This is a genomic window from Nocardia sp. NPDC003979, from assembly GCF_053605015.1.
In genome coordinates this window covers 1-57,051 of the sequence record NZ_JBSGIJ010000025.1, presented here as the reverse complement: position 1 = coordinate 57,051, position 57,051 = coordinate 1, and the positions used below count along the sequence as shown (strand labels likewise).

The following is a 57,051-nucleotide window of genomic DNA, read 5'->3' as shown; positions in this document are numbered from 1 at the left end:
TGGGCACGGCGCCGTAGACCGTCGGGTCCGGGCCGGTGCGAATGCCGGTGTCCAGGGTCGCGAGCAGGTCGTGGTCGTCGAGGGCCAGCTCGAAGTCGAAGACCTCCATGTTCGACCGGATTCGTTGCGGCGTAACCGATTTCGAGATCACGATGTTGCCGAGCTCAAGATTCCATCGCAGCAGGATCTGCGCCGCGGTCTTGCCGTGCCGTGCCGCGATCGCGTTGACCGTCGGGTCGTCGAGGAGCTGCCCGTGTCCGAGCGGGCTCCATGCCTGGGTGGCGATCCCGTGGCGGGCGTTGAAGTCGCGCAGTTCGGTCTGGGCGAAGCGGGGGTGCAGTTCGATCTGGTTGACCGCGGGCACGGTGTCGGTCTCGACAAGAAGCCGTTCGATCTGGGCCGGCGGGAAGTTCGAGACGCCGATCGAGCGGGCCAGGCCGTCGCTCTTGATCTTCTCCAGCGCGCGCCAGGTGTCGACGTAGAGCTCCCGCGACGGCACCGGCCAGTGGATCAGATACAGGTCGAGGTAGTCCAGGCCGAGGTTGGCCAGGCTCTTGTCCACCGCGGCGAGGGTGGTGTCGTAGCCGAGGTCGGTGTGCCAGACCTTGGTGGTGACGTGGAGTTGGTCGCGAGGGATCCCGGACGCGGCGATGCCCGCGCCGGTTCCGGGCTCGTTCTTGTAGTAGGCGGCGGTGTCGATCGCCCGGTACCCGGCTTCGAGCGCGGCCGCGACCGCTGGAGGTGCCTCGTCGTCGGGGACGCGGAAGACGCCGAAGCCGAGTTGTGGGATGGTGGTTCCGTCGTTGAGCACGACGTCGGGAATCTCGGATGCCGACATTTCTGGTCTCCTACCTGGGCGGTTCTCAGTCGGGGATCGGGAAGCGATAGCTCATACGGACGGTGTCGGCGGCGATCACGGCGAGCATGACCTCCACCGCGCGGCCTGTCGTGTCATAGACGACGCGGGTCAAATCCAGGACCGGGGTGCCGCCGGGCAGCTGCAACGCGACCGACTCCGGAGAGCTGGGCATGCGCGCGCTCCACTCCTCGCTGATCTCATCGAGCGGGTCACCGGCCTCGTCGAGGCGGGCGAAACCGCCGCCGGGGCCGGACTTCTCCTCGGTCAGCAGGGTGCCCAGCGCGAGATCGAGCGGGTAGTAGGAGTCGGCGAGCTGGTGCGGGCGGCCATCGACCACCGTGGTGCGTTTACGCACCCACACCGGGTCGCCTTCGGCGATGCCGAACGCGGCCGCCACGGTCGCGGGTGCGGGGGTTTCGCCGAGTTCGCGGTAGAGCTGTTTGACCGACAGCCCCTGCCCGCCGGCCTCGGCGTCGTGGATGGCGGTCCCGCCGGACTTCCATCGCGAGCGGGCATAGCGTTCGATGCCGTGGCGTTTGGGCTGGGCGCGCTCGCGCACGAACACGCCCTTGCCCTGGCGCGAGATGACCAGGCCCTGTTGGCGCAGCAAGTCAATGGCCTTGCGGGCCACGCCGGTGCTGCACAGGTAGGTGGTGCGCAGGTCCTCATAGGTCGGCAGCTGGTCGCCCGCGGCGTATTCGCCCAGTTCGATGCGTGCTCGGATGTCGTCGGCGATCCGGGTTTGGATTGTCCGCTCGTCGGTGATTTCGCTAGCCACGCAAGTCACGGTAGCAGGAGCACACCGCACAATCGGCACAGCACTTTGCTAGCAAAGTGGTTGACTGTTTGTGTGGCAGAGCTTACATTCGGTTGATCGTCATTCGCGGGCCCACCGCAACGCACGGTCGCCCCGCTCAATGCCGACTCGCACCCCGGACCGGGAGCGACCGCACGCGCATTTCAGGGGGCACGATGACTCGACTTCCCACCTCCCTACAGACCTCGCCGTATTTGACGCGCGTCGATCCCGGCGCCCCGCCACCGGTTCGGTATTTCTCAGACACGTCCGGGCCGACCGACCCGCACAGCGACCCGCCCGGCGAAGGGGCCGTGTTCGGGATCGTCGGGCTCGAACGGCGCGTCGACTGGCACACCGATGCCCGCATGCTCGACCTGCTCATCGCCTGCGCGCGCCGTCCCCGCGACCGCGCCGAGCTCGCGCACCGGTTCGGCGCCACCCTGGTGGACGAAGCCGTCACGCGGAGGTGGATCCAGGACCCGACCGAGTTGTGCCGGGACTACCACCTGGTCTCCGGCGAGATCGAGGTCACCGCCCACTGCAACTGGGGATGCCGAAGCTGCCCGGTCGCGGTCGACCCCAAGCCGCGCCAGACGATGTCGATGGCGGTGTTCGGCGAGATCATGGCCAAGCTGGTCGCCCACGGCGGCATCGACTACGTGACGTTCCAGTTCTTCAACGAACCCACCCTGGACCGGCACTTCGCCGAGCGCGTCGAGGTACTGGCCCGGTACGGGATGCCGTTGGCGCTCTACACCAACGCCTCCGCGCTCACCGCACCGAAGATCGAACTGCTGGCCCGGACCGGGGTGGTGCGCACGCTGGTGGTCAACCTCCCCAGTGACGACCCGGTCGAGTTCGCCGACCTGACCGGTTCCCGCAGCTATGCCGCGAGCACCCGCAATGTCGAGGCCGCGCTCGCGGCCGGCCTGCCGGTGCAGATCGGGGTCAACGGTGTCGGCGAGCGCGGCGCGGCCAACCTCGACGGGGTACGGCGCCGCTACGCCCCGCTCGGCGCGACGGTCACCGCGAACCTGATGTGCGATCGGGCCGGGGACGTCGGTGGGGAGTTCGCGCAGAACCTGCACATCACCGGCCCACTGACCGGGTGCGGGTACCCGGTCCATCACGCCAGCTTCAGCGTCGGCGGCGACCTGTTCTTGTGCTGCAACGACTACTACCAGCGCGAACGGTTCGGCAACATCGCCGACGGGTCGATCCGCGACCTGATGACCAGCGACGCCGCGGTCTTCGCACGCCGCAAGGTCTTCGGCGTCGATACCGCCGCCGACGACTTCGTGTGCCGGCGCTGCCACAACCAAACCCGCGACTTTCCCGCGCGCGACTTCGCGCCGATCGCCATCTTCGGATGAGGCACCAGATGATGAACATGCAACGGCCCGTGCGGATTTGGTACGTCGCCGCCCAGCGGCTGTGCAATTTCTCCTGTGACTACTGTGTCTCCACCGGCGAGTGGGCCAAAAGCAACCGCCAGGACTGGCGCACCGAGCAAGACCGCGACGACTTCGCCGCCATCGTCGACTGGATCGGCACCCGACCCTTCCCGGTCGATGTCCGGCTCGGCACGCTCGGCGAACCGTTCGCCTCCCCGGTGTTCCTCGACCGCGCCGCGTGGCTCACCCGCCAACCCGGCGTCCGGTTCGTCGAACTGCTATCGAACGCCTCCCTGCTGCAACGGCGTCTGCCAAAACTGGAGGCCACGGCCAATCTCGGCAAGTTGTCGCTGTGGCTGACCTGGCACGACGGACAGATGCCACTCGATAAGTTCATCGCCGCCGCCCGGTTCGCCCAAGACACCTACGGCTGCTTCGTCGTGGTCAACACCCTGCTGTTCGCCGACCACGACACCACCACCATCACCGCAGTCAAGGCCGCCGCCGACGCCGCGGGCCTGCGGTTCAACGTCGACCTCGGCTACGACCCCTCAGTGCCCTCCGACACAGAGACCGGCACCGACACCACGGCCGCGGTGCCGGTGCTGCGCACCGGTGGTGACGTGCTCGCCGCGGTCGCGGCCTGCGGTGGCGACCCCGAACTCACCCAGGCCGCGTTGGTCGGGTTGACCTCACCGCAGGATCGCGCGTGCCGCGCCGGCTCGGACTATGTGTTCATCGACATCCACGGCGACCTCTACCGGTGCTCGCGCTACGCCGCCCTCGGCCGCCACCGCTACGGCAACGTCCTCGACCCCAACTTCGACCTCCAACTGCGTGAAAACACCTGGGCACCGTGTGAAGCCGCTTCCGGCTGCGCCAACAAGGAGGACTTCCTCAACCTGCGCCTGGCCGAGCACCTGCGCCCCACCGTCGTGCCCAGCCTCGGCTGGGCCGACGCCTGAACCTACCGCCCACAACACCTGCCCGCATCATGAGGAGATCGACGATGCTGCTCACCGAGATGACCTGGCACGACTTCGATACCCGCAGACAGCGGGGCCTGGTGGTCCTGCCGATCGGGGCCGTCGAGCCCCACGGCCCGCACCTGCCCCTGGGCGCGGACACGATGATCAGCGACTACTTCGCCCAACGCTTGGCCGCCGACCTCGACGCAACGATCGCGCCGAGCATCGGCTACGGGGTGGCCACCCCGCCTCAACGCCTCGGCGGGGTCTTCCCCGGCGTCCTCGCCGTCACCGGATCGACCTTCACCCTACTGGTCACCGAGATCCTGACCGCCCTGGCCGAACACGGCGCGCGGCAGGTGGTGATCGTCAACTCCGCGATCGACAACCTCAGCTTCCTGTGCGAGGCCGCCCGGATCGTCACCACCGCGTTCGGCGATGCCCGGATCATGATCGTGGCTTGGTGGGACGTCGTAGGTGAGCCGTTCCGCAACGCCCTGGCGGCAGAAACCGGCGTCGCCCGCACCGACGACCACCACGCGGGCATGGTCGAATCCAGCCTCACCATGCATATTGCCCCGGCCGCGACCCGCGCCGGTCTCGCCGCCACCGATCCGGTGGTGTCGACGGCGCGCCGGTTCAGCTACGACGTGTTCCCCCTGCCCCCGGATGCCGCGACCGGCTCGGGGATCGTCTACACCGCGCACAAGGCCAGCGCCGAGATCGGTGCCCGCGTGGCCGATCAGGTCGCCCGCGAGATGGCGGCCGCGGTGCGGCTCGAGTCCGGCCTCGAGGCGATGGGGCGCTGATGGACACCGAGACAACGCATTTCCTGTTCTCGCCGTCGGCGACGTACCCGCGACCGGTCGCGTGCCTGATCGACCGCGACGCGCGCATCGTCCATGCCTGGAGCAGCGACCTCGACCAACCCGCGCCGCAGACCCGACCGCCGGGGTATCTGCGCGGCTGGAACCACGTCGAGCTCGGCGCCGACGGCGCCCTGTATGCGACCGTGCCGCTGCATTCTCTGCTGAAACTGGCACCGGACTCCACCCCGATCTGGCGCGTCGAGCTGCCCGTCCACCACGACCTGCACGTCACCGACACCGGCACCGTGTATGTCCTGACCGAGCAACCCAGACTCGTTGAGGGATCGGGCCGGGCGTTCGTTCTGCTCGACAACGCGATCACCGTCATCGACGACACCGGCGCACCCAAGGCGACCTTTTCGCTGTTCGACCTACTGACGAGCGACCGGGTGCTGTCCGCGCTGATCAGCAGCCACATCGAGCGCCGCCGCCGATCCCCCCACCACCCTGCCGCGCTGGCGACCTATCACGACCTGGCCGCCGCTGGCGCGTTGCGGGCGGGGCGCGCCGCGTCGCGGCTACTGCGGGACCTGCCTGATTCGCCAACGGATCTGTTGCACGCCAACACCATCGAGGTCCTTGGGGCCCACCCAGCCGGGCTTTGGGGTGCCGGGGACGTGCTGGTGTCGATGCGCGAGCTCGACACCATTGCCGTGCTCGACCTGGCCGCCGGTGCGGTGCGCTGGTGGTGGGGGCCGGGCGAGCTGTCCGGCCAGCACCAACCGACCCTGCTCCCGAACGCGAACCTCCTGGTGTTCGACAACGGTCAACGCCACGGCTACTCCCGTGTCCTCGAACTCGACCCCGTCGACCACACGATCGTGTGGCAGCACCGCGCTGACCCGCCGCAAAACCTGTTCTGCCCGTTGGCCGGCGGCGCCGAGCCACTACCGGGCGGCAACATCGTCATCAGTGACGCCCAGAACGGGCGGGCCCTCGAGGTGACTCGCGACGGTGACACGGTCTGGCAGGTAGTGACCCTCACCACCACCGGTGAGCGCGCCCAGTTCTACCGGATGGCGGCCGTCACCGGGCAGCGCGCCGCTGCTATGACCGGCCCGGCCGAGCACCCGGCCACCGCGGCGGCCCGAGATCTGCTCCGGTGCGAACTGCTCGACCCGGTTAGGACGAGCCGATGATCAGCATCATCATCCCGACCTTCAACCGGCCCGGACCCCTGCACCGGGCCCTGCGCAGCCTCACCCGCCAAGAACTCACCGACTTCGAGGTCATCGTGGTCGACGACGGCGGGCACCTGCCCGCCCGCCCTGTCGTCGACAGCTGGCGCACCGCACTGCCGATCCGGCTGATCGAGAGCGACCACTACGGGGTCTCGGCCGCCCGCAACACCGGATTGGCCGCGGCGACCGGTGAATTCGTTGCCTTCCTCGACGATGACGATGTCGTGTTCGCCCGGCACCTGCGCGCCGCGCACACCGTGCTCAACCGCGGCAGCGCCGACGCCGTCTACGGCGGGGCGCTGGTCAGCGACCGGTGGATCGAAGCGCCGCCGCGCGAGGTCCGCTGGCTGCCGCGCAAGGACTACGAGTTCGACGCCCGGTTCCTGCTGTGCGCCAACTACATCCACACCGGCTCGCTCGTGTGCCGCAACTTCACCGACACCGGCGCCCGGTTCACCGAGTCGATGGCCCACTGCGAGGACTGGGACCTGTGGCTGACCCTGCACCGGCGCCTGGGCTACCGCTTCGCCTACCTCGGGGAAACCACCAGCGTCTACCACCAGGTGCCCTCCTGCCGAGGCGCGGTCTCGACCGCCTACACCGCGAGTCCGACCCCGTTCACGCTGGCTCGCCGCCACCTGTTCGCCACCTGGCCCAGCACCGACGCCCAGATCGACGACTACCGCGCCTGGTTCACCGAGTTCGACGCCCGCCTCGACCAGCTCATCGGCTCCGGCCGCCGCGCCCCGGTCCACGTCTACGAGGCCGCGGTTCGGTCCCTGTACCCCGGCTTCGTTCGCGGCGAGCTCGCCGACTACGACGTGCTGGATGCGCTACTGCCCGAAAACCACTCCGTCCACCGTCAACCCGCGAAGGTCAGGTAGCCCATGCTCACCGCCGACACCGTCACCGCCTCCTACGACCAGCACGCGGCCGCGTTCGCCGCCGAAGCCGCAACCAGCGCCTACAACACCTACTACGACCGGCCCGCCGTGCTCGACCTGCTCGGTGATCTCACCGACCGCGTCGTCCTCGACGCCGGATGCGGACCCGGCCTCTACATCACCGAACTCCTCGCCCGCGGCGCGCACGTCATCGCCATCGACGCGGCCGCGAACATGATCGGCCTCGCCCGCCAGCACGCCGCCGGCCAGATCACCGTGCGCCAACACGACCTCACCCAACCCCTGTACTGGCTGGCCAACGGCTCCGTCGACGTGTGCCTGCTCGCCCTGGTCATCCACTACATCGACGACCGGATCGCGCTGCTGCGCGAACTGCGCCGCGTCCTGCGCCCCGGCGGGCACCTGATCATCTCGACCAGTCATCCCACCGCCGACTGGCTCACCACCGGCGGCGGCTACTTCGACACCGGCTGGGTCGAACAGAGATGGTCGTGCGGCATCACCCACCGCTTCTGGCACCAACCACTGCAAGCCTGGTGCGCGGAGTTCACCACGACCGGATTCACGATCGACGCGATCACCGAACACCGACCCAGCGCCGAGATGGCCCGCACCCACCCCGCCGAATACGACACCCTGACCCGGCAGCCGGGCTTCATCGCATTCCGCCTCACCTCGTCCATCGGGGTCACCGGGACCGGCGAGGGGGTCTGACATGCCAGAATGCGGCATGGCCACCATCGAACGCAATTCCCCGGAATTGCCCGTCCTCGCCGTCGTAAGCGGCCCGCCAGGGTCCGGCAAGTCCACATTGGCCCACGCGCTCGCCGCCGACATCGGCGTGCCCGCGATCATCCGCGACGAGATCAAACAGGGCATGGTCATGGCCACCGCCAACCCCGACGAGACCGGCTACGACGATCTCAACATCCCCGTCCTGCACGCCTTCTTCGAGGTCTTGACCTTGCTCGCCCGCGCCCGAGTCACCGTCATCGCCGAAGCGGCATTTCAAGATCGGCTCTGGCGGCCGAACTTGATGCCGCTCGGCACCATCGCCCAGATCCGCATCATCCACTGCACCGCACCACACCAGGTACTGCGCAAGCGGATCGCGCACCGTGCCGAGACCAACCCGCACCGCCGCGCACACAACGACGCCGGGCACCTGGCCACCATCACCACCGGCGACGACGCGGCTCCCACCTTCGTGCCGGTGAGTATGGACGTACCGGAACTGCGAGTCGACACCACCGACGGCTACGACCCCGGCCTCGAAACGATCGCGCGATTCATCACCCAACCCGATTAGCGTCGGGCCACGAACTCGGCCAGGAACCACGACCTGTGTCTAGCCGAGGGCACACCGTCGTACCCCATTCCACTGGCGCCACAATCCACGCGCCCGCCGCACCGCTCTCGTGGCGTCCGAGCCTGAGGTGAGGCCGCACGAGGAAGACGTTCAGCGATCTCGCGTTCCAGGCCTCCCGTTTTCGGCGATGGTGTAAGCCAAGTCGGTCAGCTCGTGCGGCCCCCGATCGCCTGCGCACTCGTCGCAGATATTGATCATCCGGCCGGCCAACGGGGCTGCGAAAGCCGGTAGGCCGGTGTCTTGCTCAAGCTCTTCATCCCACTCAACGGTGGTCTCCAATTGACATACGTCGCATGCCCAGGCTTGTTCATCCGTGTTGTTCGTCAATCCACAACGCTACGCCGTGCGATTGGGCAAATCGACCCGAAAGCTGCAGTGACGCACAGCAATCGAAATCCCGATCGGTTTCATTTTCTCGCGAGCAATACCTCCCACAGTGCCGCTGGACCAGACAAGGGCCGACTGCAGCCGACCAACGGGCCGATACTCTGAATCCACCGAACAGCACCGGGTGGGTGAATCTACCTCTGCCGCAGACATTCCCAACGATAGCGGCTGCGCAGTACGGCGGCTAAGAGCTGAATAATACTGGCGCAAACGATTCGGCAGCCAGCGCTGGTTCCGTCAACAGACGCTGGACCGTCGGCAACCAGCACCCAGGCCCGAAAGCAGTGATGTATCACCTCAGTATCCTGGCATGGCGGACGGCTGCTAGTTTACACCGCGCCAGGCTCTATGCACTGGAGACGTCGTCTACCATTTCCAGGTCAGAATCTCGGCGAGATCCGCGAGGCAGTGTCCCTGGGGCAACGCTCACCGAAGGCCTGGCAGGCGAGCCTCGATCGCGCGAACGCCGTTGTCGTGATGGACCTTCGCCGGGTCCATCACCCAGATGTCATTCCTGTACGGCCTGAATCCAATGGACGCCCACACTCTTCGCACCCGCTCAAGTTCCTCGCCGAAGCGAGGATGCTGTTCCAAGTCAAGACGAGCGCTTTCGTCGAAGAGGACGATCGGATAGGGAATCGTGGCCACCACGCCTGTGTCGGTGGAGGTGAACAGTCCCAAAATGCGGCTGATCAGCACCCGACCGACACCCCCCGCGCCTCGCCAGGCCGGAGCGAGGTTCACGCGGTCGATCAGCACCACGCGGTTGCCGAATCCCTCGACCATCTCGAGCAGATCCGGATGCAGTTCATTGCCCGCGAAGACCGGACTGAAGGCCTCATAGTCCGCGGAAATGCTGTCGAGCTGTTCGACCACGTCGCCGACTAGCGTCCCCAAATCGACCAGGACACCAGACATCTGCAACACCGACCAACACGCGTAGTCCTGCTGCTGTTCATGCAGGGACAACGCTCGCCCCTTCGCGATGGCCGTGTCCCACCTGGGGGCATCCTCCCCCTCGGGGAAGTCTTGCTCGTCATAGTCTTCAGCGCCGACCGTGTAGCGGGCCGAACCAGACCATTGGATGACCCCGGGATCGGAGTCAGCCCGAACGATAGAACCGTTCAGTTCGACATCGACAGAGAACAACGCCCAGGACACCTGGTCCAGATCGACTCGTTCCATCGCACACCTCAGCTCGGTTCGGACGCGACGCTGACAGCGCAACGTCTCTAGATTCACATCGTAGTTCCAGCACCGAACCACGCGGGGCCGGTTTCGCTGGCCCTCGATACCAGCCACGCCGTACTGTCGCCGTCACCGAAGCATTCGATATCCCTTTTACTGCAGGCAGATTCGTCCGTAGGCTCGGCGACCAGGGGCTGGCCCTTTGCGCCTCGTCCCTTGGATGGACGGCGCCTTCCGAGGAGAAGAAGCAGTGATGGAGATCGGTCCGTACCGAGTGTTTGGCATCCATTCCGACAAGGTGGTGACCCCAAAGCGGGTCATTCTGGACACCAATGTCGCAATCGACATCGAGAAGTTCTTTTTCGGCACCGGCAAAGTCGATCGCGACGCCCTGCGACAACTGCTCCACCAGTTCCCTCTCGCAGTGCACCGCTCTCAAACGGTCGATGTTGTCTACGGATTTGCAGTCAATGAATCCTCCTGGACACGCACCGGGAAGCACGATCCCCGTCGCGCTCAATCGCTCGCGGTCGCGTGCGATCGGATGTTCTCCTGGACCGCCGCTGAGATCGACCGCGCCTTCGCCAATCGCCACCCACCGGTGAACCGAGACAAAGCTTGGCCGCGGCAATCCAGCGTCGTCGGTAAACCTCTGCTGACAGATCACCCTCTGCGCGCTGTGCTCGTGAGCTACGCGACGGTGCTACACATCTGCCACCTCGATCGAACTCGCGCTAAGTGGAAGCACCGAGGCATGCCGTGGGCGATCGAGCGATTGACGAGCTGGGCCGAGAATGAATTCGGCGCGCTCGGGTCCTATGAGATTGCCGCCGCCGTCCGATTGTTCTGCGGCAACTCCGACGAGATAAGAGCCTGTCGTCGCGTACTCAAGATCGGTGGAAACGAGACCCCAGACGCCATCGCCGATAAGGCGTGGAACGCAGCATGGGACTTCGTCCATGTCCGGCTCACAGACGGCCTCGGCCTAGGATTGGCAGATCGTCAGACGCCACCCCTGCCGACCTGCCTGGTCACCAGAGACATCGATCCAGCCAACATCCGGCTGTCGACCCGGACCGGGATCATCATCGACGGCGGGGGCTCTGATCAGATGGTGGGAGTATTGGCGGACTACGTTCCTTCCAAGAGCTCGGAGAAGCAGCGGGTAGCCAGCAGTTTGAAGATGGATCCAATGACGGCCTATCGACGAGCTCAACGCGACCCGATGGCAGTGTTCGACCAAGCAATCACCGAACTGGAACGCCTCGAGTCGGAGATGGGAGTGACATGTTCGACCGTCGCAGGGTTCCGCGCTTCGCAACGCCGCTAAATCTGCCTGTCGGACAACCGGCTCCCCAACGAGCACAGGGCCGTGGACCGAACTGCTGCAGCCCGATCAACGGGAGCCACTGTTGATTCGGGCTGCGTGCAATGCGGCGGTAGTCGTCGCTTCTCCCCCGGCTACCACGCCGGCCGGGAGGCGGTGAGCGGCTCTCCATACTTCTCAGAACCGGGACATTCATCGCTGACCGCTGCCCGGGCCGGCATGGCGCGCTCGCGCGATCCGTGGCCCAACGAGGCGCTCGGCCTCGGCGAAGGGGTACCAAGCGGCATCGGTCACCTCGGACTCTTGAATCTGTCCGATATCAGCGTGGACTGCGACGAAGCAGTACCCGAAGTCCAAATGATAATGGACTGGTTCACGTTTGAGTGGCCGAGCCGGAACCCGGCCGTACTCGACGTAGACGGGGTTCGGTGACGCTGGGACAACCCCCTCGGGGTCGATCCCGGTTTCCTCCGCCAGCTCGCGCACAGCCGCATCGAGCAGTGTGACGTCCGTTTGCTCGAGGTGGCCTCCTGGTTGCAACAGAATTCCTCCGTACGCCTTGTGGCGCACCAAAAGGACCTCGGCATGCTGCCGGGCCAGCAGTGCGCCGACAGTCACATGCATGGGGAAGGTTCGTCGCGAGGCGAAGTCTTGTCCGTTGCGCAGCAACCCTATTGGCTCGGATAGGTGTTCGACCTCGGCCTGATGGTTCTCCAAATAGGCGGCGAGCGTGCCCGAGATGTCGGAGTCAGTGATCGCCATTGGAACCCTTCGCCGAGGTGCCTGGGGTACGCGAACGGCCACACTCTACCGACCCGACCGCATCGGTACGCGGCCGCAGCAAGCCGGATCGCCAACGGCGCCAACGCTGATGAGTGGAAGCGCATCGGCACGGTCGCTGGGAAATTAGTCGCGGCGCCCAACGCACTGCTGGGTGCCAAGACCGCCCGTCAGGTCGCCCAAGGCAGGGCACTGGGGCGGTCACCGTCACCCTGCGCTGGCTGATCACCAGTGGGCTACGCCACCGCAACAGACACAGACTTCCACACCCAACCCTCGTGTACCACTGACCGACCAGTGACACGCCACCCTCCGACGAATACGGGCCTCCTAGGCTGCCTGACCACAGTTGACAGCACACCCGGCCAGCACCTCGGCGAGTGAACTGATGCGGCGCCTTCTAGGTGTACGGCGACCAGCGCGCACCATCATTTCGCTGGAAGCTGGTGAAGCGGTGGCGCCATTGCTCATACAGCGAAGGATTGGCGGACAGCACTGGCAGAACGCTCGTGACCAGTTGAAACTCTCGTAGGCGCCGCAGAATCGGGAACCCGCTCCACGCGGTCACGTCAACACCGTAAGTGTCGACGACCTGCCGGTGGAAGTTGGTGGCGTAGTCCATCCGAAGATGCCCGACGGCGACGGGGGCAAGGTCCCATTCACGAGGACCATATGCTGCGCCGTCGAAGTCGCAGATGACTGCGCCCGCACCGCTTTTGATCAGGTTGCCGGTGAACGCGTCGCCATGAATCGGTCCCAGGGGGAGCGTCGGCTCGATGGATGCGAGGCCCTCGGAAAGCTCCTCGATAGTGTCGAGCAGGAACTGATGGTCGGCTGGGCTGAGGACTTGCTCCTCCCGGACGCGCTGGACTATCGCCTGCAGAGGGTCCCACAAGGGCAGCGGGTCGGCGGGTGGCGGCAGCGCGTGAACGCGACGCAGGATCTTGCCCAGGTCGACGCCGTTGGGAGGAGATGTGGATGCCGCGGCGGGGATGACGGTGTGCCAGAAGGTGATGGTGTGCTCGTCCAGGTGAAGAGGTTGTGGGAGGTCGTCGACGAGCCGAACCGCCGGGACGTCATGTCGGGCCAGCCAGCGAGCGACGCTGATGACCTTGTCCACTCGTTGCCGGATGGCGGTCGAGCCGGATATCCGGACGGTGATCGGGCTCGTGGCGAGGTTGTACACCGCGTTGTTGGTGAATTTCGCCAGCGCCGCGCCGCTGGCGTCGAGGCCGACTTTCGCGCACGCCGACTCCAAGACGGTGCGGGTCCAGTCCGCTGTTTCGCCAGCCTGTCGCGAGGAAGGAACAGTCATACCGACTCCTGCAACGTGCGGATGGACCGTGCCAGATCTTGCAGGCCCGGTTCCGGAGCGGCCTCGAGGGCGAGGTCGTGTAGTGGTTTGAGTCGGTGGATGGTGCGCACGGACCGCACTGTAGATGCCGCGGCGACGGCTTGTCGTCCTGCCTGTAGTCCGAGTTCGGTTGCCCCCACGCGCAGATACGCGCATCCCAGGGCGGTGGATTCGAAGCATCGGCTGCGGGTCATCTCGGGCCCTCGCATGCTGATGGCGCGCGTGAGGTGGGCGATGCCTGCCTGTATGTCCGCGCTTGTCGGCGAGGGTTGAGCGGTCAGGGCGACGCCGAACGAGGCGTTGAGGTCGGCCTCGCCGAAGAACTGGATCCAGGCTTGGACGTTGTCGGGGGTCGAGCGGGTGAATTCGTCCTCGGCGCGGCCGAGGGAGCGTTGCATCTGCGCGCGGTCGTCGAGCAGTGCGTAGGCCCAGGCCTCGTTGGCGCACAGCATCGCCACGGTGAGTGGGCAACCGGCGTTCTGCGCCTCCAGCTGGCCGAGCTGGAAGAACTTCAGCGCCACTCGATACATCTCGGGATCGGGCCTGTTGTGGTGGCTCGCCTCTCCTCCGCGGTGCAGGTGCAGGCGGCCGGCGCGGTAGAGCACGTTGGCCGCCAGGGAGTGGTCGCCGACCTTGTGCGCGATCGTGTGGGCGCGTTGGAAGTGTTTGCGGGCCGATCGGTAGAGCCCGAGGTCGAAGCTGGTCCACGCGGCGAGGTTGTGCATGTCGGCGAGGGCCGAACGCAACTGCTGGTGGGTGCGTTCGCTGCCGTCGGAGTTGAGTAGTTGCTGGGACCAACGCACCTGGGCTGCGATGGCGTCGCGACAAGCGCCGCCGCCGAACTGATAGTCCAGGGTGCGCATGGCCGCGGTGAGCGAGGTCATGCGGTCGATATCGGTTTGCCCGATGCTGTTGGGCGCGGGCGCAGGTTCGGCGTCGGCGTCGAGGGGTTGCCACCAGATGGCGGCGGTGCCCTCGTCGGTGCCCATCGTGACGTTGGCCGCGTGGGACAGCAGTTGTTTGATCTGTTCGCGCTCGGTGGGATCGGCGGTGCAGGCCGCGGCCGCCTGGTCGAGCCTGTGGGCGAGTGGATCGTCGAACGCCAGCCCCATGTAGCCGCGCGAGATGCCCATCCCGTCGGCGATGCGCACCAGGACGTCCCAAGCTTGGATGCGGCGACCCTTGCGAATCACCTCGTAGACCTCGGACTGGTGTAGGCCGGTCATCCGCGCGATCTGGCGTTGGCCGATTCCGGCGCGCTGCAGCAGGTCGAAAACGACCTTGAGATCGCGAGCAGCCAGCGCCCGCCGCATCTGCGGTGACTCCCAGATCTCCGGCGCGATTTCACTTCGCTGCGGACTCACGCAACAGCTCCATCCCATTCAGTGGCCATCTGTTGTCGACCACGTTCCCAGGTCCTCGGTCAGATCACTGGGAAACGGTCGGTGCCAACGAAATTGACTAGCGCTACCTGTCATCGAAGTGACGAGTCGAGCCGACCGGCTCCGCCGCTTACCTGCGTCGGGCCAGCAGGTGAATCCTCGATGAACTAGCGAAAGCCACGGCTGGTCCGGATCGCTTCGCAGAGCACACGGTTCGAGCCAGTGCCTGCGGAGACGACACGGCCACCCGCGTCCGGAAGGCGGCATCCATGGTTCAGATCGTCTCGTGCACCCCACCAGTCACCCACGAAGTCGAGCCCGATCACGGAAGTCCCACCGCGGCAGACCAGGACCTGATCGGCAGTCGAGAAGCATCCTCACGAGTCGGTGTGCGTCCCATGCGCGTCGCGGTGGTAGGGCAGGGCTACGTCGGGCTTCCGCTGGCCCTGCATGCGGCAGCGACCGGTCACCATGTCATCGGATTCGACACCGACCGCACCAAGGTCGAGGACCTGAAATCAGGCCGCTCGCCGATCGAGGATGTCGCCGACAACGCACTGCAGTCGGCCCTGAGCGGCGGCAGGTACAGGCCGTCGTCGCGGCCGCGCGACCTGGTCGGGTTCGACATCGCGGTGATCGCCGTGCCCACGCCGCTGGCCGACGGAGCACCTGATCTGGCGTTCATCCGGGCAGCCGGGCGGTTGGTGGGTGTCCACCTGCGCGCGGGCGCGCTGGTGGTGCTCGAGTCCACGAGCTACCCAGGCACCACCCAGATCCTGGGCGACGTGCTCGAATCTGCATCAGGGTTGAAGCGCGGCGCCGACTTCGGGCTCGGTTTCAGCCCAGAGCGCATCGACCCGGGCAACCAGCAGTGGACCGTCGCGACGACACCCAAGGTCGTCTCCGGGATCGATGCGGTGTCCCTGGCCCGGGTCGCGGAGTTCTACACCGGCCTGGTCGATCGAGTCGTCCTGGTGGACCGGTGCGAAGAAGCCGAGCTGGCCAAACTTCTCGAGAACACCTTCCGGGCGGTCAACATCGCCGTGGTCAACGAGCTGGCCGAGATCGCGCGCCGCGCCGGCGTCGACTTCCGTCAGGCGCTGGCCGCGGCGGCGACCAAACCGTTCGGGTTCATGGCCTTCGACCCCGGGCCCGGCATCGGCGGGCACTGTCTGCCGGTCGACCCGATCTACCTGTCCTGGTGGGCCGAACAGCACACCGGCGGGCGATCCGCGCTGATCGACCTGGCCGCCCAGATCAACAACAACCGACCGGCCCAGGTCGTCGAACGGCTCGCCCTCGCCCTACGCGCCCGCGACCGTGACCTCGCCGGCGCGCAGATCCTGCTGCTGGGATTGGCATACAAACCGGGCAGCGGCGATGTCCGCGAGTCCCCCGCCGTCGAGGTCGCCCAACTACTCACCGCGCGCGGCGCCCGCGTCGTGGCCTGCGACCCGTTCGTGCTCGCGTCCGCGGCCGCCGGGATCACCCTGGTCGACGACCTGGCTCTCGAGCTGGCCGCCGCCGACGCGGCCGTGGTGCTGACCGATCACGACTGCTTCGACTACGACCGGATCGCCGCCGAGGCCGCGTTCGTCTTCGACTGCCGCGGCCGCGTCGCCGCGAGCTCGACCGTGGAGCAGCTGTGAAGGCGGGCCTGCGTATCACGGTGACCGGCGGCGCCGGATTCATCGGCTCGAATCTGGTTCACCAGCTCTTGCGGAACCCTGCGATCGGCGCGGTCACCGTCATCGACGACTGCTCTACCGGCACCGTCGAGCGCTTGGCTGCTGACCGAGCCGCGATCGACTTCCGTCTTGCCAGCATCCTGGACCCTGACGCGGTCACCGATGCGGTCGCCGGTGCCGACGCGGTCGTCCACCTCGCCGCGCTCGGATCGGTGCCACGCTCGATTCAGCACCCGCTGGCCAGCCACCACGCCAACGCCACTGGCACCCTGCAGGTCCTGGAGGCCTGCCGCCACGCCAACGGCCCGCTGCTGATCGCAGCGTCCTCGTCGTCGGTGTATGGAGCGAACCCTCGGCTGCCACGTGTGGAGGACTCCGCGACGATGCCGGTGAGTCCGTACGCGGTGACCAAGCTGGCGACCGAGGCCTACCTGGGCGCCTACCACGCCAGCTTCGGGCTCCCGGTCCTGCCGCTGCGGTTGTTCAACGTCTTCGGGCCCGGCCAGCGCGCCGGACATCCCTACGCAGCGGTCATTCCCCGGTTCATCGCCGCCATGCTGGCCGGAGAACCGATCGTGGTTCACGGTGACGGCACCCAGACCCGGGACTGGACCTTCGTCGACACGGTGTGCCAGGTGATCGGCGCCGCGATCGTCAACCGGGTGAGCAGTCCGTGGCCGGTGAATCTGGCCTTCGGCACCCAGCACTCGGTCCTCGAGGTCGCCACCGAGATCGCCGATCTCCTGGGCCGCGAACTCACCATCGAGCACACCGCGCCGCGCCCCGGCGACGTCGCCCACTCCCACGCCGATCCGGCGCGACTGCGCGCGCTGTTTCCCGCCGTTACCACCTGCGGGTTGCGCGAAGGCCTGGCGCGCACCATCGCCTGGCATCACGACCTGAGCGAGGAGAGTCGATGCACATCCTGATGTATCACCTGGTCGACGACGCGGTCACCGACTCGATGTCGGTGCCCCTCAACCGGTTCCGCGCCCAGATGCAACTGCTCGCCGAGCACTACACGGTACTGACCGAGACCGACCTGCACCGGATGCTCGCCGCCGGCGCGCGCCCACCATCCCGGTCGGTTCTGCTCACCTTCGACGACGGCTACACCAACACGATCACCACAGTCCTGCCGATCCTCGAGCAGCATGGGCTGCCCGCAGTCATGGCCGTGTGCGGCGGCTACCTCACCCCCGACCGGCCGCGATTCACACCCCATGTCGTCGATCTGATGGCGGACTTGGCCGGTGTGCGCCGATGGGTCGCGAGCGGGCGCAGCGTCGCCGCACACGGCTACACCCACCAACGCCTCACCACCGCAACGGACCTCGGGCTCGCCTGGCAAGTCCTGGGGGAACGGGAAACGCTCGCCGATCTGCTCGGCGCTCCACCGGCGATGTTCGTCTACCCCTACGGCGCCTACGACCTGCGCGTGCAGCGTGCCGTGGCGCGCGTCTACCCGCTGGCGATGGCGACCGACGAGCACCACCGTGTCGACATCGGCCACCCCTACAGCCTGCCGCGCATCCAGGTCGACCCGAGCTGGAGCCTGTCCGCGTTCCAGGCCGCGCTCGATGCCGACACCGACCCGGCGACCGCCCAGTACAACGCCCGACGAGTCGACATCGCCGCCGGCCGATCCTCAGGAGTATCGCGATGACCCTCCACCCGCGCACTGTCGCGCTGTACTGGCACAACGGCAGGTCTCTCGGCCATACCTCCGGAGCGGCGAAAGTCGCACAGCACCTGCTGCGCTCGCCGCAGATGTACTCGATCGCCGGGATCACCGGCGCCTACCGCGGCCTGGACCTGCTGCCAGACCAGGTCGACCTGGTCAAGATCCCCTCGTTCGCCAACTTCGACGACCCGAGCGGATGGAACCTGCGCCCGCGCCTGGCCATCAGCGAAACGACCCTGCACCAGGCTCGCGCCGACCTGATCACCACGTTCCTGCGGCACTACCGGCCCGATGTCTTGATCAGCGACCACATCCCGCGCGGAACCGATGACGAGCTGGTGCCCGCACTCGAAGCGCGCTACCCCACCCATGCCGTGCTGAGCCTGCGCGGGGTGCTGTTCGACCGAGACAAGACCATGCGCAAGTACTTCGGCCCTCAGCACCGGGGCCCGTGGGTGCTCGATCACTACTGCCAGTTCAACGTCCACATCCACCCCGAGGTCTTCGACCTCGCCGAGTACTACCGGCTCACCGGCGAAGCCGCACAACGGCTGCATTACACCGGCTACCTGGCCGAACCGGTCCCCTACACCCGCGACCAGGCCCGCACCCGACTCGGCATCGACGCCGAGGAGCGGTTGGTGGTCGCGGCCATGGGCGGCGGCCAGGGCGCAGGCGAGCTGTGGCAAGCGCTCTCGCGGGCACTGACCACCCGCCGTCACGCGTTCGATCGGGCACTGCTGGTCACCGGCCCCTACCTGGAACCGGCGGATCTACGTGCACTGCAACAGTATTGGGCTGACGACGACACGGTCGAGGTCCGCGCCTACGAGCCGGATCTGAAGCCGTGGATGCGGGCCGCGGACCTGTTCATCGGCGCCGCGGGCGCGAACATGCTCGGCGAAGTCCTTGCCACGGCCGCGAACACGATCGCGATCCCGCGCCAGATCCGGGAGGTCGAACAGCAGGTCCACTCCCAGCGGCTGCACCAGCTCGGCATCCTGCGCAAAATCGGTCTCGCCGAGGCGCTGGCCGGGGCGCTCGACACCGAAGTCGCCCGCGCCCTGGCCGATCCGCTCATCGCCGACGGCACCCGTTACCTGTGGGACGGCGGCTCCTATGACCGTCACCTACCCGGCACCGAGACCGGGACGCGATGCGCCTGCGTGAGCGCGCCTCGGCACGCGCCGATGGTGCAGGCATGAAGCCGCCCGGCTGCCTGATCGTGCGGTCGACCAACCTGCTGCTGGCCGACCCCACACACGCCGCCCACGGACAGATCGCGATCTGCGAAGGGACCATCGCGGCCGACCCGACCGGGTGCGGCCACCGCCCGCGCGTGCTCGACACCGCCAGCGACCTGGTCGGGCCCGGCCTGGTCGACCTGCACCTGCACGGTGCCCGCGGGCACGACTTCACCGAATCCGACCCGGCCGCCTGGCACCACATCCTCGCCGCTCATCTGCGCGCCGGAACGACCACCGCGCTAGCGACTTTGGCCAGCACGTCTGCCGCGGCCACTGCCGCGGCGCTGGCCACAGCGACCGATCTGCTCACCGCTGAGCGAGCGCCGACCCTGGCCGGTGTGCACCTGGAAGGCCCCTGCCTGGCCGCCGACCAGCGCGGAGCCCACGATCCGGCTCACCTGCGGACTCCTGGCCAGCTACTCGCCGAGCTGACGCCGCTACCGCCGTTCCTGCAGATGGTGACCCTCGCACCCGAGCTACCCGGCGCCGACATGCTGATCTCCTACCTCGTCGACCACGGTGTGCGGGTCTCGGTCGGTCACAGCCAGGCCACCCCGGCTCAGCTGCAGACCGCCCGGAACCGGGGCGCGACGCACCTCGCGCACCTGTGGAGCGGGCAATCCGCGCTCACCAGGCCCGGCGTGCACCGGATCCCCGGCCTGCTCGAGGCCTCGCTGGCCTCCGACGAGTTCACCGCCGAACTCATCGCCGACGGCCACCACCTACCCGCCGAGCTGCTGACCATCGCCCTGCGCTGCCTCGGCCCGGACCGGCTGTGCCTGGTCTCGGACGCGACCGCCGGAATGGGGCTGCGGTCAGGACATACCTTCCACACCGGCGCCGCGACCGGACGCGTACACGACGGCTACGCCACCACAACCACGGCGAACAGCCTGTGCGGCAGCGTCGTCGCACTGTCGAGCACACTGCCGCGGATGCGGGCGCTGACCGGCGCCTCAGTCGGTGATGTCCTCACAATGGCCACCGCGACACCAGCCAAGGTCTTGGGCCGCTACCCACGGATCGGGACACTGCTGCCGGGTGCCCGCGCGAACCTCACCGTCTGGAATGCCGAGCTGACCTTGGCCTCGGTGGTGCTCGACGGCCGGCTCGTCCGCAACGATGCGGACTGCCCGCACGGAGAACACTGATGCGAGTCGTATTGATCGGCGCCGGAGCTCGCGCCCGAAAGCTGTACTTGCCGTGGCTCAACGGTGACCTCGGCCCGCAGGTCGCCGAAGCGGAACTGGTCGCCGTGATCGACCGGGACCGGCATGCCCTCCACCATGCCGCTCATCGATTCGCGGGCAGTATCGCCGCACCCGACGACCTCGACCGGGTCCTCGGCAACACCGACCCCGACCTGGTGGTCATCGCGACACCGGATGCCGAGCACCGCCACGTCGCCGAGCGAGCCCTCGCCGCACGGTGCGCGGTGCTGGTGGAGAAGCCGCTGGCGACCACCGCCGCCGACGCCTTCGCCCTCGTAAAGGCCGCCCAGCAGACCCGGACGACTCTGCTCGTCGCGCACAATCTGCGCTTCACCAACGTCCACACCCAGGTCCACCAGATGCTCGCCGACGGTCTGATCGGCACGGTCGCCGACGCCGAATTCCACTACCGGCTCAACGCTTCTCATTCGGCCAGCTACTTCCAGCGCTGGCACCGCCGCCGCGCCGCGTCGGGTGGCCTCGAGGTCACCAAGGCCTGCCACCACCTCGACCTGATCGCCTGGTGGCTGCACGCATACCCGTGCACCGTTACTGCGACCCTGCAACACCGCCACTACCAGCCAGGCAGCTCACAGTGGCTGCCCGGCACCGATATCCACGACACGATCGCCGCCGAGATCGCCTACGACACCGGCGTGCACGCGCGCTACACGCTCACCACCAACGCTGACGACGAGGGCTACACCTGCCACCTGTTCGGCACGACAGGCACCCTCACGATCCACTACGACGCCCACACCGGCCCCCACCTGGTCTACCTGCACCCTCGCACCGGCCCCAGCACCCGCTACGAGATCGCGCGCGAACCAGGCACCCACGCTGGCGCCGACACCGCGATGCTGGCCGCCCTGCCCGTCGCCCTGGCCGATCAGCACCGCACACCCTTCGCCACCGCGGCCGCCGCAGCGTGCGCAGTCGCCACCGGCGCCACCATCCACCCCGCCAGCCTCTCCCACCAGGCCCTGCCCATTCCAGATCCCACGACGTTCGGAGCATCGAGATGACCACCACGCTGGCTCGCACACCCAACGGCCTGACTCTGACACGACATCTGCTCACCGAGGCCGAGCAGCTCACCATCGAGGCCCGCCCCGACCAGGAGACCGCGCTGATCCTGATCGCCGGCCACCTCACCACCCGAAGCGGGGACGACACCCACACCGCCGAGCGCGCCGACCCCTTCACCGCGCCCGCCACCGGCTGGTACTTGCCCGCCGATACCGCGGCAACGATCACTGCCGGACCAGAGGGCGCCGACCTGGTCCAGGTCCAAGCCCCGCTCCGTGACAACCGCACCACCGGACCGGCCGCCTCCCGCGTCACCGCCGTGGCACCGGAGACGCGCGGACACGGCAGCTGGGAACGTGAGGTCACCACGCTGCTGGCGCCGCCCCGAACCTCCGGATTGCTGCTCGGCGAGACCATCGCCCGCGACGGCCGCTGGTCGACCTACCCGCCGCATCGCCACTCGATTAGCGACCCTCCCCGCGAAACCGCGCTGCAGGAGGCCTTCGCGTTCCGGGTCCGCCCCGCCACCGGCTTCGGTGTGGTGCTCACATACGACGACACCGTCGCCGACGCCCGCTGCACCGTCGTCACCGGCACCAGCCTCACCACGGTCACCCACGGCTACCACGCCATCGCCGCGGCCGGCGGTCACGACCTCTACTACCTGTGGGCCGCCCACGGCGAGATCGACGACCACTTCGCCCTTCACACCGACCCCGCCCACGCCTGGCTGCTCGACACCTGAACGCGATCGCGCGCGAGGCCACCCATGAACTCCGATCCGACCCCATCCGATACCTGAGGAAGGCACACCATGTCCACCACCGAATCGCGCGGCCTGGCCGTCGTCACCGGCGCGAGCGTCGGCATCGGCGCGGCCACCGCACACGCCCTCCACACCGCCGGCTACACCGTGCTGGCGGCATCACGCCGCCTGAGCACCGAGGCTCCCACTGCCACCGGCATCGCCCACCATCACCTCGATGTCACCGACGCCGAATCCGTCGCCGACCTCGCCCGCACCGTCGCCGAGCACCCGCTGCCGTTGACCTTGCTGGTCAACAACGCCGGGATCCCCACGCCCGCAGCCACCATCGCCGACAGCGACGTCGCAGACTGGCACGCCACCTACGACACCAACGTCGTCGGCAGCCTGCGAACCACCCAGGCCCTGCTCCCGCAGCTCATCGACAACCACGGCCACATCGTGTTCCTCGGCTCCACGGTCGGCCGCGTCGCCTACGAACGCGGCGCCGCCTACGCCGCCAGCAAGCACGCCCTCACCGCGATGGTGGGAACCCTGCGCTTGGAACTCAACGGCGAACCCGTCCGGATCACCGAAGTCGCCCCCGGCATGATGCGCGGCGACGAACGTGGCGGCGAGTTCATGCGCGCCCGATTCGACAACGACCAAGCCGCCATCGACGCCGTCTACCACGGCGTCGAGAACCCGCTGGTTCCCGCCGACATCGCCGAGATCATCGTCTGGTGCGCCACCCGGCCCCCGCACGTCGACATCGACCTGCTCGAGGTCCGCCCCCTGGCCCAGGCCGCCCAGCACAAGGTCCACCGCACCGCCTGATCACCCTGGCTGGGCCTGCCCGCGGCGGCGGGCCCAGCCCCTCATCAAGGAGAATCGCGATGTCCACCAACCGGATCGTCCTGATCCTGCGCCACTTCACCGTCGGCGGCCTGGAACGGGTCCTGCTCTCACACGCCCGCGTCCTGCTCGATGCCGGATATGAGGTCACCGTTTGCGTGCTCGACCCCGGCCGCGACAACGCCCTCGTCGCTGAACTCCCCGTCGCTGCCGAGCTGGTCGTCGCACCACGAAACCGGCTGCGCCGCAATCTGTTCCTTGCCGCGCTGGTCCGCGACAAGGTCGTGGTGCTCGAATTCGGCGACGGTCGGCTCTATCCGGCGATCCGGCCCGCCCTGCGCCGGGCGCGCACCGTCGTCCGGTTCTGCCACTCCGACTACTCCCACCTGCGCAGCCGCGGCAAGAACCTGCTCGACCGTGTCCTTTCCCTCGGCGAAGACCACATCGTCGCCGTCGGCGGCCGCTCGACCCGGTTCCTCCTCGACGACGTCGGCATCCCGGCCGCCAAGGTCACCACCTTGACCAACGCGACCGAGCCCCGCACCGGCGCTGTCACGCCGCCGAGCGCGGCCTGGGCGCAGGACCGCTATGTCGTTGCCGTGCAGAGCCTCTACCCACACAAGGGCCACGACAGCCTCCTGCGCGCCTTCGCCCGCGCGCTCGCCGACACCACGACCTCTGCCCGCCTGGTCATCATCGGCGACGGCGATCAGACCATCGCGCTACGCCAGCTCGCCGCGAAACTCGACATCGCCGATCGCGTCGTCTGGCTCGGTGCGGTCTGGCAGCGCGACCTCGTCGACAGCGTGCTCGCCGGCGCGGCTGGGTTCGTCTCGATGAGCCGCTTCGAAGGCGTGCCCATCTCAGTTCTCGAAGCCCGCCAGCACAGCCTGCCGCTCATCCTGACCGACATCCCCGGCCACCGTGACGGCGCGGGCGGCCGCGGGCCAGCCCAGTTCGTCCCCGTCGACGATATCGTCGCGTGCGCCTCCCACATCCGCGAACTGCTCACCGCCACCGACTCCGACGCGGCGGCCCATCGCCCGGATCGCGACGCGCTCGCTCTCGAATGGGACACCTACCGCGACCAGTTTCTGGGCCTCATCGAACAGGCCGCCGGAACGAAAATGCCTGTTCAAGTGCTGCAAGGTTCCGTATCCTTGTGACTCTGCCGCTACGCGCGCCCGCGCCATCGAAACCCCGAATCGATCCGCGCCCCAAGCTGTAATCTGCCCCCGCCCGGCCTGACCATGCCGGAACCCAACCCGTGAGGAAGCCGTGCCACCAACCACGTTCTCCGACCTCAGCCACAGCGACCAGCTCGGTGTTCTCGACGGTCTGACCCGCGCCGCCCTGCCGATCCACTACGGCATCCCGGCCACCGCCGAGCTCGAGCTCCAGCAGTACGAGGACAACGCCGTCTGGCGGGTCACCCCAATCAGGAGCGAGACCTCCTACGTCGCGCGCCTGTCCATCCGCGACGGTCGACCCGCCGACCAGCAACGCAGCGAAATGGCCTGGCTCGAAAGCCTCGCCGCATCCGGCGGCGTCGCAGTCCCCGGACCAGTGACCACGTCCAGCGGCGATCACGTCGTGCCAGTCACCGTTCCCGGCCACGACCAGCCCGCCACCCTCGCGCTGCTGCACTGGGTACCTGGCACCGCCGAACCGCCGTATCAGCAGCCCGGGGTCGCCGCGCAGATGGGCGCGGCCACCGCGCACCTGCACCGCAACGCCGCCACCGTCGACATCCCCGCCTTCGACCGGCCGACATGGGATTACGAAACCATCCTGCTCAAAGGCGCGGCGCTGACCGACCCCGACGCCACCGTGAACCTCGGAGACCACGGCCGCGAGACCCTGCGCGCCGTCGCTGACCGGGTAACCCAGGCGCTCGCGACCGACCCGTCAGAGCACACACGGATCCACGGTGACCTGCACCGCGAGAACATGATCGCGCTGCCGAACGGCGGCGTCGGGGTCATCGACTTCGACGACTGCGGATGGGGAAGCCCGATCCTCGACATCGCGACCGTGCTCTCCTCGATCCACCGGATCGCCCACACCACTCCCGGCGCCTACGAGAAGTTCACTCGGGACTTCCTCGACGGCTATGCCGGGATCTTCCCACTGCCCGACGAGCTCGACGACCTGCTTGAGCCCTACCTGGTCCTGCGGGACTGCTTCGTGCTGAACTTTGTCAGTGGCGCTCTGTCCAACGCGTCCGTCGCAGAGTGGGGACACGACCGGATCGCCGGAATCATCGCCAACATGGACGCCTATCTCGGTGGCCAGTCCTATCCCGGCACAACCAGCTGAAGGCTCAGAGATGACGACTGGCCGATCTTGGGACTCTAAGGAGTTGGCCCGGTATATCGAAACTCCCCCGCCGCGGCGGCCATGGTGGGGTGGTGGCTGGTCTCGGCGAGTTCGTCGCGTCGAGCAATCCAGTCGGTCATGGTAAGCACAGACCGCAACACCTCGGGTACATGCTCGATTTCGGCTGGAGCGCAGGTGGATTCACCGCTGAGTCGGCTCTCGAGCCGACTCAGCGGGATGTTGTGACGCTGGGCCTGTCTGGCCAGGGAACTCCAGGACGTACCGATCTCTTCGGCTAACTCGGACAGTGTGCGGCCTTGCGTGATGTATTGCTGGTGGAGCCAGGCACGGGACAACGTTGATAGATGGTCGCCGTCCAGGCGCGCGGAGGGGAACTCGTAGTCGCGGGCTAGTTGGGTCAGTGCGCCAGCATTGACACCGTCTCGCGCGGCGATGTCAGTGGTGCTGAAGAACTATCGGAGGTAGAGGTCGGCTCGCACTCGCGCGTCCACATCGTCGGATTCGATAGTCTGTGGAACCGGAACCGGGTGCGTCCAACAGGGTAAAGGGTAAGAGGACGGTTCGTCGGCGCTGGCTGGAGCACGAGGGGGAATCTTTGGTGTCGGGTGAGGGTGAGCTGCATGTCGACGTCGGCGCGCTGCGCAGCACCGCGGCGTTCGTTGCCGGCCAAGCAACTGCAATCCGGGACCGGGTGAAGAAGCTCGACGACACCATCGGCAAGGAACTCCTCGCCGATGGCTGGCAGGGCAAGGCCGCCTCCGCCTACGAGGAGAGCTGGCTGGAATGGAAAGCCGGCGCCGAAACCGTCGCCGCCGCGTTGACAGAGTCTGCCGACAAGCTCCTCGAGGCCGCCAACGCCTACGAAACCCAAGACCAGGCCAACGCCGCGGCCACCGAGCGCCTCCACGGACAGCTGCCGTGACCGGCGATGACCGGTTCCGGGTCGACCTCGAACAGCTCGACGCCGCGATCACGACCATGCAAGCGTTCGGGGCCGAGGTCGCGGGCTGGTTGACCGATGTCGAACGCCGCATCGCCGAGCTGCATTTGAGCTGGGCCAGCGAGGCCGCGACCGCCCAGCGCGCCGCCCACGACAAATGGGTCGCCGGCGTCGATGAGATGCAGGAAAACCTCGACGAACTACGTGAGGTCGCCCGCATCGCGCACACCAACTACACCCGAGCCATCACCCACAACACCCGGATGTGGCCGTAGATGGCGCCGGTGATCGTCACTCCCACCGAAATCCGCACCGCGGCAACCGTCTTCAAAAACGCCCACGGCCTGGCGTCGGCCAAGATCCGTGCCATGGCCGCCAACCTGCAGCAATACGGTGGCTGCGCGGGCAGTGACAAGCCCGGCCGGGACTGGTCGGCCAGCTTCGACCCCGCCGCCAAGGACGCGATGACCGCGGCCGCGGCCTGGGTGAGCGGGCTCGCCCAGATGCACGACCTGCTCGAGGTCACCGCGACCAACCACGCCAACGCCAACCAACTCTCGGTCATCGGTGGCGCCGACACCGACCTGGCCTTCGGCGCGGGCTCGCTGGCGTGGATGCAACCGATCACTTTGCCTGCCCTGTTCGGTGGCAGCTCGGAGGCGCCGTCGTGGTGGGACAAGATCGCCGAGTACACCCAGGGCGAGGTGTGGCCCAGCGGCAACCCCGAGAATCTGCGCAACGTCGCCACCCAGTGGAGCTTCTACGGCGACGAACTGCTGCCCTACCACAGCTTCCAAGCCGCCCGAGACGCGATCAGCGGACAGCAAACCCCCGAAGTCCAGCAGATCCTCGACCAGATCACCATCCTCGAGAACCAGGGCAAAACCCTCACCGCCCAGTTCAAGATCCTCGCGAAATCCTGCGCCGACTACGCCCTCGCGATCGAGAACACCCGCAAGGAGATCCTGACCCTCCTCGGCGAGTTTGCCGCGGTCTTCGTCATCGGCGAAGTCGTGTCCTGGGGCCTGGCCAGCTACAGCTTCGGCCTCACCGCCGCAGGCGGAACCGCGGCCTTGGCCGCGCGAGCGGCGGTCGTGGGCAGCAGAATCGCCACCCTGTGCCGCAACCTCGCGACCACCGCGCAGATGACCGGCTTGCCGGTCGTCGCGGCCTCAGGCGCGTTCGCCCGCTCGGTCGCCGAACTGTCCCCGCTGCTGGCCGCCCAAGCCGGGCTCGCCACCGCCGAGGCGACCGGCGCGATCAACCCCCTGACACTGGACGACCTGCGACTGTTGTCGCGGACCCGGCCGTACCTGCGAGTGACCACGACCAGACCGGTGCAGGAGGCGGCACCGAAAGTGACCGTCAACGGTCAAGAGTTCTACCTCAGCGCCACCGACCCCACCGTGCTCATCCCAGTGAGCGGCAAGTACGCCGACCCAGCGATCCGTCAACTCCCGATGGACGCACGCAATGAGTACTATCTCGGCGCCAACGGCATGAAGTACCCTGTCAACTCGACACCGGTCATGGGACACGAAGCAGGTCACGAATTCTGGCGCCTACGCGAAGAAGCGCTGCGACAGAACATGACGTGGGCCGAATTCCGGGACTACGTCAACAATCCGAGCTTCTATCGAATCGAAGACGCGCCCGGAAACTCCCGACACATCTACGAAGCGCCGAGATAAAAGGGGTCGACTGTGTGGAAAAAACCGAAGAAGCCACAAATCCAACGCGACCGCGCGGGACGCACCGAACTGCACTACGCCGCCGCCGACACCAACGGTGCCCGCGCCGCGGAGATCCAGCAGCTGCTCGCCGAGGGCTATGACCCCAACGACCGCGACGAAGCCGGGCTCGCTCCCTTGCACTTCGCCGCCCAATACGGCGGGATCGACACCGTGGCAACACTATTGGACGCAGGCGCTGACCCCAACGCCCAAGACGACAAGGGCGACACCCCCCTGTTCTACGCGTTCCGCAGCCCCTGGAGCACACCCGAGGTCGTCCGGCTGCTGCGGGACCGGGGTGCTGACGCCCGCATCGAGAACCACCGCGGACAGTCCCCTCTGTGGTTGATCGAGATGATCTCGAACAAGCCCGAGATTCGTTCCCTATTCGTCGACGATGAAGGCGACGGTCAACCGTGAGCTCGACCGAAGACTGGGACAGGGAACTCGAAGAGCACCTCCGCGTCCTCCGGCGCAGCGCCAACGAATTCTCCACCGCCCTGTCGCGGCTACGGGGCCGCGGCACCGCGAGAGGCGTATCGATCGAAGTCGACGCCAACGGCGACATCACCTCACTGCAGATCGCACCCAGCGCAATGTCCTGGAGCTCCTCGCAGCTAAGCCACGCACTCGTAGAAATCCACCGCAGTGCACGGTCAGATATCCAAACCCAGACCGCGAAGCTTCTCCAGACCGCAGACCCACAGCTACGACTGGGTATCGAGGGGCTGAACGGAGAGCCCTCGCAGACATCGAGCACTGAACGTGCTCGCTTGACCGAAGCGGAGATCCAAGCAGCGGACGACGCGTACTTCGCGCGCCTCAACGGCGAGGAATGGTAGTCCGTGGTCAGTAATAGTCGCGGAGCATTTCGATGGACCATGGCGCCTGCTCGATCCGGCCTCGGGGTCCGAATTCGGCGAACCATGGCTTGATATCGAGCACTGGTGTCCCGTCGACGGCATCGAGCTCCTTAACGTGCAGGTCCAAGCCATCGACCCGCAGCAGCCGGGTACGGGACACTCCCAACCAGTTTACCCGGCGCATGTTTCGGTGGCCGAATATGCCGACCTGGGGCCAGTCGGGGTTGTCGCGGGCGCTGCGTGCACCGAAGTGCAGGTCGTTCTGGTCGGTCAGATGGAATCGGAACACGATCTCAAGGTGACTGAACTGTTCGAGGCCTTTCACCGAGTCCTCGGTGAAACGTGGGTCATCAATTCGGATGATCGCCTCAGTGCCGGCCCAATGGTCGTCGGTCGGTTCTGCGCGCCCTCCGACGACATGGGCAATCGGCACGACTTCGAATGTCTCGTCACTCATGACTTCCCCTAGATTTGTTGTGCTGCAAGATACTCAGCGGCTTGTTGATGGACCTCCGCCACGCCCGCAACGGCCGCGCCGAGGTGTGGCGCGACTGTGGCGCGGATGTCGCGGGCGACGCGGCGGGTACGTCCCGATTGGACCGTACCCATCGCTGATAGCGCCGACGACCACGTCGCGCAGGCCTGTTCCAGATCGCCCTGGCGGGCCTGGATTGATCCGAGGTAGCCGAGAGTAACCGCGTGCGTGCGTGCGAAGGCCGATGCCTTGCGCTTGCGGACACTCACCTCGAACTGCGCCGCGGCGCCGCGTAGGTCGCCGGAGTCGCGCAGCGCGCAGCCGGTCTCGTGGGCCAGGCTGGCCTCAGAGAAGAAGTAGACGCGAGCTGGCTCTGTGACAGTGTCCGAGGCCGAGGCGAGATCTTCTTCGGCGGCCAGTAGCGCGGTCGCCGCCGCGCGGCTATTGTTGGCCGCGCTGAGCGCTTTGGCGTATACGACCATCAGCAGTGACCGCTCCTTCGGTGTCGCGGTGCGGTAGCGACCACCGCTCACCGAGGCTTCTGCGAGAGCGAGCCCATCGCTGTGGTGGCCGAGGTCTATCGCTTGATGTGCCATCGCGCGCAGGATATGTCCCGCCAGCGGTTCGTCATCTGCCTCTGCGGCAAGTTTGGTGGCGGTACCGAAGTAGCGTTGAGCGGTGTAGTGCTCGTCGTTGTCGAACGCCATCCAGCCGGCTAGGTACGCCATCTCTGCCGCAGCGGAGAACATGTCGCGACGCACACGATCATCGGGGTAGGACCCGTGCAAGTAGGCCACAACTTCCTCACTCAGGTACTGGACCACCGCGCTGCGCCCGTGTCCTCCGCCCCGGCGCTGATCGATCTGGGAGAAGAACACCATGATCTGGCGGACCTCTTCGACATCGGAAGCACCTACCCGGCGAAGCGACGGCACTGACCTGACCACCGGTCCCGACCGCTCCAGCGACCCAGGCAAGACCATCGAAGCACTCAACGCGGTGGAATAGCCACTACGCAGGAATGCACGTCGTTCCACGTCAGCCTTTCCGAGGTCGGCGAGGGAAGCCACAGGATCTGCTAACCCGCCGAACCGCTTCTCGTACCACGCTATGACATCCGGTGGCGCAGCGCGCTTACCGGTCTCGTAGTAGGCCACCGCGGACTTTCCCCGGTGTAGTTCCCCAGCCACCACTGACAAGGAGACGCCTGCCGCTTCCCGAGCGGCTCGGAGTTGTGCACCAACAATAACGGCGTGACCGTCCATACCGGCGAATCATTCCAGCCTGTGGACACTCTGTGGAAGCCCGGGACTCTCGTCCGTTCCCAGCTTGGCGACCTGCAAGTGCATTTGCACGTCCGAGTGCATTTCAGCCCGGCACAAGGCCCGCCGATCAGGCCACGCATCCTTTGCGATCAACTCCTCTACCCGTACCGAGGCCTGCGCCACGCCAACGTCCACATCGGCTATCTGGCACACCCATTTCTTGTACACCGGCCAGAAATCGCGCCGTGCGATCGCGGATGTGGACGCGGTGTGGACGCCGAACCCATAGGCGTGGACGCACACCGCTGGTTGTCTAGACAAACAGAGGCAAGCCGGCCAACCCGTTCAAGGTCAGCCCCGCGCACCTCGACATCGCCAGTACCGGAATCGCACTGTTAGGAGAACCGGACCCATGAGCCAAGCCCTTGCGCCCCTACCCGCATCGACACTCGGCAGTAACGGGTCTCTCGGCGCACCACCACGATCAGCGAGAGTCTGTGCGGCCGAATACCGCCAAGCTGGCCTTCCCGCCTCGGTGCGTGACCGGGTGTTCGTCCTGACCTCCAACGCGGTCATCGAGCTGCCGAGCCCACTCAAGCACGCGGCGACGCGTCGGGAGTGGATCGTCGCCCCGCGCTACAACCTGCGCCCGACCACGTCGATGGTCATCGCCGCTGTCAGCGAGAACTTTTCGAAGGGCGGTCCGCGGTGACCCGATTCCCGACCTTGAAGCCACGCGCCGCGCTTCCCGCCGCTGCGGTGGGGCAGGTGAACTACTACAACACCGTCTGCGGGCTCCCTGCATTCCTGCGCGCAGGGAGCGGATTAATCTTCGTCGCGGCCGGAAGCATCGGCGCGATCGTCGTACCGGTTCCGCTTGCCCCGAAGCTGACTAGACGGCTGGAGCTCCCTGTTCCAACGATCATCAACCTCGCTGCCGGTCACCGCACGACCTGGACGTTCCTCACCGCGCCGATTCCGACGCATGTGCGTCACAGTGTGCCGACGACCACGGTCCTGGATCGGTGCGGGGCCACGATGGTCGCCGAAGGTGCCGAGATCTTGCTGCCCTCACCCGATGATCCCGCTCGGCGTTGGCACGCGGCTGCCCCGACCGATAGGTACCGACCGTCCCCGGTGTCGATCCTGGCAGCCCTAGCCGCACGGTGAACGGTCCTTCCCCCGGGGGGTGTACCCACCCAACAAGCCCGGCCCCGCGCGCGGGCGTCACTCAACGAAAGAAGTTACACATGTCAATCACCGGGACTGTCAAGTGGTTCAGCGCCGAGAAGGGTTTCGGGTTCATCGCGCGCGATGCCGGCCCCGATGTGTTCGTCCACTACTCCGGGATCATCGGACAGGGCTTTCGCGCGCTCTCCGAGAACGATCATGTCCAGTTCGAGATCACCGACAGCGACCGTGGACCGCAGGCTGTCCAAGTACGACGGGTCGACTCCCACCGCCAGAAATAGACGTGCGGGGCTGCCTCGCACCCGATCCGAAATACCCACCCGCCACGACCGTGGAGGACCCGATGACGGCCTACCTCACGAGCTCTACAACCCTATGTCACCCAGATGATGCCGCCCAGCGTTCGACCGCAGGTCCGTGCGCGCACGCCCTGCAGCTGGAAGGCGTCACCGTGGCTGCGCGATGCGCCTACTACGAGCAGGTGTGCCAGTTGCCGGCCGTGCCTGATCCAGTCTCCGGCCAGATCGTTGTCGTGGCTGGGCGGGTTCAGGCGGTCATGGTTCCCAGCGCTCTCGGCCGACGGGTTCGAAGTGAGCTCGGGCGTGTGGAGGTGAGTTGTGGTCCGATCGTGTCGCATCCCAAGTCCGGGACGTGGACGTTCCTCACCGATTCGGACCGCAGGATCGAGGCACTCCCTGACGCTACGCGGTTGTGGGTCAACGGCGTCGTGGTGCTGGCTTCCGGTGCCCGGATCGGTCTCCCGACGCCCGCTGCGGGCAACGCTGGCTCGTGTCGAGCATGGGAGTCACCCCCGACCAGTCGGCAACGACCGACGACCACCTCGGTCCTCGACGCGGTCCGTCGTTTCCTACAGCAGGGCGGTGCGCGATGACCAGCACGCGTTTCCTGGCGGTGGACAAGGTGATTCACCGTGCCAGCTCTTACCGCAACTCCTGCGGGTTCGATGTGTTCGTTCGGGAATCCACGAGCCAGATCGTGTTGCGGGTCGGGACCGTCGGCGCCATCGAGTTGGCCTCCGCGTTCGGCCAGCGAGTAGTCGCGGCTTTGCCGTGGCCCGGCCCGGTGATCGTACGCAGTGACACCACCCAGCCACGGCTGACCATCCTTACCGGTCCCGTACCCGCTCACCTACGCGGCGGTGCCAGCTTCGCGGCTCTGTCCAGTACCGGGGCGGTGCTCGCTGCCGAGGGCGACGAGGTGTTGCTGCCCTCGCCCCGTGACCCGGCGCGACGTTGGCTACCGCACGAACCCTTGGATCCCTATCGGCCGAGCGCTGAGGTCGTGGTCTCCACGATCCTGGCCTGCCGATAAGCGGCGCCGGAGCTTGCCATGCCGCGGTCTGGATCACCCCGCCCCGATGAGCCCGACACTCACCTGCGAGTGATCAGTGGCGGGCTGGTCGCCGACTTCAGCGGGTGTGTCTCGGCTGTGCGGAACTTCTTGCGCGAGTGCCGGATCCATCCTCGTACCTCCATCACTGCCCTCGAAGTCAGCGATGGATATCTACCGAAACATCGAATGCCTTGTGAGGTCCTGTGGCTACATCCGTGACCGAGACGCCCGCGCACCGCTGCGCCGCCTACCGGCAATTCGGCTGGCGGGTCGTGCTCGACAGCCACGACAACATCGTGCTGCCCGCCGACCAGATCCACGGCATCCAGGTCTGCGACCGGCTCGCCGACAAGGTTGCAGACCAGTTGCAGCACAGCAGGATTCAGACACCAATCGTGCACAACACCGCGACAGGGCAGCGCATGTTCTTGACGACCGCGATCCGAGCCGAGGACCCGCGCCTGATCAACATCTTCCCGCGCGGCTCGAAGGTGCAAGCCATCCGCACCGCGCCGGGTTCCCCGATCCCGCTGCCGACCCCGGGCGACCCGACACGGGTATGGCTGAGCCCGCCTCGCCCCGGCGCCCTGGCCGACTTCGAGCTCGTCTACACGATCACCCGCGACGCCGCTCGCGGCCTACTCGACGCCGCCTGACCACAGCACACCGCGACTGACCGGTCGCTCCACACCGAATAGCAAGGAAGAACATCATGTCCTACACCAGCATCTACGACCACACCGTCGACGGGCTGGCGCCGTTGCAGCGCAGCCTGATCGCGATCGAGGAACGCGTCACCCAGCAGCGAGCCTGGAACCCCGACATCGTGATCGGGCTCGTCCAGACCGAGGACTACGCGCGGGCGATCCTGTCCGAGTGCTTCGGGGTGCTCGAAGTTCCCGACGACCTCGACGAGACGGTCGCCGCACGGATGAAGCGCCAACAGATCCTGGACCGAGATGAGCGTGACTTCCATTTCCTGATCGGGGAATCGGCGCTCCATCACGTCGTCGGCAGCAGCGAGATCATGGCCGAGCAGATCCTCGCGTTGCGTGACCAGCTCGATGCGCGCCCGCACGTGCGGATCGGGATCGTGCCGCTCAACGCGCGTTTCGTGGGTCCGGCACCCGAGTTCGTCCTGCACGACACCGCCCGCGTGGAGTCCGAAACCGCGACCGGGGAGGTGGTCGCCACCTCCCCGCGCGACGTCGCCTTGGCCGCGCGGCTGTTCGACCGCCTGCACGGCCAAGCCGTCTACGGCCAGGACGCAACGGTCGTGCTCACCCGTGTGCTGGCCCTGCACGCCGGCCACTGACCCCACCGTGTGTCCGGTCGGCCAGGCCCCGGCCGACCGGACACCGACATCGCTGTGCCCGCAGCCTCTCTCGACCGATCGATGCCATTTTCAGGAGCCGCCGTCATGACTTCCACTGCATTCGAACAGGATTCGCCGCTGCCGACCGGCATGAAAATTCTCGGTGCGGTCCTGGGCTGGAGCGAGGGTGAGGACTTGGCCGACCCGATCCTGGCCGGCGCTGTCGAGCTGGTGGAGATCGCCCGCGCCGAGGGGCTGGCTGGTGAACGGCTTAGCGCGGCACGGGCCGAGCAGATGCGCCGAATCGATACCGCTGTCGCCGAAGCGTTGCCTGTACCGTCGATCGCGACTCCCCCACACACCGAGACTGTCGCGATGAGTCTCGCACGGATGGCCGGATACGCCGCGCGGCTCGATGACTCCCATACAGCGACCAGCCTGATCATGGTGTGGGGCCCGTTGTTCGAGCTCGCCGTGGCGCTCGACGGACTCCTCACCGACCTCGCCGCCGGCCGACGACGCGTCCCGTTGAGCATCTGGTGGGCCGGTCTCGGCGCAACGGCACACACGCCGGAGCATCCCTGATGCCCGCCCGCCTGGTCACCGCCGTCCTCGGCGTGGCCGTAATGGTCACGGCAGCCACGCCAGCGGCTGGGGCACCGTCCTCGCCCCCGGCCGCGGCGCCCTCAACCGTCCTCGCGCTGGGCGCGTGCCCTGCGCTGTATGTCTTCGCCGTGCAGGGTACCGGCGAGTCGTCACCGGATGCCGCGCCGAGCACTGACACCGGGATGCTGTCGCTGGCGGTGCGTCCGATGATGGCCGCGGCCAGCGATCCCGGTTTGGTCGACCGCGCGTATGTGCCGTATCCGGCCGGGTTCGGCGGCGCGGTCGGCGCCTCAACCGTGCCGTATGCGGAATCGGTCGCTACCGGTGTCGTACGCACGGAATCAATGATGCGGCAGGTGCATTCGGCGTGCCCGCAGACCCGTGTCGCGCTGCTGGGTTATTCCCAAGGCGCGCACGTGGTTTCGCTGGTGGCTCAGCAGGTCGGCGCGGGACAGGGGGTCGTGCCTGCCGAGGCGGTCGCGGCCGTGGTGTTGATGGCCGACCCGACCCGCAGCCCCGGCGCCCCAGTCTTCCCGGGAACCGATGCCCTCGCCCCGGCCCCGGCACCGGGCACCAGTGGTCGACATCTGGCGCTGCTGCCCGCCGCGCCGTTTCCGTCGGTGGCCTCCGGTGGCGGCATCGGCCCGCAACGTGACATCGTCGCAGACTACGGCGCCCTGACCGGTCGGGTGGCGAATCTGTGTGTCGCAGGCGATCTGGCCTGCGACACACCGACCGGGTCGGCGATCTTGCGGGCGGCCGCCGGGGTGGCGTCGCAGTCGCTGCTGTCGGCCGGTGATCCGATCGCCTCGCTGGTCTCGATCGGGCAAGCCCTGGCCTACACCTCACTCGAGGCCGTCTCGACCGCCGTCGAGGACGACGTTTCCGGGGCCTCGTTGACCGAATGGGAAGTGTCGCCGTCGAAGTCGATCTCCCAGCGGCTGGCCGAGGCCTCCGATCCCCGCACCCCGCTCGAGGTGAACGCGGCGTTGGCGGCGGTGATGCGGGTCGGCGTGATCGGGCTGAACGCGGTCCACGTGCTGGCGGCCTCGGTCCTGAATCCGGCTACCCTCGCCCAGTTGGGCACTGTCGGGTTGTCTCACCCCGCGGCCGCAGTGGCGATGCTGGGTGAGAAGTTCACCACCGCGATCACCGAGCTGATCCCTCCAACCACCTCGGATCGACTCGTCGCGGCGGCCTTCGACGTCGTGCGCCGTGAGATCGCCGACAACCACGCCCTGCTCGACCTCACGACCTGGGTGCGGCTCTGGCAAACGGGCATGCGTCATGACGCCTACTCACGGCCGATCGGCGACGGTCCTTCCCCCGCCGCATGGGCCGGCGCGTGGTTGGCCGCCGCCGCCCACGACGCCGCCGGAACACCCCTGCACGCGAGCCACTCGACCTCGAATACCACCACAGCGCCGACCACGACGCCGGCCGCGGGGCTTTCCTCGACTACGTCCACGTTCCGTCACGTGGACCTGCCCGCTCCCACCACCTCCCCAGGCCCCTCGCTGGGTGAGGTGGTGGGAGCCCCCCAACACATCGCCTCCCCACCGACTGCTCTCCCCGACCCTCCAGATCCTTCCGTGCCCGCCACGGTCGCAGCGCCGCAACAACCCGGCATCCACCGCAACACCTCCGCGCCGTCGACCTCATCGATCCCACGCCAGCCCGGCGTCAGCGGCCCCACCCGCTGACCGTGTCGCATCCCATTCTCGAAAGGCCGACCACCTGATGAACGTTGTGCTCGCCGCCGGTCACGACCTGCTCGCACAGCTGAGCAACCCCACCCCCGAGGCGCCGCCGATGTCGAACAAGATCCTGCAGCTGGTGCAGTACCTCACCTGGTTCGTCCTGCTGTCGGGGGTCGTGGCCATCACCTACGCGGGCGGAAAGTTCGCGTGGGAGAAATGGACCGGCGGCGGCCTGGAATCGCCGAAGATGATCGCCGGAGCCATGATCGGCGGCGCCATCGCCACCAGCGCCGGAACCATCATGAACGCCATGATCGGCAACTGATGACGACCCGCAATCCCCGCCCGGATCGGCAGGTCTGTGTCCTGCGCGGCCAGTCGAAACCGCGCCTGCCCGACACGATCGCCCACACGACCATCGCCGGACTGGCCTTGTCGTCCACCGCGACTGCCCTGGCCTACCTCAGCTTCCCAGCCACCGACGCCACCCTGGCCCGCGAGGCCCGGATACATACGGCCGTGTTGGCCTGGCAGTTGTTCATCCATCACGGATTCCATGACCGCGTCCACCGCGAGTTCGTGACCGGGTTGAACCAGGCACGGCGACGCGCTCGCGCGATGGCGGCCTTCGATCCGCTGCCCCACCTACGCCGATTCGAGCCGACCAGAGCAGTCGCGGCGTTGAACCGCCGCTGGGAACGCCGCCACACCAGCCGCTCCACGGCGCTGGCGCTGCTCGACCTGAGCAACGACGTCGACGGAGCCCGCACAGACCTCATCGCCCTGCTGGCCCACTACGGTCTGCGACCGCACCAGCACAGCGGGTTCGGCGTCCATCGGCCCGTGCTGGTCGAAGCGATCGCCGCCGCCGCACTCGGCGCCCGCCACCTCAACCTCGCGACGTGGCAGGTCTTGGACATCGACGCACTGCTGGCCCCGACGGACCCGAGCACGAGCCCATATTCCCAACCGGTTCGGCGCTGGCCGCCATCGGCAGGCGGGCCTGCGCGTGCACATCCTTCGTCACTGTGACATCTCGACCGGACTCGTCCATCTCCACACCACTATTCGAAGGGGGCATCATGTCGCTCGATTTCGACCCGACCACCGCGCAGGAGTTCGTGACGGTGACACGAACCCAGGTTGTCGGTGACCTCACCGCTGCCACCCACGCCACGACCGCCGCCGCCGCCGCAGTTCCGGGTCTGGGGTTGATCGGCGCCGAGTTCCGCACCCAGCTCATCGCAGCGCTGGTCGAGCACGCCACCCACCTCGAGGGTTGCGCGAACGCGGTCACTGACCAGGCCGGGCACGTCGAGACCTGCCGAACACGCTTTGTCAGTCACGACCAGCAGCTCGCCGCGAACCTGTCCACCATCTCCGAAGGACAGTGATGGTCACCCGCACCAAACCCGCCACCAGCACCGCGGCACCGGATCCGGACGCGATCATCACCTACCTGTCGAAACCGATCACCGAACTGCGGGCAGCGTTCGACGGCACCGGGGATTCCACCGACGCGATCGCCCTGCTGAACACCGCGATCACCCAACTCGACGCGACCGAAGCCCCGCACCGGGTCAGAGCCACGGACCTCGAGTCGACCTGGACCTCAGCGGCGGCCGACACCGCAATCCCCGCGATCCGCGGCACACGCACCCAGATCGTCGACAGCAGTGCCGATTCCGGTGACTTCGCCACGCTGATCGACGCCGCGGTCGGCACCAACACCGCCGCCTCCGCCGCGCTCGATGCCGAACTCGACGACTTCGCCACCCAAGCCCGCCAGATCCTGAAAGTCTCCCCCAACGACCGAGGCGTAACGCAGGTGATCGACCTGGCCCGCGAGATGTACAGCAGCGCCCTGTCCACTGTGCAGGGCGCCCAAGCCGACTACGACAGCTACAGCAGCAAGCTCGGCGAGAAGTCCTATACAACCCCGAAGTCGAGCCTGGGCACCGGCGGCGGCCCCTCGACCGGCGACCCTTCCCTGCCCACCGACGACACCACCGCAGGCGATGACGCCTCCGCCACAGCGCCCGACACCAACGCAACCTCGACCGACCCTGTTATCGCGATGCAACAAGCCCTCGGGACCGCGGCGATCGAAGCCGCCACCACCGTGGGCACCCAGCTGATCACCTCCGGCGCCGAAGTCCTGACCACCCTGATCACCGAAGGAGCAGGCGTCGCCACGCACGCCATCGACACCCTCGGCGCCGAAGCCGGTGACACCATCACCGCCGCGCTCACCGGCACAGGCGACAACGCGACCATCCCACCAGCGGCAACCAACAGCGGCACCGCCGCCACGAACCTCACCACCACGCCAGCCGCACCGGTCATCAACTTCGGCGGTTCCGACAAACCCGCAGGCGGTGCCGCAGCCGGTACTGGCACCGGAACGAATGCCGGGGGTTCCCCGGCCGCCGCGCCGAAACCTGAGCCCTCCGCAGGCCCGAACACGGCCGACCCGAAGCCAGCCGCACCGACCGGGCCCGGCGGCACCGGACAACCAGGGGTTGTGCCGAACACCGCGGGCGCGCCCACGACCGCAGTGGTCCCGCCCGCGGGAGCCCAGTCGGCAGCCGGGGACGAGGGGGAGCACAAGCCGCGTACCCAAGCAGGGGTCACGGCCCCGGCCTCGATCGCCGGGGACCCGGCAGGTGTCGTCGTCCCGGTCATCGGGGCGGTGCCGTCGTGAGCGAGAGCCCGTTGGATCTGCGCCGATACACTCCGCCCGCCGACAGCGACGACGACCAACCCGACGACGAACTCCAGCATCCCGACGACCGATCCGATACCGAGGACGGGTGGGTCGGTGACTGGTCGGACTGGAGCCAGCCCACCGACCACCGCGACACCGATCACGGGACCCCGGCAGCGCCGCCGGGGTTCCGGCAGGTCGGCCGCAGCTTCGCGCCCGCGCGCGCTGACCGAGGCCCGGGCCGGGTCATCGCTGGGCTCGCCGCCGCATTCGGCATCGCCTTGCTGGTCCTGGTCGTGATCACGCTGGTACTGCCCGACACCGAGTCACCCGCCACCGAGGCGCCGCTGACACCGCTGCCCGACCCGTTGCCCATACCTTCGGTCGTCGCGCCGAGCTCACCCACCTACGCGATCGCGGACTGCCCGCACACCCGCACGCCTGCGCTGGCCTCGGGCACCGACCCTGGTGATACGACCAACGCCGTCTCGGTGATCTTCGCCTTCCAACACGCCTACTACGTCGAAAGATCCGGCACCACGGCCCGCGAATTCGTCACCGCCGACGCGAAAGTGCCCTCCGCCGAGGTGATCCAGGCCGGAATCGACACCGTCCCAGCCGGGACGAAGTACTGCGTGTCCATCGTGCCGACCGCACCGGCACGATGGCAGGTCCATGTCCGCGAACAACGCCCCGACGCCGCACCAGAGCTGTTGGCCACCCTGATCTTCCACACCGCCACCGACCCCGACGGCGTCAACAAGATCACCGAGATCAGCGAGGAACCGTAGTGGCCGACACCTGCACACCCGGCACCGGCTCCGCCACGAGTACCCACCGTGACGGCATACTCGACGCGAGGGAGCCCAACCCAGCCAGGGTCTTCGATGCGATCCACGGTGGCAAAGACGCCTACCTCATCGACCGCCACATCGCCGACAAACTCAGTGCCAACACCACCTTCCGCGTCGCGGTCACCCAGGCCCGCGCGTTCATGCTGCGCGCGATGGAGCACCTCGTCGGCGACCACGGGATAACCCAGATCGTCGAACTCGGCTGCGGATACCCGAACGCACCCCAGATCCACGACGTCGCCGCCAACCAGAACCCGAGCGCTCGCACCCTCTACCTCGACCACGACCCCTACGTCGCCGCCCACGCCCTCGCCCTGATGACCGGGCCCAACTCCACGTTCGCAACCGCCGACCTGACAAACTTCGCCAGCATCACCGAACTCCTCACGACAAGACTCGATATCTCGACACCGATCGCGGTATGCCTGTCCGGGACCGCCGAATTCCTCTCCGACGCACCCGCACTGGTGGCGTCACTACTCCAGCATCTACCCGACAGATCCTGGCTGGTGTTCACCCACACCGCCGCCGACCTGCACGACAGCGACATCGACACCGCCGTCGAAACACTGGCCTCGGCAGGCATCCGGTATCGGCCACGCGATCGCGACGAGGTCGAACAGATGCTCGCACCGTTGCTGCTACTCGATCCCGGCCTGGTCACCGCAGACCTGTGGCGGCCCGACCACGGCAACGACGACGAGTGCCTGGCCGGGTTCGGTGTGTGGCCGCGGTCGACGGTGTGTAGCTACGCCGCCGTGGGGAAGCTACATCGCCGATGAAACCGGACAGACCGGCTCGGGTCGAACCCTGACTCGCCGCACGATTGCAGAACGCCGCGCACGAGCATCACATCAACGGTTGATGTGGTGCTCACTACATCGGATCCCGTCGCGGCGGAAGGTCCGCTCGCGCAGGCGGCCCAGCGGCCGATCATGCGGCCGGAGCCGAAGCTGGCTGCTCCGCGGCGGGAGAAACAGCGACACTTTCGGTGGATGCCCGGTTCACCCCGGAAGCGTGCTCGTACCAGCGGATGAACGCGGAGCGCCATCTCCACGGCCGTATCGCCAGCCTCCATCCGGTCATTTGAGTCGTTGGTGTCTGGGCCGTGGACGGGGCCGTCAGCTGCTTTATGCGGGACAGGATCGCAGTACGAACGAGTCGACGCGCCACACCTCCGGGGAAAACGCCGATCTGCTGTGGACTCTTGGCCAAGGCTCGCCACGTGATCAACACTGGAGACCAAAGCATCCATAGCGCACACGCGACGGCGATCCAGCGATTCACCGATGCGGTTGTTCCGAGGAGTAGCCCGACCAGGAGTACGGAAAATTGCGTCGGAATGGCGATGACGTGCAACGCGTACGCGGCCGCCATGACGTGATGTCGGTAGACGAGTGCGGCCGTCGTCGCGATCATCATCGTGACACTCAGAGCGCCGAGGATGACGAACAGAAGTACGAGCCGGGGGTACCGTCCCGGCGATCTGGCTCCAAGAGTATCCGTCGCGGCGGCTGGCGTAGGTCAGCCCGATTGTGGGAACGACAAGCATGACGGCGGCGATACCTACAACCTCGCTGAGCCACCACAGCCTTGCAGCGCTGCCGGACCATCGCGCGGCTGTTCTCGCGTCCGACCATCGTGCGAGCGGGTTGTCGAGGGTGGGCGAGCCCTCTTGGGCCTGGCCTACGAGCTGGCGTAGCCGCTCAAGGTCGGCATCGCGGCGATCTCGGCGGACCTTGTCCTCGAGGTCCTTGCCCTCGAGGAGACCGGCCTGTGCGTCGAGACTGAACACCGCGATGACCATCGCGACCAGAAGTATGGCGAGACCGGTCAGGAGTTCACCTTTCACCACCACGGCGTGGACGAAGGATGCCTCACCCACGGCGATAGCGCCGAATCCGCTTAGCAGCGCCGCTTGCGACAGGGTGAGGTAACGCGCATATAGTGCCGCTTGCGTCTCGTGCTCATCCCGGTCCGGGACGGCATCGGCAGGCCGAGGTTGGGTATTGACCGAGCGTGGCCACCACGCGGCCACGTTCAATGCGATCACCATTGTGGCGAACACTGCCAGCAGGTCGGCACCGTCGTTGTGGTCAATCATGAGCTGAAAGTCGAGCTTGACCCACGACGACTTCGTTAGCCGCCAGAGCGCGACCACGCAGGCTAGAAGCGCGTAGATCAGGCTCGCGTTGACCGCGAAGGTCGCCACACGCGCTGCCGACTCACCTAGATGCGACCGCACCCGAGGCGCCAGTGCCTGCCGCGCCTGAGCATCAGCCGCACCACCCGTATTTGGTACCGTCGTACCACCACTGGTTACGTTCACATCCCCCCACCTGGTCCGGGCGCAGGCTCAGGTTCCCCGAGTGCGCATCGATGAACGACACTGATTGTGCCCTGGTTCTCCGCGCTCGTAGCTGGGGTTCCCCTCAATGGCCCGGCATAGCATATTGGTGACGCACCGCGATCAGCGGGCACCGTGACCAACCACCGTCGCCCCCGTTTCAGCAGGAACCGATGCGCGAGAACGAGACTGCGATATCGCTGCTACTCGATCAGACAGCTCCCACACTGGCCCTCATCCACTACACCATCGTCGGTTCCCACGCCGAGCCTCCCCGCTTCGGTATGGAAGACCTGGTCTACCCGACGAGAAGCCGCCGCTCACATCGGAACCGGCTGGGCCGCCTCGTAGAGAATGTGCTTCCACTCGGCGGGGGTGGCCGGCCTGGGCTGTTCGGAAGCGACGTCACCCGAGACAGCGAAACCATTCAGGTAAAAGAGTTTCTTGACTTCTGGACTGCCAGCCGCACGCGCTTCGAAGAAGCGGATCACGTTCTCACCGCGGTGCGGATTGAGAAAACCCACAGTTATGTCGCATTCATCGGTTGCAACCACACCGAGCCGATGGAGGCGGTGTCGATAGCGCAGGTAATCCCGCAATTCGCGGACTGACGCCATCGCGGAAAGTACGATCACCCACGAGTGGAGCTCCGCCACAGCTGTCCGGTCACTCATCACCTCAGCGTCGATATACTGCAGCATGTCAGGAAAGGTCAACGATCCGCAGTAGTTGTGCAGAACTATCCCGATCCCGACAGTATCCTTACCACCAATGAATTCTCGACCATCGGCATCGGTGACCGGAGTCCCGGCATCGAGAGCATCCAGGCGGACCTGGAGCTGCGTAGCGAGCTTTGTCACGTGCTTCTCGAAGTTGCTTGAGGAGGTCGTGATCGCATCAGAGACTTCCATCGCCTTGACCTCACCGATTATCCGAATCCGCCGGTCGCTGATCATGCAGTCGATGTCGGGGTCTTTCTTTCCTGCCAGTTTGATGACCGCTGGACGATTCGGCTCTCGGGTACGCAGCCATGGAAGTGAATGGCGCACGCACTCTTGACTCACTCGCTCATAGAGCTCCCCTTTGCTCAGGTCATGTGCATTATGGTTCCGGTGGCGCAGGAACCTGTCGTCGATTGCCTTCAGCATGGCCCGGTCTTGTTCCAATCGCACTGCACCGAGAGCGATCGGCGCGACGCCGGACGGGAACTCGATCCAAGGACTTCCATTGATGTCCGGCGAAACAGCAAGTTTCTCGAATTTTGCGTGAGATCGAGAGCCCGCCTGCACTGAGAGGTTGTCAGCAATGAATCTTGTAGCCGAGTCGGTCACTGGTGTGGGATACAGTCCGCTACCACCATCTACGTTTCGCATCCCAAATCTGTCGGCGATATCGAGTGATCGCGTGACGTTTTCGACAGTGAAATCCGGCAGTATTTCAGCAAATGCCGGATCAGCCTCGATCTGACGTCCGATTTCTGTGCAGATCATTCTGTTCACCCACGCGAACCTGATGTTCTGGGAGCTTGTTCGGGACAAAAATTCGCGTCCCGGCGTCTGCTGCAGACCGACCGAAAGCTCCTCATCGTGGGAACTGAAGGTGTCAGCAAAGTTCGATGCGATCCACCACCGTCCCGCATGCAGGAAGTACTGGTTGATAACTGCCGAGTCCTCCGAAGCACCGGAAGCACCGACAGCCAACACCCACAGGAACCTGTTGAGGAGGGTGTGATGCCCCAGCGCGGCAGCGTATTTCGATCGCGACTCCCACCATGTCGATATCGCAACCTCAGGCGACAGTATTTTTAGAAGCCGCCCGCATTTCTCGGCGGACGCCCCCGCCATCAGAAGAAACGGTTCAGGGTCCGGTTTCGGTACAGGTTCAGCCAGCTCGCCACGCTGACGGGCCGCCGCCCACTCGAGTGTCCTCACCTGGTGCTCCCGGACTAGCCGTCGTTCACTCCCGGGCAGAAAAACCGTCGGATCGAACTCTGCGTGCATGACATCCTTCTGAATACGTGGACCGGCTGACATGACAACACCTGCGACAGTGCAGGCTACCGGCCGAAATTACTTGCCGCAAAGCATTTTCCAGTTCCGTCACCGGAACTCACGCGCCCTGACGCTGGAACAAGTGCGAGCTAGCCAAGTCATCGACCTTGATGAATGATGCGACTGGATCGCTGGCATGGATCGCACGCTCGAACCCGCTGATGGATCCAGGCCATACGTTGGTGATCGTGCCGTCGGCGCGTTTCCACCAGGGCGTCGCCACGCCACCGGACCAGACGCTCTGGGCGAGCCCCTGATCCAGGTGTTCGAGGTAGTTCGCCATTGCCCATTCGGTCACCTCGACCGGTGCATCCCAGCGAGTGCTGAGCGCCAGGCAGCGCATGATGTAGCGGGCTTGGTGTTGCTTGATCGAGGGGTTGCTGTTGGACGGGGTGAACGAGTGTGGGCCCGCGATCATGAATAGGTTCGGAAAGCCGCGTACCGCAAGGCCGTAGAAGGCGGTCGGTCGTCCTTCGCGCCGCCACTGCTCGTGCAAGTCTGCGCCGCCGCGTCCCCGGATCTGTACTCCGGCAAGGAATTCCGGGGCTCGGAATCCGGTGGCCCAGACGATGACGTCGGCGTGGCGTTCGGTGCCGTCGATCGTGCGGATTCCGTTCGGGCTGAGCCGGTCGATCGGGTCGGTGACGAGTTCGACGTGTGGCTGGGTCAGCGCTGGGAAGTAGCCGTTGTCGAGCAGTATTCGCTTCTCCCCGATCCGGTAGTGCGGGGTGAGTTTGGCGCGTAGCGCGCGGTCGTGCACGTGTCGTCGGAGGTGGGCTCGTGCGAGGAGTTCGACGGGTCGTGCCGACCATCCTGCGCGCATGATCGGTGCGAGAACCAGATCGGCGGCGTGATAGATCCCTGACCGGTACAGCTCGTGTGCACCGGACACATGCGTCAGCGCCCACCGCGATACCGGCCCGAACGTGGCGGCCGGCTTGGGCAAGACCCAGGGCGGGGTCCGTTGGTACACCGTGACGCCCGCCGCGATCCGAGCCAGTTCGGGAATCATCTGTGCCGCTGAGGAACCGGTGCCGACGACCGCAATCTTTCCGCTCAGGTCGGCGGTGTGGTCCCACCGTGCGGAATGGAACGCAGGCCCGGTGAAGGTCTCCGCCCCTGGCATGCGAGGAATCGCGGGTCGATGCAATTGACCGAGCGCCCACACGACCGCGCGGGTGCGGATCAGCTCACCGCTGCTCGTGGTCAGGGTCCAGGTCCGGTCGGTGTCGCTGTAGTCGGCGGCCACCACGGTGGTGTTGCAGCGTAGGTGTGGTCGCAGGTCGTTGCGGTCGGTGACCTCGCGCATGTAGGTCAAGATCGACTGCTGGTCCGGGTAGCGGACCCGGGTGTCGCGGTAGGGGTCGAACGCGAAGGAGTACAGGTGCGCGGGGACGTCGCAGGAACAGCCCGGATAGGTGTTCTCTCGCCATACCCCGCCGACCTCGGGTCCTTCTTCGAGGACCAGGAACTCGCCTATGCCGGCGTGTTTCAGCTCGGCCGCCATGGTGAGTCCGCCGAACCCGGCCCCGACGACGACCACCTTGTGCGTGGTCATGGCCGCACCTGGCCGCTGACCGGCCGGGTGGCGGTGTCGGTTGGTGGGCTCGACCAACCGGTCCAGCGTTGCCACCAGTTCAGGTAGTCGGGGGCGGCCATCGGTGCATCGAAGGCGTCGAGGTTGATGCCGAATCCGTCGACCAACTCACTCAGGTGCGCTCCCAGGTACCGGCGGTGATGGTGGAGTTCGCGGTGGACGCGTTGGGCGCGCCGGGGTGTCATCTGCCGGTGCGCGGCGAACCAGGTTCCGCGGGCCACGATTCGTTCCAGCGTGTAGACCGCGGTGGCGGATTCGAGCAGGCCTCGGGCGGTGTCGTCGTTGGCGGAGGACGCGGCGGTCCACAGCGCGGTCGCCGCGAGTCGTTCGCTGGTGGCGGCAGAGAGTTCGATCGCGGCGGTGTCGCGATCGAGTGCGGTCCCGGCCGGGGTGATGTCGTCGCGTCGGAGTCCGGCCGCGATGGTGGCCGCTCGGTCGGTGAGCATCCGGATGTGCCAGGGCAGATGCGAGGCGGTGGCGGGCAGTGCCAAGGTGGTGATGTCGAAGGTGAGTTGTCCGGCTTGTTTCCACAGCACCTGTGATTCGCCTTCGGCGGTGATCATGGCCTCGGTGTTGCCGATCCAGTCCTGGATCCAATTGATGCGCAACGATCCTTGGGCGCCGCTGCGTTGCCGACAGGTCAGCAAGACCTCGTGAGCGGTATAGGCCAGCAATGGTTTGACCAGCATCGACCACACACCGATGAGCGGGTCTCCTACCGGTGCGGCCACGGCCATGTCCTGCACGTGGCGCCCCAGCACGCTGGTGGCGTAGGTCGCTGCCAGTGCGGAGACCAGGTCGCGGCGGACCGTGCCCCGCTCCACCATCAGAGTCCGGCCGCCGGGTCGGCGCTGCCGAGCGTAGTTGACCGTGACCGCCAGCCCCGCCCGCGCACCGGCGGCGGCCGCACCCGCCAGGTCGAGTCGTCCCTGTCCTAGGGTTGTGATCGCTCGGTGAAACCGTGCCCGCACCGGCACCCTCGACTCGAAACCGTCCGGGCCCATCACTGCCCATGTCCCGCCGAGCAAACCCTCAACGGGGACGAAGACCTTCTCGAAGCCAATCAACGCGTGATCCATGGGGGCCCAGCCCTTATCCGGGAGCACGGCGACGTGCAGTCCCGGTGCGAGTCCTTGGTCGGTGCGCAACCTCACAAGCAAGGGCAGGACGCCTTCATCGCGGCCTCCGATGATCAGGCGGGCGGTGACCACTCCGGTCTTCGGTGTTGTCGGGTCGGCGATGTTGGGCATGAATTTCCAGCTGGCCGGGTCCGGCGAAGTGAGCCAGAACCCATCTCGGATGCCGTCCCAGGTCGCGGTCGTTCGCTGGTCGGCGCCGTTGGTGCCACCGAGCTCGGTCAACAACAACACTCCGACCGCCTGACCGGTGTCGAGTTCGGTGAGCAGGTCACGTTGGTAGGCGGAACTGTTGCCCAGGGCGCTGATCGACCCGATCGACAGATCGAGATGCCCGGTCAGCACCGGCAGCAGGTGCGGGGCACAGACCGCGGCCCACTCACACAGAACCCCGCGCAGCCGGGTGTCGGCGGCGATCGCGGTCGCCGACCCGCCCAGCCCCGCAATGGTCGCCCGGAGCAGGTTCGGTGCCAGTCTCGCTTCGGCCGGATAGGTCAAGCCTGTGCCGGGCCGGTCCCCGAGTTCGGTGATGACGGCACGCACCCGCTGGTGCATGTCTGGTTCGGTGCCCAGGATCGCGGTGCGCAACGAGGCGACGGTGGGATCACCGGATGGGGAGAGCGGCTGGGCCACCTGATTGTGGTGAGCGGGGATCGGCGGTAGATCGACGGTAGTCATCGCAAAGGTCTCCAAGCTGTTGTCTGGGGCTGAGGTGGCCGCGGTGCAGGGCGGTTTCTCTCCCGCTGCGGCTCACGCGGTTGCTCGTGGGCGCTGCGATCGGTCTTGCACCTGGCGGGTTCCTGCCGACCACTGGTCCGTCGGTGGTGGCGTAGTCCTGCGGTCGGGCTGACGGTTCGTCACGGTTCAGGTCCTGGCGTGAGTGGACGATCCTGTGGCGGCCCGGCCGTTGTTTCGGCGTTGTGGTGGTCGGGTTCTGTTGTCGTGGGCGGCAAGGCGAGCTGGACTGCGGTTTCGATTCGCTGCCCGTCGGTCGAGGGATCGTCGAAGGGGGTTGCGCCGGCCAGTTGCAGGTGGGTGCGGGTGATCAGTTCCTCGACAGTCGGTGGCATCGGCAGACCGGGGTCGGTACCGGCTGGTGGGGTGGTGGTGCGGCGCAGGCTGGCCAGCGATGAGCGAACACTCGCCGCGATCGCGGGGGTGGCCAGGTCGCGCCAGAGCGCGGTCAGGTCGTCGACGGCGAGCCGGTGGTGGGTGGCGAGCCGTTCGGAGAGGTGGGCATCGGTCACCGTCGTGCTGCGCGCGCGTTGGGCCGGGCTCATGTTGATCGCGGCGGCGGTGTGGATGATGCGGGTACGGATCGCAACCATGTTGTGCCGAAGCTGCTGCGCCACCGCGGGTTCGGGCTCTCCCTCGATCCCGGCGTGGTGCAGATGGTGGTGACGCAGGACCGACACGGTGGCCATGTCGATGAGCCGGTTGGTGTCGGCAACTACTCGGCCGTAGCCGCGGCGGGGGACGTTGTTCTTCGGCGGGTCTCGCAGCACCGTGGTCGGTTGCCACGCCCGGTTCGCCTGCCCGTATTCGCGGGCTTGGGTGATCCACACCGCCGGTACTGCCCTGCTGGTCGCCACGATCTCGGCGATACTGCGGTCGTGTTCGAGCCGCACCAGTTCGGCGGCATACGGCTGGCTTCGACGCAGCGCACCGGCACGGCGAGCCAGGTCATGGATGTTATTGAGTGCCTCTGCCTGCGGTCCCGGTAGATCCGAGACCAGACGCGGCCGCGATGACGGGCGACTCATCGCTCGATCCCGGGATAGTTGGTTTGCGGGTCACTGAACACCGGCTGGGTGGTCCACCCGCTGTCGAGCTGGTGCGCACCAACTCCGGTCGCGCCGATTGCGGCGTCGATCTGCGCACCGGGTCCGTGGGAGAACAACCCGATCACCCGAACGTGGTTGTCGCCGAGAACGTCGAGCACTGCGCTCGGCTCCGGGGCGCGATCCTCGATTCGGGGTCGATGCCGGCCTCGGCCAAGGCACGCGCCTGCACAGCGCAGCTGCTGAGGTCGGTGGCCACGATCGCCCGCCACTGGTGGGCGAGTGCGGCTTCGGTCAGCCCCGCTGCTGCCGAGGCAGCAGTTTCGATCCACCGGTCGTGTGGCCATAGTTGTCGGGCCTCGTCAGCATCGAGCCCGAGCAGGACACCGAGTTGGGCAGATCGTCGCCACAGGCTGTCGAGGTCGTCGTCGACGACGCCGGCAGTGCCGGTTTTCTGCGCGGCTGCAGTGGGTCGGTAGGCGGCATGGATTCCGGTGATTCGCGCTAGTTGGTCGATGTCGGTGCGCAGGTTGTCGATCAGCGCTTTCCGATCGACCGGGGCCGCGCGGCGCAGGAACAGGTTGGTGTTCCAGCGGATACTTTTGGTGCCGCGTTCGCGGGCCTGATCGACCCATTCGACCGGCACCCCACCGGCGATGGCAGCGGCGCCGAGCTCGCTGTGCAGCATCGCCCGCGCCTGGAAATCCAGTGTCCATTCCGTTGTCGGCTCGGTGCCGCTGGTGCGTTGGGTAGTCAGGAGCTTTTGGGAGTCGGCGGCCTGATTCTGCAGCGCTTTGAGGACCCGTTTCTGGACTGTGGTCGCGCTGGCCATACTCACTGCGGCTCACCTGCTTCGGTGAAGGCGCGAAAGTCCGGGCCGAACCCTAATTGGTGGACCGGTGTCGATGACCCGGCAATGCCGAACCAATTCGACGGAACCGGTTCACCACCCAGGCCTGGGCTGTCGATGTGGCGGTCAGGTGTGCAGCGGTGCAGTGGGCCGTTGGCGGCGTCGAGGATGTACCGGACTTGGGGGTCGATGTGGCGGACGAACAGTGCGCTCATCGCCTGCTTGTCCTCGGCATTGACCGCGGCTTCGAAGCAGGCGTGCAGTCCGGCGAAGCGGATGGCCACGCTCTGGTGGCGCCACCACTGTCGGCACCAGGTGTATTGGCCTTCCCGGTTGTTCGCGGCGATCTTCACCGACACCACCGGCAACAACCACCGCTGCACGAACTCGCTGTAGTGGCCGAACTTCTTCGCCGGTTTGTCATCATCGACGGTGGTGGTGGTGGTGCTTGTGGTGCCGAACCAACCGGGCGGGACAGGATCGAACGGCAACGACGGTGTCGCCTGATGGTGATTACGGGTGCAGCGGTGCAGGGGGCCGTTCGCGGCGTCGAGGATCAGGTTGACGTGCGGGTCGAAATGGGTGAGCAGGAACGTGCTCAGGCTCGATCCGGCTTTGGCACGGCGCATCGCCTCGAACGCGGTATGCAGATGCGCGACCCGGACCGCGACCGGGCGATGAGCCCACCACCGTGAGCACCACGTGAAAGTGTTCTCCCGGTTCGCTTCCGCCAACCGGACACTGATCGTGGGCAACATCCACCTGCTGGCGAAATCGGTGAAATGGACGAACTGCGGCGGCATCGGCCCCGCCGCCGGTGTCGGGCTAGTCACGACTGCCCTCCCCCGTGGCAGGCTGAGTGACTTTGATCAGCGAAACCGGCTCCCCTTCGAACCGTTGCATCGACATACGAACCAGCGGCGCGTACTCGCTGTCGAACCACGGGATTTTGCGGACGACGACGGGGCCGTGGCCGGGAAGACGGACCAGGGCCCGGTCTTTCGGTAGCGCGGCGAGCATGGCGACGTCGAGGATGGGTTCGGCGCGCCAGGACAGGCTGCGTTGGATCCCGCCGGGGGTGTAGGTGCGGGAGCGATCGGAGACGTCGTGTTGCCCGGCCATCGCCGACCAGTGCTCCAAATAGTCGCGTGAGGCGATGGACCCGCCGTAGACCTCGATCGACTGGGCCATCATCGTCTTCAAACCATTGACGCCCCACAGGTTTTCGCCTTGTTCGAGGACTTGCAGGATGGTCATCAGGATGATTCCGCACCCGGCGGCGTACGTGTAGTACGAGGGCAGTTCACTGATGCGGGCGCAGTTGGCGGCCTCGTCGAGCACACACAACAGCGGTACCGCCAACCGCCCATCCGGGCGGGCCCGCGCCGCGGTCAGGGCGGCTTCCAGGACTTGCCCGACCAGGGCGGCGGTTAACGGGGTGGCACCGTCGGGTCCGGTCATCGACAACGGGTAGAGGGTGTCGTTGGAGGTGACGAACGCGGTCGGGTCGAACTCCGGCAACAAATGGGTGCGGGGCTGCTCGGTTGACTCGATCAGGACCCCGTTACGAATCGAAGCCGCCCTGCCCGACAGATTCCGTTGCGCCGTCCCAGGTTTGGCACTGGTTTCGCTGACCTGGAACAGCTTCCGAACCGGGGGCGTGACCATCTGGGCGTAACCGGAATCCGACAGCACGTTGAGGAACCGTCGCGCCATGTCGTAGAGGCCGTCGCGCTGTCTCGCGTAGAGGCCTTGGCATTCGATGATGCGGGCGGCGGGACGGTCGTGGCCGTAGTGGCGTAGGATCAGCGCTGGTGTCGGGTCCTGGTCGCGGCCAAGCCATTCCGCGACATGGTGCAGGTCCCCACCCGCGCACGCGGCAGCGAAAATGTGCAGGGCGAACAGTTCTTGGGCGCCGCCGTCGAAGTAGGCATCGGTTTTCGCGTTCGCGATCTCGTTCGCCGAACCCGCCGACCCGGACACGAAGAACCCGGCCAGCTTGCGCGCCGCAGGCAACCCGGTGACCTGGTTGAACAAGTTCACCCAGAACCCGCACACCACCTGCCCGGTCACCGCCTGCAAGTCGCACACCCACACTCGCCCGACCTGCTCACGCCCGTAGACGGTGTGCCGGTACAGGTCGGGCTTGTTCGAGGTGGCCAGGCACGGCCCCCACGCCGAGAGCACCGCAGGGATCGCCCACGCCACCGTCTTGCCGGTCCGTTGACCAGCCGTCACCGTGACACCGAGTTCAGCGGGAACATGCAGGGCAATGTCGCCGATGACCGTGCGCCCCAACAGCGGTCCCGGATTCGCTTGTACTCCTGGTGGGGCGTCGTTGAGGAGGCGTTGGTTGTCGGCGAGGTTGTCGGCGGCGCGCGCGATGCGGATCTTGCCTGGTGGTTGCATGGTCCGTGCTGCCGCATCGACCTCCCCACCGGCGTTGAATGATCGGGCTCCGCGGATTGCACCTGCGCCGGTCAGGCAGAGCAGGACGACCGCGATCGGGGTTGCTTGCCAGGGCCAGCGCTTGTCTCCGGCGACGACCGACAGCAACGCGGAGAACGGGTTCCACGACATAGGTTGCCCGGCGGGCCAGCTGCCGAGTTTCAGTGCCGCCCACAGCACGATCAGGATCGAGAGCAGGGCTAGCAGGATCATCAGCATGCTGGCTTCTTCACCCAGTCCGGACTTGGTGCGTCGGCGGGTTTCTCGGGGAGAGAACATGATTGACCTGGTCCTTTCAGAAGTGGGGGTCGACACCGGGCGCGTGGCGGGGTGCGTCGATGACGCCGGTGAGTTCTGGGCTCGCCCAGTCGGCGGCGGGATCGGCATCGGGCAGGGCAGCCTCGACCGCGCTGGAGATCACCGCTCCACCCGGCGGGGCGGTGTTGGGGGCCGGGTGGGTGTTCTCAGCGCCTGCGGCGAGCGCGAGCGCAGGTGGGTAGTCAGGAGCCAGACCGAGTTGGCTTCGCAGGGCGTCGAGTTCGGCCACGGCGGTGTCGCGTTCGCCCAGGACGTGTTCGAGTTGGGCCAGCCGCGGCGCCCCGGGCTGCTGCGACCAGTAGTGCCCGGCCAGGCCCGCCTGGTAGGCGGCGGTGATCTCAGCGTGGTCGACCCCGGCGCGGGCGGCGGCGCGGCGGGCGTGCCTGGCGCCGTCCATCAACCGCTCCAACTGGTCGATGCGGACCTGGCTGCCTTCGGGTGATTCGTCGAATTCTGTTGCCAGGCGGGCGTGTTGCGCGGCCAGGTCTTGGACCCGGCGCACGGCGACGATCTGGGCGGGCAACTGGTCGATCGCGACGGTGGGGGTGAGGTAGGCGTTGCGTTGGGCGGCCGGCAGCAGGGCGGTGATCTCGTCTTGACCGGTGTCGAGGTCACCGAGGGCTTCCTCGGCGGCGAGGAGTTCGTCGGAGCCGTTGATGATCGCTTCGATCTCGGCCATGCTCAGCTCTTGTGTGGCTCGCCCGCCCAGCGCGCGGTCGACCACGCTGTCCGAGCGTGTTTTCTCTGCGCCGGAGTCGGGGACCACGCTCAGGTGGCGAGGTCGCCATCGGGCGCCGTCTTGGGTTGACCGGTCGTTGACCGGTTCGAGGTGTCCGGTCAGTTCCGCGGCTTGCCGTTGCGTACGGATGGTGCTCGCGTCGATCCCAGCGCCGTCCTCGATGAACGATTGCTGCAGCTGGCCGAACTCGAGGCGCGCGGCTTCGGGGTTCGCGGTCCAGGCCTCGACCGCGCTGGCGAGTTCGTGCCACAACTGCTGGTGCTTGGGCGCGGCATCCTGGAGCCACTGACGGGCGACATGGTGCGCGCGTGCTGTGTACTCGACGACCTGCGCGGGGGTTTCCCCGTATGCGGCGATCTCGCGTAATTGGTGGTGGGTGGCGAAGTCGGCGCGCAGTTGAGCTTCGGCGTGGTCGGCGGCGTCACGGTAGTAGGCCGGGTCGGTGAAACTGGTTCCTCGGGTCTCCCAGCTCATCGAATGCTCCCGGACAAGTACCGGCGCGACGGTGAGGTGGGGTTCGAGGGTGAAGGTGGTTGTTCGCGGAGACGGTGGGGCATCGTGCTTCCTCGGATCGAGAAAACGTCACACCCTCAACGGGTGTGGTGAGGTCCCAGCGGTGCAGGTTCGGTCGTCTAGGTCCAGTTCCCCCTGGCCGTGACGCCGACATTTCACGAATCGTGCTGCGGTTCTATAGGTCTGGGCCGGGATCAGTGCCGATCTCACCGACAGGTCCGGGAACCGGGTCGGGATCGGGTTCCCAGGACCACGCGTTGTCTTCGCCCAGGGCGGCGTCGACGACGGCGGTGATCGCGGTGCTCTCGGCAGCCAGTTCGGTCGGGTCGGCCTGGCGGATGGCGGTGTCGACGAGTTGGGACCGCAACGCGCTCGTCGCATCAGCGAGCATCGTGCGCGGTGTCGGTGGCTCGACCAGGGCGGCGCCGACGTCGGGACCTTGCGGAACATACGGCGGCACCGCCAACGCCGGGTCGGCGCGGGCATAGCCATTCCAGGCTTGGGCGAGGTCTTGCTCGGAGTAAGCGGCGAAGGTGACCGCGTGCACGCGGCGGATCCCTTCCACGCTCGGCCCCCACAAGCTCTCACCTTCGGCCGGCGTGAGCTGGGCGGCGGCGGCCAGGACGGTCACCCGGGTGTGCAGTGCTGTCATGTTGTCGGCGAACTGCGCGACTGCGATTGGATCATGGTCGAAAGTCCATTTGCCGGTTTCGATTCGGTCCATGCGGGCGGCTTCCAGGCCGGCCATGCGTTCCAATGTCCACAAATCCAGTTCGAGCATGTCGAGGTAGAACTCCTGGGCTTGGTTCGCACGGGCGGGATGCTGGCGAACCACGCCCGGCTTCGGGGCGTTCGCGCCGCGCTGGCCGAGCTCGCGAGCATCGACGACCCAACCCGGGTCGACCCCACCCAGCATGGCCGTGTACTCGGCGTGCTCGCGCTGCACGGTGAGCAGCTCGAGTCGCTCGTTCCACACCTGTTCGTTGCCACCGGAGACGCCGTCGTCGAACATGGCAGGTCCGGCATCAGCGACCTCCCGATGCTGAGCGGCCAACTCCTGGATCCGCCGCAGAATGCGGCCCTGCCACTGGGCCGCCGACTCGTCAGGTCCTGGAGCGCTGCTGGTCATCACCACACCCCCTGATCGACACCGGGGCCCATGCTCCGATCAGGTGGGTGAGGTTCCAGGTCCGGGTCTGGCTCCCACCGTGCGCCTGTTGCGACCCCGGTTGCTTCGACCGCGGTGCCGATACCGTGCCCCGCGCGCGAGCCCAGGCCGTCGGTGAAGCTGACCGCGGCCAAGGCTTGCTCAGCACGTTGGGCGAACTCCCAGGGCGTGGGCGGGCCGAGATCGGTGACGGTCGTGGTGGAGAGGTTGTCGAACGTGCGCGAGACGTCGGCTTCGATCCCTCTCCACGACATTTCCGTGAACCGCTGCCGCAGTTCGGCATCGGTGTAGGAGGCCGCGGTCAGTTCCGCCACCTGTTGCCACGAGCTCGGGCTGCGGTCCCACAGCTGCTCGGCCTCGCCGGGTTGGACGTTGATCAGTGCCGCGGTCCCGGTAGCACGGCGCCACAGCGCGGCCATGTTGTCGTGGAGTTGACGTTCGCCTGACTCGTTGTCGGGCAACCCACCGGTGTGCACGCGATGCAGGTACTCCGCGCGGACCAGGGCGGTGTGTTCCAGACGCCACACGTCCTCGGCGAGCTGGTCCAGCAGGTGCAGGCGTGCCGGATCCGCCCCCGGCGGGGCCATTCGCAGTGTTGCTGTTTCGGGGGTATCCCCCCAGCGTGCTCCCCTGGCGCCGGTGTCGGTGGCGTAGTCGATCATCCGTTGCGGGACGCCGCGGGCGTGGGCGTGTAGCTCGATCTCACCGCGCTCGTCGTCCAACGCCCTCAGGTGGGTCCGCCATGTCTCGAGCTGAACGCTCGGGCCGTGGGCGGGCGAGTACTGCGGGGACCCGTGGAACAGGGTGCGGTAGTGGTCGTAGCTGGTGTTCTGGATGCGTTCGAGTAGGCGAAGCTGCCACGACGGCAGATCCTCGGCACCCGAGAGGGGATGACTCACCGGTTTCTCCAATCCTGTTGTTCGACTGTGTGTTCAGTGCTCCCGGAACGGCCTGGAGAGACCGTGCGCGGCGGTTCACGGCCCCGGCCCGATCTCGGGTCCGGTGTGTTGATCCGGGGTCGGGCCCGGTCGGGGATCGGTGGGGTCGTGTTCGGTGTGGGCACCGGCGCCGGTGGCCTCGATCGCGGCGTCGATATCAACGCCGCCGACTACCCGCTCCGTGAGGCGGGTGTCGAGGGCGGCTGCGGCGAGCTCGACCATCCGGTCGGGCAGGACGGGGAGCTGGCGGTTGATGTCGTCGGGAGTGATTCCGGCGGCTTGGAGCACCATCACCGGCATCGACACCGTGGCGAAGTCGGTGTCGATGACGGCCTTCCACCGCGCCGACAACTCGGTCCGGTCGAGCTTCGACAGGGTGTGCGCGACCTGCTCGGTCCACGGCATGGCGGTGGGTTCCCACGCGTGTTGCTGTTCGACCGTGGTCAAGCCCAGGGCGTGCCCGACCGCGCCGACCTGTTGCCAGCTCACGCCCATGACGCGGCGGAATGCGGAGAACCCGGCACGCGACAGGGCGCCCTGTCGCGCGGCAGCGGCCCCGACCCCCGCCAACCTCTGCCAATCCGCGAACACAAGACGGGGGC

At 66.9% G+C, this 57,051-nt stretch carries 58 protein-coding genes (1 of these 58 only partly in view); 37 read left to right on the top strand and 21 right to left on the bottom strand.

The window, feature by feature from the left end; translation table 11 throughout:
• Both ACWEVR_RS30740 and ACWEVR_RS30735 read right to left on the bottom strand, forming a co-directional pair.
• Nucleotides 1-838 carry the 5' portion of an aldo/keto reductase gene (locus tag ACWEVR_RS30740; RefSeq protein ID WP_280306923.1) on the bottom strand. Its footprint begins 23 nt before the window's first position, so 838 of the gene's 861 nt are visible here — the first part of the coding sequence; it begins with the start codon at nt 836-838; the stop codon falls past the left edge of the window.
• 25 nt (nt 839-863) lie between these two features.
• Nucleotides 864-1,637: a GntR family transcriptional regulator gene (locus tag ACWEVR_RS30735; RefSeq protein ID WP_280306922.1), complete on the bottom strand. Its 774-nt coding sequence runs from the start codon at nt 1,635-1,637 to the stop codon at nt 864-866.
• Between the two features lie 194 nt (nt 1,638-1,831).
• Between ACWEVR_RS30735 and ACWEVR_RS30730 the strand changes: the two genes are divergently transcribed.
• Genes ACWEVR_RS30730 through ACWEVR_RS30700 form a run of 7 tightly spaced genes read left to right on the top strand, consistent with a single transcriptional unit; the run spans nt 1,832 to nt 8,284 of the window.
• Entirely contained in the window at nt 1,832-3,031 is a 1,200-nt protein-coding gene (locus tag ACWEVR_RS30730) for a radical SAM/SPASM domain-containing protein (protein WP_452469765.1), read from the top strand.
• Nucleotides 3,032-3,039: 8 nt separating this feature from the next.
• On the top strand, nt 3,040-4,017 hold the full coding sequence (locus tag ACWEVR_RS30725; protein WP_316575417.1) for a hypothetical protein: 978 nt from the start codon (nt 3,040-3,042) through the stop codon (nt 4,015-4,017).
• A gap of 44 nt (nt 4,018-4,061) precedes the next feature.
• On the top strand, nt 4,062-4,829 hold the full coding sequence (locus tag ACWEVR_RS30720) for a creatininase family protein (RefSeq protein WP_280302078.1): 768 nt from the start codon (nt 4,062-4,064) through the stop codon (nt 4,827-4,829).
• The gene (locus ACWEVR_RS30715) at nt 4,829-6,028 is read left to right on the top strand and encodes an arylsulfotransferase family protein (RefSeq protein ID WP_280302080.1); all 1,200 of its coding nucleotides are present in this window, start codon (nt 4,829-4,831) and stop codon (nt 6,026-6,028) included. The genes ACWEVR_RS30720 and ACWEVR_RS30715 overlap by 1 nt, the downstream gene beginning before the upstream one ends.
• Entirely contained in the window at nt 6,025-6,954 is a 930-nt protein-coding gene (locus tag ACWEVR_RS30710) for a glycosyltransferase family 2 protein (RefSeq protein ID WP_280302082.1), read from the top strand. Before ACWEVR_RS30715 ends, ACWEVR_RS30710 begins: the two co-directional genes overlap by 4 nt.
• Before the next feature lie 3 nt (nt 6,955-6,957).
• Complete coding sequence (locus ACWEVR_RS30705; RefSeq protein ID WP_316575418.1) at nt 6,958-7,689, top strand: class I SAM-dependent methyltransferase; 732 nt, start codon at nt 6,958-6,960, stop codon at nt 7,687-7,689.
• A 16-nt stretch (nt 7,690-7,705) separates the two neighbouring features.
• Entirely contained in the window at nt 7,706-8,284 is a 579-nt protein-coding gene (locus tag ACWEVR_RS30700; RefSeq protein ID WP_280302086.1) for an AAA family ATPase, read from the top strand.
• Between the two features lie 873 nt (nt 8,285-9,157).
• On the opposite strand, the gene ACWEVR_RS30695 is transcribed toward ACWEVR_RS30700, so the two are convergent.
• Nucleotides 9,158-9,916, bottom strand: coding sequence for a hypothetical protein (locus ACWEVR_RS30695; protein WP_280302090.1), 759 nt, complete (start codon nt 9,914-9,916; stop codon nt 9,158-9,160).
• A 256-nt stretch (nt 9,917-10,172) separates the two neighbouring features.
• Here ACWEVR_RS30695 and ACWEVR_RS30690 point away from each other — a divergent pair, with 256 nt between their 5' ends.
• A complete protein-coding gene (locus ACWEVR_RS30690) occupies nt 10,173-11,249 on the top strand; it encodes a hypothetical protein (protein ID WP_280302092.1) in 1,077 nt (358 codons plus the stop codon).
• A gap of 189 nt (nt 11,250-11,438) precedes the next feature.
• On the opposite strand, the gene ACWEVR_RS30685 is transcribed toward ACWEVR_RS30690, so the two are convergent.
• From ACWEVR_RS30685 to ACWEVR_RS30675, 3 genes are all read right to left on the bottom strand, one after another.
• A complete protein-coding gene (locus ACWEVR_RS30685) occupies nt 11,439-12,008 on the bottom strand; it encodes an NUDIX hydrolase (protein WP_280302093.1) in 570 nt (189 codons plus the stop codon).
• Between the two features lie 418 nt (nt 12,009-12,426).
• Complete coding sequence (locus tag ACWEVR_RS30680) at nt 12,427-13,341, bottom strand: phosphotransferase family protein (RefSeq protein WP_280302095.1); 915 nt, start codon at nt 13,339-13,341, stop codon at nt 12,427-12,429.
• Complete coding sequence (locus ACWEVR_RS30675) at nt 13,338-14,744, bottom strand: helix-turn-helix domain-containing protein (RefSeq protein ID WP_280302097.1); 1,407 nt, start codon at nt 14,742-14,744, stop codon at nt 13,338-13,340. Before ACWEVR_RS30675 ends, ACWEVR_RS30680 begins: the two co-directional genes overlap by 4 nt.
• Before the next feature lie 287 nt (nt 14,745-15,031).
• Between ACWEVR_RS30675 and ACWEVR_RS30670 the strand changes: the two genes are divergently transcribed.
• The 15 genes from ACWEVR_RS30670 (at nt 15,032) to ACWEVR_RS30600 (ending at nt 29,076) form a co-directional block, all read left to right on the top strand.
• On the top strand, nt 15,032-16,411 hold the full coding sequence (locus tag ACWEVR_RS30670) for a nucleotide sugar dehydrogenase (protein ID WP_452469764.1): 1,380 nt from the start codon (nt 15,032-15,034) through the stop codon (nt 16,409-16,411).
• Nucleotides 16,408-17,379 carry an NAD-dependent epimerase/dehydratase family protein gene (locus ACWEVR_RS30665; protein WP_280302099.1) on the top strand — a complete coding sequence of 324 codons (972 nt, stop codon included), beginning with the start codon at nt 16,408-16,410 and terminating at the stop codon, nt 17,377-17,379. The genes ACWEVR_RS30670 and ACWEVR_RS30665 overlap by 4 nt, the downstream gene beginning before the upstream one ends.
• Nucleotides 17,367-18,116 (top strand): polysaccharide deacetylase family protein, encoded by a 750-nt coding sequence (locus ACWEVR_RS30660; RefSeq protein ID WP_280302101.1) that lies wholly within the window; start codon nt 17,367-17,369, stop codon nt 18,114-18,116. The genes ACWEVR_RS30665 and ACWEVR_RS30660 overlap by 13 nt, the downstream gene beginning before the upstream one ends.
• Nucleotides 18,113-19,339: a glycosyltransferase family protein gene (locus ACWEVR_RS30655; protein ID WP_280302103.1), complete on the top strand. Its 1,227-nt coding sequence runs from the start codon at nt 18,113-18,115 to the stop codon at nt 19,337-19,339. The genes ACWEVR_RS30660 and ACWEVR_RS30655 overlap by 4 nt, the downstream gene beginning before the upstream one ends.
• On the top strand, nt 19,336-20,532 hold the full coding sequence (locus ACWEVR_RS30650) for an N-acetylglucosamine-6-phosphate deacetylase (protein WP_280302105.1): 1,197 nt from the start codon (nt 19,336-19,338) through the stop codon (nt 20,530-20,532). The genes ACWEVR_RS30655 and ACWEVR_RS30650 overlap by 4 nt, the downstream gene beginning before the upstream one ends.
• A complete protein-coding gene (locus ACWEVR_RS30645; protein WP_280302107.1) occupies nt 20,532-21,617 on the top strand; it encodes a Gfo/Idh/MocA family protein in 1,086 nt (361 codons plus the stop codon). Before ACWEVR_RS30650 ends, ACWEVR_RS30645 begins: the two co-directional genes overlap by 1 nt.
• Nucleotides 21,614-22,366, top strand: coding sequence for a 5-deoxy-glucuronate isomerase (locus ACWEVR_RS30640; protein WP_280302109.1), 753 nt, complete (start codon nt 21,614-21,616; stop codon nt 22,364-22,366). The genes ACWEVR_RS30645 and ACWEVR_RS30640 overlap by 4 nt, the downstream gene beginning before the upstream one ends.
• Nucleotides 22,367-22,435: 69 nt before the next feature.
• Complete coding sequence (locus tag ACWEVR_RS30635; RefSeq protein ID WP_280302111.1) at nt 22,436-23,203, top strand: SDR family oxidoreductase; 768 nt, start codon at nt 22,436-22,438, stop codon at nt 23,201-23,203.
• A 59-nt stretch (nt 23,204-23,262) separates the two neighbouring features.
• On the top strand, nt 23,263-24,387 hold the full coding sequence (locus ACWEVR_RS30630; protein ID WP_280302113.1) for a glycosyltransferase: 1,125 nt from the start codon (nt 23,263-23,265) through the stop codon (nt 24,385-24,387).
• A 112-nt stretch (nt 24,388-24,499) separates the two neighbouring features.
• Nucleotides 24,500-25,540, top strand: a complete 1,041-nt coding sequence (locus tag ACWEVR_RS30625; RefSeq protein WP_280302115.1) for a phosphotransferase enzyme family protein — start codon at nt 24,500-24,502, stop codon at nt 25,538-25,540.
• Between the two features lie 619 nt (nt 25,541-26,159).
• Complete coding sequence (locus ACWEVR_RS30620) at nt 26,160-26,483, top strand: WXG100 family type VII secretion target (protein WP_280302142.1); 324 nt, start codon at nt 26,160-26,162, stop codon at nt 26,481-26,483.
• A complete protein-coding gene (locus ACWEVR_RS30615; protein ID WP_280302116.1) occupies nt 26,480-26,776 on the top strand; it encodes a WXG100 family type VII secretion target in 297 nt (98 codons plus the stop codon). The genes ACWEVR_RS30620 and ACWEVR_RS30615 overlap by 4 nt, the downstream gene beginning before the upstream one ends.
• Nucleotides 26,777-28,192 (top strand): HNH/ENDO VII family nuclease, encoded by a 1,416-nt coding sequence (locus ACWEVR_RS30610; protein WP_280302118.1) that lies wholly within the window; start codon nt 26,777-26,779, stop codon nt 28,190-28,192. It abuts the gene before it with no gap.
• Nucleotides 28,193-28,204: 12 nt separating this feature from the next.
• Entirely contained in the window at nt 28,205-28,654 is a 450-nt protein-coding gene (locus tag ACWEVR_RS30605; RefSeq protein WP_280302119.1) for an ankyrin repeat domain-containing protein, read from the top strand.
• Nucleotides 28,651-29,076 (top strand): YbaB/EbfC family nucleoid-associated protein, encoded by a 426-nt coding sequence (locus tag ACWEVR_RS30600; RefSeq protein WP_280302121.1) that lies wholly within the window; start codon nt 28,651-28,653, stop codon nt 29,074-29,076. Before ACWEVR_RS30605 ends, ACWEVR_RS30600 begins: the two co-directional genes overlap by 4 nt.
• A 7-nt stretch (nt 29,077-29,083) precedes the next feature.
• Here ACWEVR_RS30600 and ACWEVR_RS30595 read toward each other — a convergent pair whose 3' ends face one another.
• Nucleotides 29,084-29,554, bottom strand: coding sequence for an SAM-dependent methyltransferase (locus ACWEVR_RS30595; RefSeq protein ID WP_280302123.1), 471 nt, complete (start codon nt 29,552-29,554; stop codon nt 29,084-29,086).
• Nucleotides 29,555-29,562: 8 nt separating this feature from the next.
• Nucleotides 29,563-30,837: a helix-turn-helix domain-containing protein gene (locus ACWEVR_RS30590; protein ID WP_280302126.1), complete on the bottom strand. Its 1,275-nt coding sequence runs from the start codon at nt 30,835-30,837 to the stop codon at nt 29,563-29,565.
• Between the two features lie 412 nt (nt 30,838-31,249).
• Between ACWEVR_RS30590 and ACWEVR_RS30585 the strand changes: the two genes are divergently transcribed.
• The 14 genes from ACWEVR_RS30585 to ACWEVR_RS30520 all read left to right on the top strand — a co-directional run bounded on the left by ACWEVR_RS30585 (nt 31,250) and on the right by ACWEVR_RS30520 (nt 41,345).
• Nucleotides 31,250-31,549: a hypothetical protein gene (locus ACWEVR_RS30585; protein WP_452469763.1), complete on the top strand. Its 300-nt coding sequence runs from the start codon at nt 31,250-31,252 to the stop codon at nt 31,547-31,549.
• Between the two features lie 56 nt (nt 31,550-31,605).
• Complete coding sequence (locus ACWEVR_RS30580) at nt 31,606-32,007, top strand: hypothetical protein (protein WP_280302130.1); 402 nt, start codon at nt 31,606-31,608, stop codon at nt 32,005-32,007.
• 80 nt (nt 32,008-32,087) lie between these two features.
• Nucleotides 32,088-32,309 carry a cold-shock protein gene (locus ACWEVR_RS30575; protein WP_110038869.1) on the top strand — a complete coding sequence of 74 codons (222 nt, stop codon included), beginning with the start codon at nt 32,088-32,090 and terminating at the stop codon, nt 32,307-32,309.
• Nucleotides 32,310-32,916: 607 nt separating this feature from the next.
• Entirely contained in the window at nt 32,917-33,360 is a 444-nt protein-coding gene (locus ACWEVR_RS30570; protein WP_280302133.1) for a hypothetical protein, read from the top strand.
• A 224-nt stretch (nt 33,361-33,584) separates the two neighbouring features.
• Nucleotides 33,585-34,037 (top strand): hypothetical protein, encoded by a 453-nt coding sequence (locus ACWEVR_RS30565; protein ID WP_280302135.1) that lies wholly within the window; start codon nt 33,585-33,587, stop codon nt 34,035-34,037.
• Between the two features lie 56 nt (nt 34,038-34,093).
• Nucleotides 34,094-34,696 carry a DUF5753 domain-containing protein gene (locus ACWEVR_RS30560; RefSeq protein WP_316575422.1) on the top strand — a complete coding sequence of 201 codons (603 nt, stop codon included), beginning with the start codon at nt 34,094-34,096 and terminating at the stop codon, nt 34,694-34,696.
• 105 nt (nt 34,697-34,801) lie between these two features.
• Nucleotides 34,802-35,281: a hypothetical protein gene (locus tag ACWEVR_RS30555; RefSeq protein ID WP_280298549.1), complete on the top strand. Its 480-nt coding sequence runs from the start codon at nt 34,802-34,804 to the stop codon at nt 35,279-35,281.
• The gene (locus ACWEVR_RS30550; protein WP_316575423.1) at nt 35,281-37,005 is read left to right on the top strand and encodes a cutinase family protein; all 1,725 of its coding nucleotides are present in this window, start codon (nt 35,281-35,283) and stop codon (nt 37,003-37,005) included. Before ACWEVR_RS30555 ends, ACWEVR_RS30550 begins: the two co-directional genes overlap by 1 nt.
• A 37-nt stretch (nt 37,006-37,042) precedes the next feature.
• Entirely contained in the window at nt 37,043-37,327 is a 285-nt protein-coding gene (locus ACWEVR_RS30545) for a hypothetical protein (protein WP_067641699.1), read from the top strand.
• Nucleotides 37,327-38,034, top strand: coding sequence for a hypothetical protein (locus ACWEVR_RS30540; RefSeq protein ID WP_280298548.1), 708 nt, complete (start codon nt 37,327-37,329; stop codon nt 38,032-38,034). Before ACWEVR_RS30545 ends, ACWEVR_RS30540 begins: the two co-directional genes overlap by 1 nt.
• A gap of 50 nt (nt 38,035-38,084) precedes the next feature.
• The gene (locus ACWEVR_RS30535) at nt 38,085-38,396 is read left to right on the top strand and encodes a type VII secretion target (protein ID WP_280298547.1); all 312 of its coding nucleotides are present in this window, start codon (nt 38,085-38,087) and stop codon (nt 38,394-38,396) included.
• On the top strand, nt 38,396-39,706 hold the full coding sequence (locus tag ACWEVR_RS30530; RefSeq protein ID WP_280298545.1) for a hypothetical protein: 1,311 nt from the start codon (nt 38,396-38,398) through the stop codon (nt 39,704-39,706). Before ACWEVR_RS30535 ends, ACWEVR_RS30530 begins: the two co-directional genes overlap by 1 nt.
• Entirely contained in the window at nt 39,703-40,500 is a 798-nt protein-coding gene (locus ACWEVR_RS30525; protein WP_280298543.1) for a hypothetical protein, read from the top strand. The genes ACWEVR_RS30530 and ACWEVR_RS30525 overlap by 4 nt, the downstream gene beginning before the upstream one ends.
• Nucleotides 40,500-41,345, top strand: coding sequence for an SAM-dependent methyltransferase (locus ACWEVR_RS30520; RefSeq protein WP_280298541.1), 846 nt, complete (start codon nt 40,500-40,502; stop codon nt 41,343-41,345). The genes ACWEVR_RS30525 and ACWEVR_RS30520 overlap by 1 nt, the downstream gene beginning before the upstream one ends.
• Here the strand turns inward: ACWEVR_RS30520 and ACWEVR_RS30515 are convergent.
• The 13 genes from ACWEVR_RS30515 to ACWEVR_RS30455 form a co-directional block, all read right to left on the bottom strand.
• Entirely contained in the window at nt 41,312-42,775 is a 1,464-nt protein-coding gene (locus tag ACWEVR_RS30515) for a hypothetical protein (RefSeq protein ID WP_280298540.1), read from the bottom strand. The two genes, ACWEVR_RS30520 and ACWEVR_RS30515, sit on opposite strands and share 34 nt — an antisense overlap.
• Before the next feature lie 455 nt (nt 42,776-43,230).
• Complete coding sequence (locus ACWEVR_RS30510) at nt 43,231-44,841, bottom strand: hypothetical protein (protein WP_280298538.1); 1,611 nt, start codon at nt 44,839-44,841, stop codon at nt 43,231-43,233.
• A 178-nt stretch (nt 44,842-45,019) separates the two neighbouring features.
• Nucleotides 45,020-46,519: a flavin-containing monooxygenase gene (locus tag ACWEVR_RS30505; RefSeq protein ID WP_280298537.1), complete on the bottom strand. Its 1,500-nt coding sequence runs from the start codon at nt 46,517-46,519 to the stop codon at nt 45,020-45,022.
• The gene (locus ACWEVR_RS30500) at nt 46,516-48,372 is read right to left on the bottom strand and encodes an acyl-CoA dehydrogenase family protein (protein ID WP_280298535.1); all 1,857 of its coding nucleotides are present in this window, start codon (nt 48,370-48,372) and stop codon (nt 46,516-46,518) included. Before ACWEVR_RS30500 ends, ACWEVR_RS30505 begins: the two co-directional genes overlap by 4 nt.
• Before the next feature lie 179 nt (nt 48,373-48,551).
• On the bottom strand, nt 48,552-49,457 hold the full coding sequence (locus ACWEVR_RS30495; protein WP_280298534.1) for a hypothetical protein: 906 nt from the start codon (nt 49,455-49,457) through the stop codon (nt 48,552-48,554).
• Entirely contained in the window at nt 49,454-49,636 is a 183-nt protein-coding gene (locus ACWEVR_RS30490; RefSeq protein WP_452469762.1) for a hypothetical protein, read from the bottom strand. The genes ACWEVR_RS30495 and ACWEVR_RS30490 overlap by 4 nt, the downstream gene beginning before the upstream one ends.
• Complete coding sequence (locus ACWEVR_RS30485) at nt 49,600-50,313, bottom strand: hypothetical protein (RefSeq protein WP_387702911.1); 714 nt, start codon at nt 50,311-50,313, stop codon at nt 49,600-49,602. Before ACWEVR_RS30485 ends, ACWEVR_RS30490 begins: the two co-directional genes overlap by 37 nt.
• Nucleotides 50,310-51,158, bottom strand: a complete 849-nt coding sequence (locus ACWEVR_RS30480) for a DUF4913 domain-containing protein (protein WP_316574268.1) — start codon at nt 51,156-51,158, stop codon at nt 50,310-50,312. The genes ACWEVR_RS30485 and ACWEVR_RS30480 overlap by 4 nt, the downstream gene beginning before the upstream one ends.
• Nucleotides 51,151-53,052 (bottom strand): type IV secretory system conjugative DNA transfer family protein, encoded by a 1,902-nt coding sequence (locus ACWEVR_RS30475; RefSeq protein ID WP_452469761.1) that lies wholly within the window; start codon nt 53,050-53,052, stop codon nt 51,151-51,153. The genes ACWEVR_RS30480 and ACWEVR_RS30475 overlap by 8 nt, the downstream gene beginning before the upstream one ends.
• A gap of 16 nt (nt 53,053-53,068) precedes the next feature.
• Nucleotides 53,069-54,304 carry a hypothetical protein gene (locus ACWEVR_RS30470; RefSeq protein ID WP_280298529.1) on the bottom strand — a complete coding sequence of 412 codons (1,236 nt, stop codon included), beginning with the start codon at nt 54,302-54,304 and terminating at the stop codon, nt 53,069-53,071.
• A 214-nt stretch (nt 54,305-54,518) separates the two neighbouring features.
• Nucleotides 54,519-55,472 (bottom strand): hypothetical protein, encoded by a 954-nt coding sequence (locus tag ACWEVR_RS30465; protein WP_387702912.1) that lies wholly within the window; start codon nt 55,470-55,472, stop codon nt 54,519-54,521.
• On the bottom strand, nt 55,472-56,410 hold the full coding sequence (locus ACWEVR_RS30460; RefSeq protein ID WP_280298527.1) for a hypothetical protein: 939 nt from the start codon (nt 56,408-56,410) through the stop codon (nt 55,472-55,474). The genes ACWEVR_RS30465 and ACWEVR_RS30460 overlap by 1 nt, the downstream gene beginning before the upstream one ends.
• A 75-nt stretch (nt 56,411-56,485) precedes the next feature.
• A partial coding sequence (locus ACWEVR_RS30455; protein ID WP_452469760.1) for a hypothetical protein occupies nt 56,486-57,051 on the bottom strand: 566 nt, incomplete at its 5' end.

Bases quoted from the DNA above. Each gene is read 5' to 3' on its own strand.
- ACWEVR_RS30730 (WP_452469765.1), top strand. From the start codon at position 1,832: ATGACTCGACTTCCCACCTCCCTACAGACCTCGCCGTATTTGACGCGC.
- ACWEVR_RS30725 (WP_316575417.1), top strand. From the start codon at position 3,040: ATGATGAACATGCAACGGCCCGTGCGGATTTGGTACGTCGCCGCCCAG.
- ACWEVR_RS30720 (WP_280302078.1), top strand. From the start codon at position 4,062: ATGCTGCTCACCGAGATGACCTGGCACGACTTCGATACCCGCAGACAG.
- ACWEVR_RS30715 (WP_280302080.1), top strand. From the start codon at position 4,829: ATGGACACCGAGACAACGCATTTCCTGTTCTCGCCGTCGGCGACGTAC.
- ACWEVR_RS30710 (WP_280302082.1), top strand. From the start codon at position 6,025: ATGATCAGCATCATCATCCCGACCTTCAACCGGCCCGGACCCCTGCAC.
- ACWEVR_RS30705 (WP_316575418.1), top strand. From the start codon at position 6,958: ATGCTCACCGCCGACACCGTCACCGCCTCCTACGACCAGCACGCGGCC.
- ACWEVR_RS30700 (WP_280302086.1), top strand. From the start codon at position 7,706: ATGGCCACCATCGAACGCAATTCCCCGGAATTGCCCGTCCTCGCCGTC.
- ACWEVR_RS30695 (WP_280302090.1), bottom strand. From the start codon at position 9,916: ATGGAACGAGTCGATCTGGACCAGGTGTCCTGGGCGTTGTTCTCTGTC.
- ACWEVR_RS30690 (WP_280302092.1), top strand. From the start codon at position 10,173: ATGGAGATCGGTCCGTACCGAGTGTTTGGCATCCATTCCGACAAGGTG.
- ACWEVR_RS30685 (WP_280302093.1), bottom strand. From the start codon at position 12,008: ATGGCGATCACTGACTCCGACATCTCGGGCACGCTCGCCGCCTATTTG.
- ACWEVR_RS30680 (WP_280302095.1), bottom strand. From the start codon at position 13,341: ATGACTGTTCCTTCCTCGCGACAGGCTGGCGAAACAGCGGACTGGACC.
- ACWEVR_RS30670 (WP_452469764.1), top strand. From the start codon at position 15,032: ATGGTTCAGATCGTCTCGTGCACCCCACCAGTCACCCACGAAGTCGAG.
- ACWEVR_RS30660 (WP_280302101.1), top strand. From the start codon at position 17,367: ATGCACATCCTGATGTATCACCTGGTCGACGACGCGGTCACCGACTCG.
- ACWEVR_RS30655 (WP_280302103.1), top strand. From the start codon at position 18,113: ATGACCCTCCACCCGCGCACTGTCGCGCTGTACTGGCACAACGGCAGG.
- ACWEVR_RS30650 (WP_280302105.1), top strand. From the start codon at position 19,336: ATGAAGCCGCCCGGCTGCCTGATCGTGCGGTCGACCAACCTGCTGCTG.
- ACWEVR_RS30645 (WP_280302107.1), top strand. From the start codon at position 20,532: ATGCGAGTCGTATTGATCGGCGCCGGAGCTCGCGCCCGAAAGCTGTAC.
- ACWEVR_RS30640 (WP_280302109.1), top strand. From the start codon at position 21,614: ATGACCACCACGCTGGCTCGCACACCCAACGGCCTGACTCTGACACGA.
- ACWEVR_RS30635 (WP_280302111.1), top strand. From the start codon at position 22,436: ATGTCCACCACCGAATCGCGCGGCCTGGCCGTCGTCACCGGCGCGAGC.
- ACWEVR_RS30630 (WP_280302113.1), top strand. From the start codon at position 23,263: ATGTCCACCAACCGGATCGTCCTGATCCTGCGCCACTTCACCGTCGGC.
- ACWEVR_RS30610 (WP_280302118.1), top strand. From the start codon at position 26,777: ATGGCGCCGGTGATCGTCACTCCCACCGAAATCCGCACCGCGGCAACC.
- ACWEVR_RS30595 (WP_280302123.1), bottom strand. From the start codon at position 29,554: ATGAGTGACGAGACATTCGAAGTCGTGCCGATTGCCCATGTCGTCGGA.
- ACWEVR_RS30590 (WP_280302126.1), bottom strand. From the start codon at position 30,837: ATGGACGGTCACGCCGTTATTGTTGGTGCACAACTCCGAGCCGCTCGG.
- ACWEVR_RS30585 (WP_452469763.1), top strand. From the start codon at position 31,250: ATGAGCCAAGCCCTTGCGCCCCTACCCGCATCGACACTCGGCAGTAAC.
- ACWEVR_RS30575 (WP_110038869.1), top strand. From the start codon at position 32,088: ATGTCAATCACCGGGACTGTCAAGTGGTTCAGCGCCGAGAAGGGTTTC.
- ACWEVR_RS30570 (WP_280302133.1), top strand. From the start codon at position 32,917: ATGACCAGCACGCGTTTCCTGGCGGTGGACAAGGTGATTCACCGTGCC.
- ACWEVR_RS30560 (WP_316575422.1), top strand. From the start codon at position 34,094: ATGTCCTACACCAGCATCTACGACCACACCGTCGACGGGCTGGCGCCG.
- ACWEVR_RS30555 (WP_280298549.1), top strand. From the start codon at position 34,802: ATGACTTCCACTGCATTCGAACAGGATTCGCCGCTGCCGACCGGCATG.
- ACWEVR_RS30550 (WP_316575423.1), top strand. From the start codon at position 35,281: ATGCCCGCCCGCCTGGTCACCGCCGTCCTCGGCGTGGCCGTAATGGTC.
- ACWEVR_RS30545 (WP_067641699.1), top strand. From the start codon at position 37,043: ATGAACGTTGTGCTCGCCGCCGGTCACGACCTGCTCGCACAGCTGAGC.
- ACWEVR_RS30540 (WP_280298548.1), top strand. From the start codon at position 37,327: ATGACGACCCGCAATCCCCGCCCGGATCGGCAGGTCTGTGTCCTGCGC.
- ACWEVR_RS30535 (WP_280298547.1), top strand. From the start codon at position 38,085: ATGTCGCTCGATTTCGACCCGACCACCGCGCAGGAGTTCGTGACGGTG.
- ACWEVR_RS30530 (WP_280298545.1), top strand. From the start codon at position 38,396: ATGGTCACCCGCACCAAACCCGCCACCAGCACCGCGGCACCGGATCCG.
- ACWEVR_RS30505 (WP_280298537.1), bottom strand. From the start codon at position 46,519: ATGACCACGCACAAGGTGGTCGTCGTCGGGGCCGGGTTCGGCGGACTC.
- ACWEVR_RS30500 (WP_280298535.1), bottom strand. From the start codon at position 48,372: ATGACTACCGTCGATCTACCGCCGATCCCCGCTCACCACAATCAGGTG.
- ACWEVR_RS30495 (WP_280298534.1), bottom strand. From the start codon at position 49,457: ATGAGTCGCCCGTCATCGCGGCCGCGTCTGGTCTCGGATCTACCGGGA.
- ACWEVR_RS30475 (WP_452469761.1), bottom strand. From the start codon at position 53,052: ATGTTCTCTCCCCGAGAAACCCGCCGACGCACCAAGTCCGGACTGGGT.
- ACWEVR_RS30470 (WP_280298529.1), bottom strand. From the start codon at position 54,304: ATGAGCTGGGAGACCCGAGGAACCAGTTTCACCGACCCGGCCTACTAC.
- ACWEVR_RS30465 (WP_387702912.1), bottom strand. From the start codon at position 55,472: ATGACCAGCAGCGCTCCAGGACCTGACGAGTCGGCGGCCCAGTGGCAG.